The following is a 57671-nucleotide window of genomic DNA, read 5'->3' as shown; positions in this document are numbered from 1 at the left end:
CGAAGGTCTCACGCAGCAGGCCGTCAACGGCTTCGCTGCGAACCTGCTGGCCGAAGCGCTGCTCGATCACCTTGGCCGGCACCTTGCCCGGGCGGAAGCCCTTGATGCGCGCGGTGCGGGCGATTTCGCCCAGGCGGCCGCTGATGTGGGTCTGCAGGCGGTCTTCCGGCAGCGAGAAGGTCAGGCGGCGTTCCAGATTGCCGGTGGATTCGATCGAAGCTTGCATGTTGACTCCTGCCAACCGGTGGCGACGCCCCCGGCACGATGTGATTGGATGAAACGGGTTGAGAACGCGGGGTCGTGGACGCGCCTGCCCGCCGCAGCCCTGTAGTTTGGCCGATAACGGCCAGCGCCGCCAGCAGGGTGCCGGGAACGTCATTCCGGGGCGTGTTCAGGGGAGTCCCCTGCCCTGTCAGCTGGTGCGAAAGGGGGGACTCGAACCCCCACGCCTTGCGGCACTGGAACCTAAATCCAGGGCGTCTACCAATTCCGCCACTTTCGCGCTGGTGCGCATTGTACGTGAAGACCGGAAGCAGGTCGCCGGTAGGGACACGCCATGCGTGTTCGCGCGATACCGGATCGCGCGCAAGAAAAAAGCCACCCGGCGGACCGGATGGCTTTCGTCTTGGTGGGCTGTCAAGGATTCGAACCTTGGACCTATTGATTAAGAGTCAACTGCTCTACCAACTGAGCTAACAGCCCGAAAATCGGGAGGCGAATTATGACGCAATGCCGCACGGGGTTGCAAGGGGTTTCTGCGGACATGGTTCAGACGCGGACGATGGGGGCGGGCACCGCGCAGGGACATGCCATGCGTGTCCGCGCCATACCGGATCGCAGGCAAGAAAAAAGCCGCCTGGCGAACCAGGCGGCTTCTGTCTTGGTGGGCTGTCAAGGATTCGAACCTTGGACCTATTGATTAAGAGTCAACTGCTCTACCAACTGAGCTAACAGCCCTGAAATCCCAGGCGCATAGTCTAGCGTTTGCGCCTTTTTTTGCAACCCCGATCCACTTCCGGTGAAACGGGTCCTTCAAATCAGTGGGGTGGCTGAGGGGATTCGAACCCCCGACCACCGGAATCACAATCCGGTACTCTAACCAACTGAGCTACAGCCACCACTGAAACCTGTTTATTCGTTTGAAACATCCTGACGCTTGCACCGATGGTGCGCCCGACAGGAATCGAACCTGTAACCGCCGGCTTAGAAGGCCGGTGCTCTATCCAGTTGAGCTACGGGCGCCCGGACCGGATTGTCGCATTCCCATCCCGTTTTGAGCAGCGGGATGTGGTCGGGGTAGAGGGATTCGAACCCCCGACATCCTGCTCCCAAAGCAGGCGCGCTACCAGACTGCGCTATACCCCGGTGGTTTGATCCCTCGAGGTTCCCCCCGAAAGAGTCGGCTATTGTGGGAATCGGCGAGGCATCTGTCAACGGTTTTCACAAGGTTTTTCACATTCGTGATCGGGCGCTATGCTTTCTGCAGCGGCCGGACGGCCCTACCCCTACCCTTCAAGGAGATTGGCAATGCGCAGCGGCAATCCCGCACTTTCGGAGTCGACGTTCCTCGACCTGGCCAGCGGCTCGGTGGTGACCTCGCCCGACCAGGTGATGACCATCAACGGCACGGTCAACAAGACCGGCATCCTGCTGTTGCTGACCGTGCTCACTGCTGCCTTCGCCTGGAGCCAGACCATCGGCGCCGACGGCCAGATCGCCCCGGGCGCGATGATCTATGCCATCGGCGGCGCCATCGGCGGGCTGGTCCTGGCCCTGGTGACGGTGTTCAAGAAGGAATGGTCGCCGGTCACCGCGCCGATGTACGCACTGGTGGAAGGCTTCTTCCTGGGCGCGATCTCGGCGGTGTTCGAAGCGCGCTTCCCGGGCATCGTGTTCCAGGCCGTGCTGCTCACCTTCGGCACCCTGTTCGCCCTGCTGGCGGCCTACCGCAGCGGCCTGATCAAGGTCACCGAGAACTTCAAGCTGGGCGTGGTGGCAGCCACTGGCGGCATCGCGCTGCTGTACCTGGCCTCGTTCGTGCTCAGCTTCTTCAACATCAACGTGCCGGTGATCCATGAAGCCAGCTGGCTCGGCATCGCCTTCAGCCTGTTCGTGGTGGTGGTGGCCGCGCTGAACCTGGTGCTGGACTTCGACTTCATCGAAACCGGCGCCGCCGCGCGCGCACCGAAGTACATGGAGTGGTACGGCGCGTTCGGGCTGATGGTCACCCTGGTGTGGCTGTATGTGGAATTCCTGCGGCTGCTGTCGAAGTTGCAGCAACGTTGAGGCGTAGCATCAACGCGGGTAGAGCCGACTGTTAGTCGGCTGCTGTTCGACCGCGCGTAAACGCAACGAAAAAGGGCACCCGATGGGGTGCCCTTTTTCTGTGGAGCAGCCGACTGACAGTCGGCTCTACCTGTGGAGCAGCCGACTAACAGTCGGCTCTACCGTCGGCTCTACAGCGCCCGGTTACAGGCGGCTGGCGATGGCCTGGGCGAAGCCCATGGTGTTGCCGGTGCCGCCGAGGTCGCCGGTCAGCGAGTCCTTGGCTTCCAGCGTGGCCACGATGGCCTTGCGCAGGCGCTCGGCGTTTTCAGTCTGGCCGACATGGTCCAGCATCTGCGCGGCCGCCAGCAGCAGCGCGCACGGATTGGCCTTGCCCTGGCCGGCGATGTCCGGGGCGGTGCCGTGCACGGCTTCGAAGATCGCCGCGTTCTCACCGATGTTGGCACCCGGGGCCAGGCCCAGGCCGCCGACGAGGCCGGCGCACAGGTCGGAGATGATGTCGCCGAACAGGTTGGTGGTGACGATCACGTCGAACTGCTCCGGACGCATCACCAGCTGCATGCAGCAGTTGTCGACGATCATTTCCTGGAACTCGATGTCCGGGTACTTGGCCGCCACTTCGCGCGCCACGGCCAGGAACAGGCCCGAGGTCGACTTGATGATGTTGGCCTTGTGCACGGCGGTGACCTTCTTGCGGCCGGTGCTGCGGGCCAGCTCGAAGGCGTAGCGCACGATGCGCTCGGAGCCCTTGCGGGTGATGCGGGTGCCGGAGAACGCGGTTTCACCGTCGGCCGACACTTCCTGGCCTTCGGCCAGGTAGGCGCCTTCGGTGTTCTCACGCACGGTGACCAGGTCCACGCCGTCGCCGAAGCGCGACTTGGTGTTCGGGAACGACACCGCCGGACGCACATTGGCGTACAGGTCGAAGTGGCGACGCAGGCTGACGTTGATCGAGGTGAAGCCACCACCGACCGGCGTGGTCAGCGGGCTCTTCAGGGCGATCTTGTTGCGTGCGATCGATTCCAGGGTGGAGGCCGGCATCAGGTCGCCGTGTTTTTCCAGCGCGACCAGGCCAGCGTCGGCATCTTCGTACTCAAAGCCGGTGTCCAGCTTGCCGAGCACGAACAGGGTGGCGTCCATGATCTCCGGGCCGATGCCGTCACCGCGGATGACCGTGATTTTCTGCGTCATTTGATCTGTTTCCGAACCGAGGGGGAGCGCCGTGGGTCCGGGGTCCGGAGCGTCGGCGCAAGGGAAGTTTCACCCGCAATTATGCCCCAGCCAGCCCCCGGACCCCAAATAGACCAAGGTAGCGCCGGCCGTTGGCCGGCCCATGGAGCGCCTCGGCCCGTACCGACCAACGGTCGGTACCTACCGGCGCCGTGGCGCGCCCGGGTAGCGCCCGACCGTTGGTCGGGCGGCGTCATGCATCAATGTTCGTGGACGGCCGGGGCGGCGGCGCCGCCTTCCAGCTGGTCCAGAAAGTCCACGGCCCGGCGCAGATGCGGGATCACGATCGAACCGCCCACCACCAAACCGACCGAGAAGGTCTCGAAGAACTCCTCGCGGGTCACCCCGGCGTCCTTGCACTGGGCCACGTGGTAGCTGATGCAGTCGTCGCAGCGCAGCACCATCGAGGCGACCAGGCCCAGCAGCTCCTTGGTCTTCACATCCAGTGCGCCGGCCTGGTAGGTCTGGGTGTCGAGCGCGAAGAAGCGCCGCACCACCTGATTGGGCTCACCCAGGATGCGCTGGTTCATGCGCTGGCGGAACTCGGTGAACTCGGCGATCCGGTCCTTGCTGCCGTCGTCCGCAGCGCTCATGCCCCTTCCCCGTTCAGCAGCGGCTCAAGCTTTCCTTCGCGGTGCAGGGCCATCATGTCGTCGTACCCGCCCACATGGACCTCACCGACGAAGATCTGCGGCACGCTGGTGCGGCGGGTCTTGGCCATCATCTTCTCGCGCTCGACCGGGTCCAGGTCAATGCGGACCTCGGTCCAGCTCTGGCCCTTGCTCTTCAGGAAGTTCTTGGCCGCCACGCAGTACGGACAGACGGCAGTCGAATAGATGGTGATGGGCGGCGTCCCACCCGGGTTGGAAGCGACATCTTGGCTCACGGGAAACTCCACGGCAGAACGAGTGTCTGTATATGGTAGCCCTGCGCTGGATTTTCCATGTCATCACCGCAACACTGCGGATCACCCGCAGCCCCAGGAGTTCCTGTTTGCGCCCTTTGCTGCTCTCTGCCGCGTTGACCCTGGCCTTGGCCGCCCCCTTGGCGTCGGCCCAGGACAGCAAGCTGCCGGACATCGGCTCGTCGGCCGGTGAACTGCTGACCCCGGCGCGCCAGGCCGAGTACGGCGGGATGATGCTGCGCGAGCTGCGCAATTACGGCTTCCTGCTGGATGACCCGCTGGTGGACGACTGGCTGCAGACCATGGGTGCCCGGCTGGGCTCCAACAGCGCCCAGCCGCGCCAGTCCTATACGTTCTTCATGCTCCGGGACCGGCAGATCAACGCCTTCGCCACCCTGGGCGGCTACGTGGGGGTCAACGCCGGGCTGGTGCTGACCGCCGAGCGCGAGGACGAGGTGGCCGCGGTGCTGTCCCACGAAATCGCCCACGTCACCCAGCAGCACGTGCTGCGCGGGGTGGAACGGGCCCAGCGCGACCAGATCCCGATCCTGCTGGGCATGCTGGCGGCGGTGGTGGCCGCGCAGCAGGCTGGCGGCAACTCCTCCGGCGATGCCACCATGGCCGCGATCACCTCCGGCATGGGGCTGATGCAGCAGCGCCAGATCAACTACACCCGCAGCAATGAATCGGAGGCCGACCGCCTGGGCATCCGCACCCTGGCCCGCAGCGGCTACGACGTGGATGCGATGGCCGGCTTCTTCGAACGCATGTCCGCCTCGATGCGCGGCAATGCCGGCGGCTATTCGGTACCGGATTTCCTGCAGACCCACCCGGTCAACACCACCCGCATCAGCGAAGCCAAGGCCCGCGCCGAGCAGATGAAGAAGGACACGGTGCTGCTCACCACCGAAGTGCCCGGCGGGGTGCGCCAGGAACGGGTGGACCCGGCCGACCCGGCGCTGTCCGACCCGCTGGTCCGGCGCACCAACCCGCTGCTGCCTTCCTCGATGCAGATCTCGGTGAATTCGCTGAGCCGGGGCGGCACTGGCCAGTTCGAGTGGGCGCGCGAGCGCCTGCGCGTGCTCAGCGCCGATACCCCGGGCGAGCTGGCCACCGAGTACCAGAACCTGCAGCGCGCGCAGAAGAGCGGCCTCAACGACGCCCAGCGCTATGGGCTGGCCCTGGCACGCCTGCGCAACAGCGGTGCGGCCGAGGCCCGGCGCGACCTCACCGAACTGCTCAAGGACCACCCGGACAACCTGTGGGTGGCACTGGCGCTGGCCGAGTCCGAGTCGCGCTCGGGCCAGCCGGCCCAGGCCAACGCCCGCTTCGACGCGCTGCTGCGCCAGCACCCCGGCAGCCGCCCGGTGGCGCTGACCTACGCCGAGATCCTGAACGAACAGGGCGGGCGCGAAGCCGGCCAGCGCGCGCAGGCGATGCTGCGCCCGCTGTTGTCGCAAAGCGGCAACGATCCGGTGTTCCAGCAGCGCTATGCCCGCGCCAGCGAGCTGGCCGGCGACACCCTGCGCGCCAGCGAGGCCTACGCCGAGGCCGCGTTCCTGAACGGGCGGCCGGAGCAGGCGTTGATGCAGCTGCAGGCGCTCAAGAAGCAGCCCGCACTGGATTACGTGGGCCGGGCCAGGGTGGATGCGCGGATCGAAAGCATCACCCCCACCGTGCTGGAGATGCGCCGGCAGGGCATCAACGACCCGGAGCTGGAACGGCGCTGAACCGCGCCCGGATGACCGTGGGATGGCAATGCCCTCATGGCCGTCACAAACATGTCATGAAACCGTAGTCTACTGGGCTCAATCCCGGTCTGATGAGCAATACGGTGGGCACGTGCAGAAACGCATCCTGATCGTCGATGACGAACCCGCGATCCGCGAAATGGTCGCCTTTGCCCTGCGCAAGGGTGATTACGACCCGATCCACGCCGGTGACGCCCGCGAAGCGCAGACGGCCATCGCCGACCGCGTACCGGACCTGATCCTGTTGGATTGGATGTTGCCGGGCACCAGCGGGCTGGACCTGGCCCGGCGTTGGCGCAAGGAGGCCCTCACCCGCGAGGTGCCCATCATCATGCTCACCGCGCGCGGCGAAGAGAACGACCGCGTCGGCGGGCTCGAGGCCGGGGTGGATGACTACGTGGTGAAGCCGTTCTCGGCCCGCGAACTGCTGGCCCGCATCCGCGCCGTGATGCGGCGGGCGCGCGACGACGACGAGGACGGCAGCGTGGCGGTGGGCAGCATCCGCATCGACGGTGCCGCGCACCGGGTGTTCGCCGGCGACCAGCCGGTGCCGATCGGCCCGACCGAGTACCGCCTGCTGCACTTCTTCATGACCCACCCCGAGCGCGTATACACCCGTGCCCAGTTGCTGGACCATGTGTGGGGCGGCAGCGTATACGTGGAGGAGCGCACCATCGATGTGCACATCCGCCGGCTGCGCAAGACGCTGGAACCGTTCGGCGCTGAAAACATGGTGCAGACCGTGCGCGGTGCAGGCTACCGGTTCTCGACCTCGACCTGATTTTTTCCTGGGACCGCAATGCCGCGCCACATCCGCTCCGCCTGGTTGAAAACCCTTGCCACCCTCGCCGTGCTGCTGCTTGCCGCCGGCCTGGTGGGCCTCGCCACCGGGCATGTGTGGATGTGCATCGCACTGGCCTCCATTGGTGCGCTGGCCTGGCACTACTGGCGGCTGCGCAAGGTGCTGCGCCGGCTCACCGCGCGCCAGCGCTGGGACATGAGCGGCGGCAACGGGGTCTGGAACGAACTGGACCGGCTGCTGTACCGCAACCAGCTGGAAATGCGCACGCGCAAGCGGCGCCTGCTGGACATGCTGCGCAGCTACCGCGCGGCTGCCGCCGCGTTGCCGGATGCGGTGGTGGTGGTGGACCGCAACAGCCAGCGCGTGCAGTGGTTCAACGAATCGGCCACCACGCTGCTCGGCCTGCACCATCCCGGTGACCTGGGCGAGGCCCTGGTCGCGCGCCTGCAGCCAATGCCGCTGGCGCACTGGCTGGCCGGCGGCCGCAATGCCGAACCGATCCTGGACGTGCCCTCCCCGGTCGATCCGGCGATCCGGCTCAACCTGCGCCTGATTCCCTATTCGCCCGACTACTGGCTGCTGATCGCGCGCGATGTGAGCAAGCTGCTGCGGCTGGAGCAGGTGCGCCGCGATTTCGTGGCCAACGTCTCGCATGAGCTGCGCACGCCGCTGACGGTGGTGCACGGCTACCTGGACATGATGGAGCCGGAGGATTTCCCCGGCACCGGGCCGATGCTGGAGGAAATGCGCAGGCAGTCGCAGCGCATGGCCCAGCTGGTCGAGGACCTGCTGACCCTGTCGCGGCTGGAATCGCAGGAACACACCGAAGAAGAAACCGTGGCGATGGCGCCGATGCTGGCCACGCTGCGCCGCGAAGCCGAGGCGCACAGCCAGGGCCGCCACCAGATCAGCGTGATCGACAGCGCCGGGGTGGACCTGCAGGGCTCCAACAAGGAACTGCACAGCGCCTTTTCCAATCTGGTCACCAACGCGGTGCGCTACACCCCGGCCGGCGGCCGGGTCGAGGTGGAGCTGGCCCGCGAAGGCCACGGCGTGGTGCTGGCGGTACGCGATACCGGCTATGGTATTCCCGCCACCCACCTGCCGCGCCTGACCGAGCGTTTCTACCGCGTTTCCAGCAGCCGCTCGCGCGAAAGCGGTGGCACCGGGCTGGGCCTGTCGATCGTCAAGCACATCCTGGGCCTGCACCACGCGCGCCTGGAGATCCAGAGCGAGGTCGGCAAGGGCAGCGTGTTCTCGTGCCACTTCGATGCCGACCACGTGCGCGAGCGCACTGACGTGGCCACCCTTTCCTCTGCAGAAGACTCCTCCGCATGAGCACCCTCGTTCCCATCGCCATGCCGGCCGAAACCGATCCACTGCGCGACCCGGCCCTGTACATCAACCGCGAGCTGTCGCAGCTGGATTTCAACTTCAGGGTGCTGGCCCAGGCGATGGACCCGCAGGTACCGGTGCTGGAGCGGCTGCGCTTCATGTGCATCTCCTGCACCAACCTGGACGAGTTCTTCGAGATCCGCGCCGCCGCGGTACGCCACGCGCAGGAATTCGGCCTGCCGCCGGCACCGGATGGGATGGCGCCGCAGACCATCCTCAACGCCATCCATGACCGCGCCGCGGAGCTGGTGGACCAGCAGTACCGCTGCTGGAACGACACGCTGCGCCCCGCGCTGCACGAGGCCGGCATCGACGTGCTGGGCCGGCACTCCTGGAACCACCGCCAGAAGCGCTGGCTGCGCGCCTACTTCCGCAACGAGATCATGCCGGTGCTGTCGCCGCTGGGCCTGGATCCGTCGCACCCGTTCCCGAAGATCCTCAACAAATCACTGAACATCGTGGTGGTGCTCAAGGGCACCGATGCGTTCGGCCGCGCCGGCCACCTGGCCATCGTGCGCGCGCCGCGCTCGCTGCCGCGCATCATCCAGTTGCCGCAGACCCTCGGTGGCCCGCAGACTTTCGTGTTCCTGTCCTCGGTGCTGTCCACCTTCGTCGGCGAGCTGTTCCCGGGCATGGAAGTCCAGGGTGCCTACCAGTTCCGGGTGACCCGCAATTCCGAGCTGGTGGTGGACGAGGAAGAAGTGGAGAACCTGGCGCTGGCGCTGCGCGATGAGCTGGTCGATCGCGGCTACCGGCCGGCGGTGCGGCTGGAAATCGCCCAGGACTGTCCGCGCGACATCGTGCGTACGCTGCTGCAGAACTTCGGCCTGACCGAGAACGCGGTGTACCGCATCGACGGCCCGGTCAACCTCAACCGTGTCATCCAGCTGTACGACCTGCTGGCCCGACCGGAACTCAAATACCCGCCGATGAGCCCGCGCACGCTGCGCGACAGCGACGGCATCTTCGAGGTGGTGGCACGCAAGGACGTGCTGCTGCACCACCCCTTCGACGCCTTCACCGCCGTGCTGGACCTGATCAAGCAGGCCGCGGTGGACCCGAACGTGCTGGCGATCAAGCAGACGCTGTACCGCACCGGCAAGGATTCGCTGATCGTCGATGCGCTGATCCAGGCCGCACGCAACGGCAAGGACGTTACCGTGGTGGTGGAGCTGCGCGCGCGCTTCGACGAGGAAGCCAACCTGGGCCTGGCCGACCGCCTGCAGGAAGCCGGCGTGCAGGTGGTGTATGGCGTGGTGGGCTACAAGACCCACGCCAAGATGCTGCTGATCGTGCGCCGCGAAGGCCGCAAGCTGCGCCGTTACGTGCACCTGGGCACCGGCAACTACCACAGCGGCACCGCGCGGGCGTACACGGACCTGAGCCTGATCACCGCCGATGCCGATATCGGCAACGACGTGCACCTGCTGTTCCAGCAGCTGTCCGGGCTGGCCCCGCGCACGCGCCTGAAGCGCCTGCTGCAGTCGCCGTTCACCCTGCACGACGGGCTGCTGCAGCGGATCGAGCGCGAGATGCACCTGGCCCAGAACGGCCGCCCGGGGCGGATCATCGCCAAGATGAATGCCCTCAACGAACCGCAGGTGGTGCGTGCGCTGTATGCCGCATCGCAGGCCGGGGTACAGATCGACCTGATCGTGCGCGGGGCGTGCACGCTGCGCCCGGGCGTACCGGGGGTCTCGGACAACATCCGGGTGCGCTCCATCGTGGGCCGTTTCCTGGAACACAGCCGCGTCTACTGGTTCGGCAACGACGGCGCGTCCGAGCTGTACTGCGCCAGCGCCGACTGGCTGGAGCGCAACCTGCTGCGCCGTGTGGAGACCTGCTTCCCGATCCTGGACCCGGAGCTGGCCCGCAAGGTCTACCGCGACGTGCTGCAGAACTACCTGGACGACAACCTCAATGCCTGGGAACTGCACGCCGACGGCGAGTACCGCAAATGCAGCCCCGGCCCCGACCAGCCCCCGCACTCGGCGCAGATGGCGTTGATGCAAGGGTTGTAGATCGAAGATCTACAACCCGGGTAGATCCCGACCGTTGGTCGGGATTCGTCCGGTGCGGCCTCCGGTCGCATCATGTGAAGGCCGTGCGGTGACGCCGCGACCCACCCATCGGCTACCATTCGCAAATGCCGCATACCTCCACGACTCCGCCCGCCCTGCAGGATGGCGACCTGCTCGCCGCCGTCGACCTCGGTTCGAACAGTTTCCACATGGTCATCGCGCGCTACACGCTCGGGCAGCTGCGCGTGGTCGACCGCTTGCGCGAGACCGTGCGGATGGCCGATGGCCTGGATGGCAAGGGCGGCCTGTCGGCCGACGCGCGCCAGCGCGCGCTGGAGTGCCTGGCCCGGTTCGGCCAGCGCATCCGTGGCATTCCTTCGGTACGCGTGCGCGCGTTGGCTACCAACACCGTGCGCCAGCTGCGCTCGCCGCAGGCGTTCCTGATGCCGGCCGAAACCGCGCTTGGGCATGCCATCGAAGTGGTCAGCGGGCGCGAAGAGGCCCGCCTGATCTACCTGGGCGTGGCCCATGCGCAGCCGCCCAAGCCGGACCAGCGCCGGCTGGTGATCGACATCGGCGGCGGCTCCACGGAATTCATCATCGGCCAGGGCATGCAGACCCTGGAGCGCGAAAGCCTGCAGGCCGGCTGCATCGCCAGCACCCGGCGCTTCTTCCCGGGCGGCAAGCTGAGCAAACGGCGCTGGAAGGATGCGCTGACCGAGATCGGCGCCGAGTTCCAGCAGTTCGCCACCAAGTACCGCGCGCTGGGCTGGCACGAAGCGCTGGGCTCGTCAGGCACGCACAAGGCGATCAGCGAAATCTGCGCCACCATGAAGCTGAGCAAGGGCGCGATCACCGCCGAAGCGCTGCCGCAGCTGCGCGATGAGCTGCTCAAGGCCAAGCGCATCGAGGACATCAACCTGCCCGGGCTGTCGCCCGACCGCCGGCCGATCATCGCGGGCGGCATCCTGGTGCTGGAAGCGGCGTTCCAGGCGCTGGGCCTGCAGAAGCTGCTGGTCAGCAAGGCGGCGATGCGCGAAGGCATCCTGTACGACATCCTCGGCCGCGCCAGCGAGAACGACCTGCGCGACGAATCGGTGGACGCGCTGACCCTGCGCTACGGCATCGATACCGTCCAGGCCGCGCGCGTGCAGCGCACCGCGCTTGACCTGTTCGCCCAGGTCGAAGGCAGCTGGAACCTGGACCCGGACGACGCGCGCATGCTCGGCTGGGCAGCGCGCCTGCACGAGCTGGGCCTGATGATCGCCCACAGCGGCTACCACGTGCATGGCAGCTACGTGCTGGAGAACTCGGACATCGCCGGCTTCTCGCGCCAGGAACAGCAGCTGCTGGCCGCGCTGGTGCGCAGCCACCGCCGCAACGTCTCCAAATCCGCGTTCGATGCCCTGCCCGAACGCCTGCTGTTGCCGGCCCGGCGCATGACCGCCCTGCTCCGGCTGGCGGTGCTGCTCAACCGTGCCCATGAGGACACCCCCGTGCCGGCGCTGGAGCTCAGCGCCGACGACAGCCGCATGTCGCTGATCCTGCCGCAGGCCTACATCGATGCCCGCCCACTGCTGCGCGCCGACCTGATCGGCGAAACCGACGGCATGGCCGGGCTCGGCGTCCAGTTCCGCCCGTTCGTGGCCTGAGCCGCGTCCGCGGCACCCGCCTCGCTGCCGCTACAGACACTGCGCCACCCTACGTGACGGTGTGCGCAGATCCATGTGCTGCGTCGCAGCATACTGATACATTGCGACATATCCGGACACATTGGACAGACTCAGCAAAAATTCACAATCTATTGATTCATAGGGATATTTGTCTCTTTGGTTACGGATAAGTGAATTTTTTTTGGCAAAAAGCTTTACAAGGGCTTAACGACTGGGACTAAGATCGAGTCACCGGCCCATTTGGGCTGGTTTTCGAGGGACGCGGTGCACTTGGGACCCCCGCCGACCTCTTTTGATTCAGTTCTGAACCAGAGAGAGAGCCAAATGACTTCACGCATCAACGTACTCGGGCAGGCGATCCGCTATGCCCTGGTCGCCGGTACTGGTGGCCTGGTGGCCGCCCCGGCCATGGCACAGGACGCGCCGAACCCCACCAACCTGGATCGCATCGAGATCACGGGTTCGCGCATCCGTACGGTGGACGTGGAAACCGCGCAGCCGGTGTTTGCGATCAGCCGCACCGACATCGAGCGCCAGGGCTTCAGCTCGGTCGCCGACATCCTGCAGAACGTGACCGCCATGGGCAGCCCGACGATCAGCCGCGCCAACGCGCTGACCGCCGGTGAGAACGCCGGCGGCACCTACATCGACATGCGCAACCTGGGCACCCAGCGCACGCTGGTGCTGGTCAATGGCAAGCGCCTGGGCATCAGCACCTCCGGCTACCAGGACGTGTCGACCCTGCCCGTCTCAGCCGTCGAGCGCATCGAAGTGCTGAAGGACGGCGCCTCGGCCATCTATGGTTCCGACGCGATGGCCGGCGTGGTCAACATCATCACCCGCGGCAATGTCACCGGCGTCACCGCCAACGTCTACCACGGGCAGTACAGCGAAGGCGACGGCGCCCGCGACCGCTTCGACGTGGTGGCCGGCTGGAGCAATGACCGCATCTCGCTGACCCTGTCGGCCGAACACGCTGAAGAGAAGGGCGTGTGGGCGCGCGACCGTGGCTTCAGCCAGTACGGCATGACCGATCGCCACCCGCTGGATTCCAGCAACTGGACCACCATCAGCCAGTACGGCCAGATCACCGGCCTGCGCGGCCCGGGCTGCACCGCCACTGCCGGCTGCGGCTACTCGCTCAACCGCGGTTCGGACCCGACCCTGCCGGGCAACTACCACCGCACCGACACCACCCCGTTCACCGGTGATGTGAGCAACGCCAACGACCAGATGCACGTGATGTATCCGCTCAAGCGCGATTCGGTGTACTTCGATGGTCGCTTTGCGATCACCGACAGCATCAACTTCCGCACCGAGCTGGGTTACAACGAGCGCGAGTCGAGCCGCCAGATCGCCGGTTACCCGCTGCAGTCCAGCACTGCCGGGGTCGGCTCGATGTCGATCAACAGCTACTTCAATCCGTTCGGCAACCAGCACGGCTATGCCACGCCGACCGCAGTGGCCTGGAATCGTCGTACCTGGGAAGTTCCGCGCGTTACCACCAGCAACCTGAAGACCTACCGCGCGGTGGCCTCGTTCGACGGTTCGTTCGACATCGGCGAGCGCTACTTCGACTGGGAAGCGGGCTACCAGTACAACCGCAATGAACTGGAATCGGTGGCCACCGGCAACCTGCACAAGGCGCGTGTCGCCGGCGGCGTGGGTCCGTCGTTCCTCAACGCGCAGGGCCAGGTGCAGTGCGGTACCGCCGCCGCCCCGATCTCGTTCGACGTGTGCAAGCCCTGGAACCCGCTGGTGGCGTACGGCGTGACCGCGCCGAATGGCCTGTATGGCAATGACGAGCTGCAGGCCTGGCTGTTCCCGGAAGAAACCACCAAGGGCCGCACCACCTCGAAGAACTTCTTCGCCAACATCGCCGGTTCCATCTTCACCCTGCCGGCCGGCGACCTGGGCTTCGCCTTCGGCGTTGAAAGCCGCAAGGAAGAAGGCAAGTACACCCCCGATGCGCTGGCCCAGACCGGTGCCACCACCAACCTGGCCGCCGGCCCGACCGGTGGCGACTACACCGTCAACGAAGCCTACCTTGAGCTCAACATCCCGGTGCTGGCCGACCTGCCCGGCGCGAAGGAACTGACCTTCAACGGCGCCACCCGCTTCTCGGACTACGACACCTTCGGCAACACGCTCAACAGCAAGTTCGGTTTCAAGTGGAAGCCGATCGACTCGCTGATGGTGCGCGGTACCTGGGCCGAAGGCTTCCGTTCGCCCACCATCAACGACCTGTTCGGTGGCGGTTCGGAAACCTTCGCGCAGTTCAGCGATCCGTGCGACACCGTGTTCGGCTCCTCGCGCACCAGCGCCGAAGTGCGCGCCCGCTGCTCGCGTGACATCGCCAGCGCCGCCACGTTCCGCCAGCTGCGCCAGGGCGGCACGCCGGTGACCGTGGCTACCGATGCCACCCCAGTGCCGTTCACCTCCGGCTCCAACCCGACGCTGACCCCGGAAACCTCCAAGAGCAAGACGCTGGGCCTGGTGTGGAGCCCCGGCTTCATCCAGAACTTCAACGCCTCGCTGGACTGGTGGAAGATCCGCATCGACAACACCATCATTGCCGACACCCCCACCCAGATCCTGATCGACTGCTATGAGCAGGGCATCGACGCGCGCTGCTCGCGCTTCGAACGCGATCCGGTCACCGGCATCGTGACCAACCTGAAGTTCGGCAACCGCAACGCCGGTTTCCTCGAAACCGAAGGCTACGACCTGGACCTGAACTACCGGATGGACACCGACTTCGGCAAGTTCTCGCTGAACTCGGCCACCACCTACGTGTCGAGCAACATCTACCGTTCGACCAATGACGCCAGCGTCGTGCCGACCCCCACCAACGGCATCGGCAGCGGCTTCCGCGTCCGCTCCAACCTGGTGCTGGGTTGGGACCTGGAAAACTTCGGCATGAGCTGGACCGCCCGCTACTACTCCGGGGTGAAGGAACAGTGCGCCAACATCGCGCTGTACCCGGAAGAGTGCTCGGATCCGAACCAGTACGCACCGTGGTACAAGGGCTCGCGCAACTACAACGAGCGTGGTTCGGTCACCTTCCACGACCTGCAGTTCCGCTACAACCTGCCGTGGGAAGCCACCGTGTCGGTCGGCGCCAACAACGTCTTCGACAAGCTGGGCCCGATCATGTACAGCAAGCCGAACTCGGCCTTCTCGTACTACGGCGGTTACGACATCGGTCGCTTCATCTACATGAAGTACCAGCAGCGTTTCTGATCGCCCCGCGCGGTTGATGCACGATGACCACGGCCCTTCGGGGCCGTGGTTTTTTTGTGCCCGGCGCGGCGTCATGTGCCGGTCATGTCGATGTCATGTCGGCTACATCGCCAGCCCCGAGCATGCCTTCAAACCGGAGGCCCGCCATGCGCTATGCCATCGTCACTGAAACGTACCCCCCCGAAGTCAACGGCGTTGCCCTGACCGTGCAGGGACTGGAACAGGGACTGCGCGCGGCCGGGCATGAGGTGGACCTGGTGCGCCCGCGCCAGGCCGACGACACCGATGCCGGCGGCGCGCTGCTGGTGCAGGGCGCCGGGCTGCCCCGCTACCCCGGCCTGCGCTTCGGACTGCCGGCCCCCAAGCGGCTCGCCCGGCAGTGGCAGCAGCAGCGCCCGGACGCCATCTACATCGCCACCGAGGGCCCGCTGGGCTGGTCGGCACTGCGCACCGCGCGGCGCCTGGGCATCCCGGTCGCCACCGGCTTCCACACCCGCTTCGACGAGTACCTGCCCGACTACGGCGTGGCCTGGTTGCAGGCCGCTGCCCTGCGCTGGATGCGGCGCTTCCACAACCAGGCCGATGCCACCCTGGTGCCCACCCAGGAACTGCAGCAGTTCCTCGGCGACCAGGGCTTCGACCGGGTGCGCCTGCTGGCCCGCGCGGTGGACAGCAGCCAGTTCGAGCCGACGCGGCGCGACCCGGCACTGCGCGAGGAATGGGGCATCGACGGCAGCGGCTTCGCGGCGATCTACGTGGGGCGCATCGCTGCTGAAAAGAACCTGGCGCTGGCGGTGAAAGCGTTCCGCCGGCTGCAGCAGGTGCGGCCCAAGGCCCGCTTCGTGTGGGTGGGCGATGGCCCGGCCCGCGAGAAACTGGCCCATGAAAACCCGGACTTCATCTTCTGTGGGGTGCAGCGCGGCGATGCGCTGGCGCGCCATTTCGCCAGCGGCGACCTGTTCCTGTTCCCCAGCCGCAGCGAGACGTTCGGCAACGTCACGCTGGAAGCGATGGCCAGTGGCGTGACTACGGTGGCATTCGACTACGGCGCGGCCCGCGAGCACCTGCGCACCGATGAGAACGGGGTAGCGGTGGACGCTGACAACGCCTTCGTCGATGCGGCCGTGCGCCTGGCCGGCGACGACGCCGAGCGCGAACGGTTGGGCCGCAATGCGGCCGTGGCGATGACGCGGCTGCATCCGCAGCAGGTCGTGGCCGAGTTCGAGGCCCTGCTTGCCGAACTGGCCAGTGCCCGGAGGTCGCATGCGGACCACGCCGCTTGATGCCCTGCGCGGGCGCGAAACCCGCTGGTGCCGGCGCGCCAACCACTATTGCCGGCACCGCCGCGTGCGCCGCGCGTTCTCGGTGGTCAGCCGCCTCGGCGACGGGGTGTTCTGGTACGCGCTGATGGGCGCACTGGTGCTGCTGGACGGCTTCGATGGCCTGCGCGCGTCGCTGCACATGGCCGCTACCGGCCTGATGGCGTTGCTGCTGTACAAGAGCCTGAAGCGCTGGACCCGGCGCCCCCGCCCCTATGCGGCCGACCTGCGCATCCGTGCCTGGGTAGCGCCGCTGGACGAATTCAGTTTCCCGTCCGGGCACACCCTGCATGCGGTGTCGTTCACCATCGTGGCGCTGGCCTACTACCCGTGGCTGGCGCCGGTGCTGGTGCCGTTCACGGCGGCGGTGGGGGTGTCGCGGGTGGTGCTGGGGCTGCATTACCCCAGCGACGTGCTGGCCGCCACGGCGATTGCCACGGCGTTGGCAGGCGCCAGCCTGCAATGGTTGCCCCTGCCGGTGTGAGGGATGGCAGATTTCGCGCAGCCACGCCGGGCGTGGCTCTACGGACCTGACGATCTACAATACGGGCATGACTACGCTGTTCATCTCCGATCTGCATCTGGACCCGAGCCGTCCAGCCATCACCGACCTGTTCCTGGACTTCCTGCGCCGCGAGGCGATGCAGGCCGATGCCCTGTACATCCTGGGCGACCTGTTCGAGGCCTGGATCGGCGATGACACCCCCTCCCCCGCCGCCGATGCGGTGGCCGACGCGCTCAAGGCGGTCGCAGACGCCGGGGTGCCGGTGTACTTCATCCGCGGCAACCGCGATTTCCTGGTGGGCGAAGACTACGCCCGTCGCGCCGGCTTCCGCATCCTGCCCGACCCCAGCGTGATCGACCTGTACGGCACCCCGGTGCTGCTGCAGCACGGCGACCTGCTGTGCACCGATGACGTGGCCTACCAGCAGTTCCGCGCACAGACCCGCGACCCGGTGTTCCAGGCCCAGTTCCTGGCCCAGCCGCTGGCCGCACGCATCGCCTTCGCGCAGAAGGCGCGCGATGCCAGCCAGGCACGCCAATCGGAAATGAAACAGGGCGACCGCGCCACCTTCGAGACCGTGACCGACGTGGCGCCCGATGAGGTCACCGCCACGTTCGTACGGCATGGGGTGGACACGATGATCCACGGCCACACCCACCGCCCTGCCATCCACAGCCTGCAGGCCGGCGGCCGCGCGTGCACGCGCATCGTGCTGGGCGACTGGTACGAGCAGGGCTCGGTGCTGCGCGTCACCCCGCAGGGGTGGACGCTGGATTCGCTGGCCTGACGCCAACCAGCACGCGGCGGATCTATATCCGCCGCGTGCCTTGTGGATTACCGGAACGCAGCCACCGCCGCCTTGGTGTTGACCAGCACCCGCTGGTTGTCGGCACTGGAGGCGATGCCCATCGGAATCCCGTTGTAGCTGATGTTGGGATTGGACCAGAAGTTCAGGCGCGGGCAGCCTGAGGTGCAGTCGTAGGCCATGATCGTGCGCCAGCGCGCGCCGGTGGCCGGCTGGTAGCGATACCCATGGCCGTACGCATACGGCGAGGTGCTGGAGTCGGTGGCGATATCGTGCCGCGCGCTCTGCAGGTGGCCGATCTCATGCGCGAACGAGTAGTAGCCGGTAGCGCAGTCCCAATACACGGCCGCGAAGGCGCTCGATGCCGTCGAGCCGATCCCGGATGCCAGCCCGCAGTAGCTGCTGTTGTTGATGATCAGCACTGCCACGTCGGCTGCGGTGCTGTTGCGGGTGGTGTGGATGGCATCCATGTAGCCATCATTGGTCGAGCGGAAGCGAGCCAGGTCGGTGCTGAAGTTCCCGGTCTCGGTGTACGCCACGGCCTGGTACCCGGCCAGCTGCATGGTGATGCCGACGTTGCTGTTGGTGTAACCCTGGTTCGACTCGGCCACCGCCAGCTGCACCAATGACTGCATGTTGCCGCCGTAGGCGTTCACCGCCGCGTTGGTGGCCACCACCAGCACCCGGATGGTGGCCGGCGTGCCCGACGAGGCCGCCGCAATGCCGGCGCGATCACTGGCCGGCATCTCGATCTTCGGCAGCGTGTTGTAATCGGCCGGGTGTTCGGCCGGCATGCGCGACTCATCCACCTGCACCAGCACATGGCGGCCATCGCTGAGCGGGCGCAGCCGGTACAGCGTGCCGTCCTTGCGGATTGAACCGGTGACGGTATCGCCATTGCGCACCAGGATCACCGAGTTGCCCGGATCCTGCGTACCGGCCTGGCGGGTCAGTTTCGACCCCGCGTTCTGCAGGCTGCCGTACCAGATGCTGCCACCATCGGGCAGGTTCTCCACCCGCTGCTGCAGCGCCTGCACGGGCGTGCCGAGCAGCTCGAACTCCAGCTGCCGTTGCGCCGCCACCACCGCGCCGGCCTCAACGCGGACTTCCTGCACGGCGGCGCTGGAGGGCGCCGACAACACCGCCTGCGCGGCCGGCTGGCTGGCCGCAGCGGCCCGGCTCAACACCGTCACCGGCTGGAACAGGGGAGCCGCCGCCGCCGTACCCACGGCGGCCAGGAACAACGTGATCGCACCTGCGGTCTTTCTCATCGAACTGGACATCATGTCGCCTCTCTCGTTGAGTGAACTTCGGAAGTGAACGTGTTCGCGCCACCGCCCCTGTCGGCAGGCCACACCATCTGGCGCCAATCGATCACGTGAATTCAATAGAGCGCACCGATGGGATTTCCGAACTGTGACCGGCGGCCACAGCGGTTCAGTTACGTCGCGCCTGTGTCGCTTTCGCGCTACCTTAAACGCGCATCGACAGGGGAACCGAGGCCATGGCAGGGCAGCCCACTCCGACCACCACCGTGCCGGTCACGCTGCAGATCGGCCTGTTCTTCGACGGCACCCGCAACAACGCCGACAACCTGCTGCACGCCTCGCGCCCCCCCGGCAGCACCACCCCCACACCGCGCCCACCCGCCCCCGCCGTCCTGGCCGACGACGCCTCGCCCTACCAGAGCCGCCTGACCAGCAGTTTCAGCAACGGACTGACCAACATCGCGCGACTGCACGCGCTCTACCCCGACCACCGGCGAACTACGCCCACACTGCCCGGCACGCTGTCCCTGGCGATCTACATCGAAGGCGCCGGCACCCGCACCGGCAAGGACGACGACCTGATGGGGCTGGCGTTCGGCATCGGCCCCAGCGGCGTGATCGCCAAGGTCCACCGCGCGCTCGACGTGCGCCTGCCCGAAGCACTACGCGCCTTGGCCAGCACCCTGCCGCCCCACGCATTGACCGGGGTCCGCCTGGACCTGTTCGGCTTCTCGCGCGGCGCCGCCTCCGCGCGCGACGCGATCAACCGGCTCAACGCCCCCGACGGCCGCCTCTGGCTGCAGGAACAGCTGCGCCGCACCGGCTGGACACTGCCATCGGCCCCTGCGATCCGCCCGGTGCGCTTCGTCGGCCTGTTCGACACCGTGGTCGCGATCGACGCGCGCCAGCGCGACGAACTGCCCTACGTCAACCTGCCCGCCGGCTGCGCCGACAAGGTGGTCCAGCTCACAGCGCGCGACGAGCACCGCCACTACTTTGCACTGACCTCCGTCGCGCCCGAACATGAAGAGATCGCGTTACCCGGCGTGCACGCCAACATCGGCGGCGGCTACGACCAGCGCATCGAAGGGCCAAAACTACTCACCCGCCCGCAGGGCCAGCGCATCCGCACCCACGACGTACCCGACACCACCACCCCGCCGCTGGCCCTGCTGCGCAGCACCCAGGTCTACGCAAGCGCGCAGGCCGCCTGCCGGCGATGGCAGGCCGCACTGGGCCTGGGCGAAGACAACGTCTGGGTCGACGTATGGCATCGCTGGCAGCAGATGCGCGTGGCCGGCAGCGACAGCGTGCTGCCGCAGTGGGTGCTGTTCGCGCATGCCGCAGTAGTGCTCAAACGCGAGATCGACTGGCGCTACCAGCTGGTCGCACTGCGGCTCATCTACCAGCGCGCGGCAGCCGCCGGCGTGATGTGGGCACGCACGCCGGATGCGGATCCGGCGATGGCGTTGCCGGATGAGCTGAAGCCCATTGCCGCGCGCCTGCTGGCAGGCCAAGCACTCGATGCAGCGCAGGAACGGCTGTTGCGAAAGCGTTACCTGATGCAATCAGCACACTGGAATTTCGATGCGCTCGGCGACACCGCATTGTTGTATGCGGCCGACGATGCAACGCGCGAACTGCCGTATCGGCCCGGGCCAGGATTGTTTTACATCAACCGGCCAACAGAAGACGGAACACGCGTAGTGTTACGGAACGTTTAGCGGCGTTCCGCAACCCGCCGTTTCTCTGGCCACCGATACACCGTCGAAGGTGGGTCGGGGCGGGTTTCAAACCGGGGAACCGATGGCAACAAGCTGTTCGCCAAGATGCATGACGCCGGGCAGAGCCCGGCACAACGGCACGGTTATCCCGCCGATTGCGATGCGGGGCCGGTGCGACCCGCCTGCTCGATCAGGTCCGCCAGCTCGTCCTGCTCGAACCCAGCCAACAACCGCGCCTCAAGATTGAACGGACCATACAGAAACCCGTTGGCATATTCCTTCAACAGCGCGATGAAACGCGCCCGAGGCTCCACACCGGCACGCTCGCAATACCAGCGGTACCAGCGCGTCCCCGCCGCCACATGCGCCACTTCCTCGCGCAGGATGATCTCCAGCACATCGGCAGTAGCGTGGTCATTGGCCGAACGCAGCTTGGTGATCATCCCCGGCGTGACATCCAGCCCGCGCGCCTCCAGCACCCGCGGCACCAGCGCCATCCGCGACAGGCCATCGTGCGCCGTCTTCTCGCACATCTCCCACAGCCCGTTGTGCGCGGCGAAATCGCCGTAATCGTGGCCGTGCGCCTGCAACCGCCCATGCAACAGCAGGAAGTGCCGCGACTCATCATCGGCCACCCCCACCCAGTCCGCATGGAACGACCCAGGCAGCCCGCGGAAGCGATACACCGCATCCCACGCCAGATCGATGGCATTGAGCTCGATATGCGCGATCGCATGGATGAACGCCGCCCGCCCCTCCGCATTGCCCAAGCCCCGCCGCGGTACATCGCGCGGATGCACCAGCTGCAACTGCGATGGCCTTCCCGGCATCCGGATCGGCTCGGGCGGCGGCGCATCCGCGCGCACCTTCAACTGCCCCGCGCGAAACTGCGCCGCGTAGTGCTGGGTCAGCGCCACCTTGCGCAGCGGGTCCGCCTCGGCCATGCACTGCTGCGCCGCGCGCAGCAGATCACCGGCCGCCTCGTCCCGCGGCAACGTCGCGCTCACCGCCAGGCCTCAGGCGCGGCGCTTATGCTTGGCATCGTCCGAACGCAACTGCTGGATGCGCTCGAAATAGCCCGGCTCGATACCGGTCGGGTACACGCCGTTGAAGCACGACGAATCGAACGACTTCAGCTCCGGGTTGCCTTCGCGCACCGCCGCTTCCATGTCCTCGATGTCCTGGTAGATCAACCAGTCGCAGCCCAGGTGCGCCTCGATTTCCTCCACGCTGCGGTTGTGCGCCACCAGCTCTTCGGCCGCCGGCATGTCGATGCCGTAGATGTTCGGATAGCGCACCGGCGGTGCCGCGCTGGCCAGGTAGACCTTGCGCGCACCGGCGTCGCGCGCCATCTGCACGATCTGCTGGCTGGTGGTGCCGCGCACGATCGAATCGTCCACCAGCAGCACCACCCGGTTGCGGAACTCCAGGTGGATCGGGTTGAGCTTGCGGCGCACCGACTTCACCCGCTCACCCTGCCCCGGCATGATGAACGTGCGGCCGATGTAACGGTTCTTGATGAAGCCCTCGCGGTACTTCACCCCCAGCACATTGGAGATTTCCAGCGCGGCATCGCGCGAGGTATCCGGGATCGGGATGATGGTGTCGATATCGTGGTCCGGGCGCAGGCGCAGGATCTTCTCGCCCAGCTTGATGCCCATGCGCATGCGCGCCTTGTGCACCGACACGTTGTCGATCATCGAATCGGGGCGCGCGAAATACACGTACTCGAAGATGCACGGGCTGTGCTCGGCCGGCTCGGCACACACTTCCGAGAACAGCTCGCCACGCGCGGTGATCACCAGCGCCTCGCCCGGGCGCACATCGCGCACGCGCTGGAAGCCCAGCACGTCCAGCGCCGACGATTCGGAGGCCACGATGTACTCATCACCTTCGGCGTGGGCGCGCTTGCCCAGCACCAGCGGGCGGATCCCGTGCGGGTCGCGGAACGCGACCAGGCCCAGGCCCAGCACCACGCTGATCACCGCATAGCCGCCCTTGCAGCGGCGGTGCACGCCAGCCACCGCACGGATCGCCGCTTCCGGGGTCAGCTGGCGCTGCGCGTCCAGCTCGAACGCGAACACGTTCAACAGCACTTCGCTGTCCGAATCGGTGTTGACGTTGCGGCGGTCCTGTTCGAACACCTGCTGGCGCAGCGCCTCGGTGTTGATCAGGTTGCCGTTGTGGGCCAGCGCGATGCCGTACGGCGAATTGACGTAGAACGGCTGCGCCTCGTCCATGCCTTCCGAACCGGCGGTGGGGTAACGCACATGGGCGATACCGACGCGGCCTTCCAGGGTGGACATGGTCTTGGCGTCGAACACATCGCGCACCAGGCCGTTGGCCTTCTGCACGCGCAGGCGGGTGCCATCGGCGGTGGCGATGCCTGCCGCGTCCTGGCCACGATGCTGGAGGACGGTCAGGCCGTCATACAACTGCCCGGCGACGTTCTGGTTGCCGACAATACCGACGATGCCACACATGGTGCGAATCTCCGCTGGGCTGGGCCCATCTACTGTGAAGGTGGCCGTGCCTGGCCGGGGGAACCGTTCCGTGCCGGAGCGGTGTCGTCCGGGCGCACGAGCGCCGGGTCGATGTTCTGGGGGGAGCCTGGCCGTGCCTGGTTGGCCCACACATCGGCGGGGTCCACCGCCTGCTGCGGGGTCTCATCCAGCGGTCGCGGCCATCCGCGCCCACCCAGCAACTGGCCAAGGACGCCATTATCGCCTGTCGCGCCCGGCTTGCCCAACTCCCCGATGGGCAGTTGCGCCATGTTCACCTCCGGCAGCGCCGTCGGTAGGGCCTGCAGGCCCTGCATGTCCTTCAGGTTGGGCATCTGGGGAAGCTCCGGCATGCGCGGCATCTTGGCCTGCATCCAGCCCACCCCGGGGTCGAGCATCGCGCGCAGGTGCGAGTCGCGCCAGGTCGCTTCACGGGTCAGCGGGGTGTACGAACCCAGCAGCAGCAGCGCGCAGGCGATCAGGCCGCCCCGGGCCAGGCCCAGGCCGCCACCCATCATGCGATCGGCGCCGTTCAGGCTGGTCGAGCGCACCGCCTGGCGGATCACCAGGCCGATCGCCCAGACCGAGACCATGACCAGCAGGAACACGGTGAGGTAGCCGGCGAAATAGTGGCCGGTGCCCGGCGCGGCCGGGGCGGACCACCACGCGGCGGCGCTGCGCCCGAACATCAGCGCGGCCCAGCCGCCCAGCAGCCACGAGAACGTGCTGATGACGATGCTGACGAATCCGCGCATGACCCCGAGCAGGGTCGAGATGCCGATCACCGCCAGCAGCACGAAATCAATCATGTGCGGGGGGCCGCATCAGGGATGCGGCCGGACCATGCCGGCCACGCCGACCTTCGACGCAACCTGGGCCTTGAGGTTCTCCGCCTCGGCACGGTTGGCGACCGGGCCGACGCGCACGCGGTTGAGCGTGCCCTTGTCGGTACGTACCTGCTCCACGAAGGCGCTGAAGCCGGCCGCGCGCACTTTGTCGCGCAGCGCGTTGGCTTCGGTCGCCTGGCCGAACGCGCCCAGCTGTACGGCGAAGCCGACGCTGCTGGCCGCCGGTGCGGTCGGCACGGCCACGGGCTTGGTGGCCGCGGTGGCGGGTTCGGGCTTGGCCACCGCCGGCTTCGGCTCCGGCTTGGGGGCCTCGGGCTTCGGCGCCGGCTTGGCGGCCGCCACCGGTTCCGGTGGCAGCGTTTCGGTCTTCACGGTCGCGGTGGCCGGCGCGGCAGCGGCGCTGGATGCAGCCGGTGCCGGCGCGGTGGCCGGCGTCGGCGTCGGCGTCGGCGCCGCAGCCACGGCGGTATCGGCGCGCGCGTCCAGCGTCACCACTTCGGCCTTGACGTCATTGCGCACCTTGACCGCTTCCAGGCGTGCCGCTTCGGCCTGCGCGCGATCGGCATACGGCCCCACGCGCACCCGCCAGGCCTGGCGGCCGTTGATCGTCGCCGGTTCGCTGAAGCCCGGCAGCTGGGCCTTCTTCAGGAACGCGATCACCGCGTTGGCGTCGGCCTGGCTGCCATAGGCGCCAAAGCTGACCGCATAGTTGCCTGCGGCCACGGCCGGCGAGGTATCGGCGGCTGCCGGCTCGGCCGGTGCGGCTGCGTCGGGCTGCAGCGGCTGGGTGGTGGAGACCCCGCTCTGCAGGCCGGTGGCGCCACCGGTGGGGGCCACCAGCGGCAGTTCGCGGGTCTGGAACTGGCCATCGGCCGGCGCGTCCGGCGCGGTGATCGGCACGTTGGCCACGCCACTGTCAGGGGCAGGCCCCTTGACCAGCATGGGCAGGAAAATCACGGCCAACGCCACCAGGACGATGGCACCAATCAGTCGCTGTTTCAGAGGAGTATCCACGGAAGGCTGGCAGGGCGGCGCGGCGGAATGCCACGGCGATTATACGGGCGCGCGCGTGTGCGGCGTCGAAGACGGCTGAACGTTGTCGCTTGTTGCCCGCCTCAGCGGGCGTTCTCGAGCCACAGCAAGGCCTGCGCGGCAGTGTGGAAGGAACCAAAGACCAGCACGCGGTCACCAGCCTGGGCCGCCGACAGCGCCTGCTGCAACGCAGTGTCCACATCGTCATGGGTGGCAGCCGCAGCGGCGGCGGTGCCCGCCAGGCGGGCAAGCAATGCCGTCGCACTCTGTGCGCGCGCACCTTCCAGCCCGGCCAGGTGCCAGCCATCGACGCGTTCGGCCAGGGCCTCGACCACACCGACGGCATCCTTGTCCTGCAATGCGGCGAACACGGCCACGGTACGCCCGGTGGTCGTTGCGGCCTTCAGGGCAGCCGCCAGCTCGCGCGCGGCCTGCGGGTTGTGGCCGACATCGACCAGCACCTCCACGCCATCACGCTCGAACGCCTGCAGGCGGCCGCGGATGCGGGCCTGGGCCACGCCCTCGACGATGGCCGCACGTGGCAGTGGCTTGTCCAGCGCGCGCAGCGCGGCAATCGCCGAGGCGGCATTGCGCAGCTGGATCGGGCCACGCAGCGCGGGCATCGGCAGTTCGATGCGGAAGCCCACGTCACGCCAGGACCAGTGCTGGGCGTCGATGGTATCGGCGAAGAAATCGCTGCCACCACGGATCGCGTTGGCGCCCAGCAGGTAGGCGCGCGCCAGCACGCTGGAGGGCGGATCGGTCTCGCCCAGGATCACCGGCTTCCAGCCGCGGATGATGCCGGCCTTTTCCACACCGATCGCTTCGCGGTCCTCGCCCAGCCAGTCGGCATGGTCGATGTCCACGGTGGTGATCACCGCAACGTCGGCATCGACGACGTTGACCGCATCCAGGCGCCCGCCCAGCCCCACTTCCAGCACGGCCAGGTCGAGCCCGGCCTGCGCGAACAGGTGCAATGCGGCCAGCGTGCCGTACTCGAAGTAGGTCAGCGTGGTGCTGCCGCGCGCGTCTTCAATGGCATTGAAGGCGGCAATGAGCGCCGCGTCGGAGGCGTCTTCGCCGTCGATGCGCACGCGCTCGTTGTAGCGCAGCAGGTGTGGCGAGGTGTACGCCCCCACCCTCCAGCCCGCCGCCCGCGCGATCGCCTCGATGAAGGCCACGGTAGAGCCCTTGCCGTTGGTGCCGCCCACCACGATGGTGTGCGGCGCCGGCTGGCCCAGGCCCATGGCCGTGGCCACTGCACGCACGCGCTCCAGCCCCATGTCGATGGTGGCCGGGTGCTGCTGCTCGATGTAGCTGAGCCATTCGGCGAGGGAATGCGGGCGGGTACTGGTCATGGCAATAAATCGTGGTAACGGCAAATGTAGTGCCGACTGTCAGTCGGCAAATGTAGTGCCGACTGTCAGTCGGCAACCCGAAAAACTCACAACGCCCGATGCTTCGCTTCACCAAAGAACGGCGTGTGGTGCGCGCAGTCGTTCAGGCGCACGACTTCCAGGCTGTCCAGGTCGGCGCCTTCGAGCAGGTTGAGCGTGGTCGGCGCCTGGCGGAAGGTCCACAGCCGCGATAGCGGCAGGCCCAGGATCCGGCACAGGATCACCCGGTTGACCGCGTCGTGGGCCACTACCAACAGCGTGTCGTGCTCGCCCAGCCCTTCGGCGGCGCGGGCCAGGCCGCGCCAGCTGCGGTCCAGCACCAGCCGCAGCGATTCGCCACCTGGCATCAGCACGGTGTCGGGCTCGTCGCGCCAGGCCTGCAGGCGCGAGGGGTCTTTTTCATTGATTTCGCTGGCCAGCAGGCCTTCCCACTCACCGTGGGCGATTTCCTGCAGTTCCGGTTCGGTCAGCAGCATGCCGGCGCGCTCGGAACCGAGGGCCAGCTGCGCGGTGCGCTGCGCGCGCGACAGCGGCGAGGCGACAGCACGGGTGATGTCCACCGACTTCAGGCGTTCACCCAGGGCCTGGGCCTGGGCTTCGCCGATCGGCGACAACGGGATATCGATCTGGCCCTGGTAACGGCCTTCGGCATTCCAGGGGGTTTCGCCGTGGCGGGCAAGCAGGATGCGCATGCGAACTAGAGGTCCTTGGGGGAGAGGAGAACAGTCGCAATCGTTCACGTGATGTGAATGATCGGGGGGGAGCGGCCATCATACCTTGCCGAGCAAACGGTTCTTCTCCCTTCTTCGATCAGGTTCATCGCGAGCGTGTGGGGCCCCGCCGCGACCGGTAGGCCCCTGTGCAAATGTCCCCCGGCGGTCGCCCTGCGGCGACGGCCTCCTCCTTTACTTTGCCAGGGACCTACCGGCCGCGACGGGGCTCGGCTTGCGGTTGGCAGGGAAAAGCGGACGTCACGGTGCAACGCCGGTGGATCGAGTGCCGGGGCGGCATACCCTTGGAGGCGAAGTAAAGGAGGAGGTGTCGGCCTCTGGCCGACGCCGGGGGACATTCGCCGGAAAGGGTATGCCGCCCCGGCGCTCGATTCACCGGCAGCCGCGTTTGATCCTGCACGAAAAAAACCCCGCGGCATTGCCGCGGGGTTTTTTTAACCGGTGTAACGACCAACGGTATGCCCACCGGGGTGGGCACCCTTCGGGCCGTCGACAAGCGACGTTAGGGCCGGCTGCGCCGTCCCTTGCGTTACCTGGCCGTGAGGTTCAGTTCTTTGAGCAGCTGCGGGGCCGGAGCCACTTCCTGCATGATCCACTGCATGTAGCGGCTGTCCACCGCGATCATGCGGGTCATCACCGGGTCGAACACCCAGTTGGAGCTGACCGATTCCCAGTTGCCGTCGAAGGCCAGGCCGACCAGCTTGCCGTGCGCATCCAGCACCGGCGAACCGGAGTTGCCGCCGGTGATGTCCAGGTTGGAGAGGAAATTGACCGGCACCGAGCCGATCCGCTTGTCTTCCAGGCCGCCGTAACGCTTGGCCTTGACCGCTTCCAGCAGGGCCTTGGGCGAATCGAACGGATCTTCGCCCGTTTCCTTGGCCGCCACGCCTTCCAGGGTGGTGAACGGCGTGTAGTTCACCCCGTCCTTGCCATAGCCCATGACGTTGCCGAAGGTGATGCGCAGCGACAGGTTGGCGTCCGGGTAGACGAATTCGCCCTTGCTCTTCTTGTAGTCGGCCACGGCCTGCAGGTAGGCCGGGCGGGCCAGCAGCGATTCGCCTTCACGGGTCTTCTTCTGCTCTTCCTGCTGCAGCAGGGCCGGCATGGTCGCCACGGCGTACTGGATGACCGGGTCGGTGCTGGCTTCGAAGGCGGCGCGGTCGGCCTTGAACCAGGTCAGGCGCTCGTCGAGGCTGCCCAGCGTCGTGCCGGACAGTTTCCTGACCAGGCCGTCCACGGCAGCGGCATCACTGCCGGCCAGCCACTGGTTCAGCACCTCATTGGTGCGCTGGGCCGGCGGCAGGGCCACGTACTGGTTCAGCCAGTACTGCTGCAGCTGCTGGTCCATGCCCGCCACGTAACGGCGGTCCATCTGGCGCAGGCTGCCTTCGATGGTCGGCAGGTCGCGTTCCTGGTAACCGGCTTCGCGCTGCGCGTCCGGCTTGGCGCGCTCGATCGACAGGCGGTACAGGGCCAGCGCGGCGCCGACAGCGGAGGTGTTGTTGAACTGACCCACGAACAGATCGCGCTCGCGGGTGCTCTTGCTGGTATCGAGGTGCTTGACCAGCTGCGCGTGCGCGGCCAGCGCCGGCTTGCCGGCAGCGCCCTGCTTCTTCAACCAGGCCAGCACCGCAGCCTCTTCGGCCTGCTTCTGGCCCGCCGCGTCGATGCGCTTGAAGCCTTCCAGCTGGCCCACGTAGTTCTTGGCCACGTTGTTCATGCTGGCGGCGGTGGCGGCGTATTTCACCTTCACGTCCGGATCGGCCTTGCCGGCCTTGGCGATCAGGTCCAGCACCGCGTTGTAGTGGCGGGCGATGGTCGGGTAGGTGAAGCTGGCGGTTTCATTGAATTCCGCAGCCAGTGCGTAGCGGTTGGTGCGGCCCGGGTAGCCGGCCACCATCACGAAGTCGTCGGCGCCCAGCGGCTGGTCGGCGAACTTCAGGAAGTGCTTGGGCTGGTACGGCACGTTGTCGGCCGAGAATGCGGCCGGCTTGCCGTCCTTGCCCACGTAGGCGCGGTAGAAGGAGAAATCGCCGGTGTGGCGCGGCCACATCCAGTTGTCGACGTCGCCGCCGAACTTGCCGACGCTGCCCGGGGGCGCGTAAACCAGGCGCACGTCCTTGATTTCCATGTTGCGGAACAGGCGGTAGGTGTTGCCGCCGGAGAAGCTGTACAGGCGGCAGCGGAAGCCGGCATCGGCCTCGCACGCGGCGGTCTGTGCCTTGTCGAAGGCTTCCAGCGCGCGGGTGCGGGCCAGCGGATCCTTGCCGGCGGCGGCGATGGCGGCCTTGGCCTGGTCTGTGACGTCGGTGATCTGGTCGAGCACGAACACGCGCGCGTTCGGGCCGGCGCTCAGCTCATCCTTCAGGGTCGGCCCGTTGAAGCCGTCCTTGATCAGGTTCTTCTCGGCGGTGGAATTGAGCTGGATCGCACCGTAGGCGCAATGGTGGTTGGTCACCACCAGGCCCTGCGGGGACACGAAGCTGGCGGTGCAGCCGCCCAGCGCGACCACCGCGCCCATCGGGTCGCCGGTCAGGTCGGAAATCTGTTCCGGGGACAGCTTCAGGCCCGCCTGCTTGAGCGGACCGGCGATTTCCGGCAGCTGTTGCGGCACCCACATGCCCTCAGCGGCATGGGCGGCCTGGACCAGCGCAAGGCTGGCGACGACGGAGAAGGCAAGCAGGTTCGAGCGCATGGGCGGCCCCTGGTGAAAGAACCGCCGATTGTAGCCGGGCCAATGGTTGATTTATCTGGATCCCGGTGTGCCCGTAACATTTCGTAGGTCCGGCCGTTGGCCGGACACCGCGCGCAGCGCGGCGCAAGCGTCCGGAACCGGTTGCCCACCTGATCAATGCCATCCGTCCGACGTTTAGACCCACCGAAGCCACCCGTCAGGCGTTCATGGCGCCTGAATGAAGAGCAGCCGGCCAACGGCCGGCGCTACCGGCAGGTACGGCAGCGCAACATATGAATCCCCCGCCCCGCCCTATAATTCCTCCTTTCCCCCCCAGACGAGTTCCACCCCGATGGCGCAGCAAACAATGAAGGCCCTGGTCAAGCGTGAAGCCGCCAAGGGCATCTGGCTCGAAGAAGTGCCGGTGCCGGTGCCGGGCCCGAACGAGGTCCTGATCAAGCTGGAGAAGACCGCCATCTGCGGTACCGACCTGCACATCTACCTGTGGGACGAGTGGAGCCAGCGCACGATCAAGCCGGGTCTGACCATCGGCCATGAGTTCGTCGGGCGCATCGCCGAGATCGGCCCGGGGGTGACCGGCTACGAGATCGGCCAGCGCGTGTCGGCCGAAGGCCACATCGTGTGCGGCCACTGCCGCAACTGCCGCGGCGGCCGCCCGCACCTCTGCCCGAATACCGTGGGCATCGGCGTGAACGTCAACGGCGCCTTCGCCGAATACATGGTGATGCCGGCCAGCAACCTGTGGCCGATCCCCGACCAGATCCCGTCCGAGCTGGCCGCCTTCTTCGACCCGTACGGCAATGCCGCGCACTGCGCGCTGGAATTCGACGTGATCGGCGAAGACGTGCTGATCACCGGTGCCGGCCCGATCGGGATCATCGCCGCCGGCATCTGCAAGCACATCGGTGCGCGCAACGTGGTGGTGACCGACGTCAACGACTTCCGCCTGAAGCTGGCCGCCGACATGGGCGCCACCCGCGTGGTCAACGTGGCCAACACCTCGCTGAAGGACGTGATGAAGGAACTGCACATGGAGGGCTTCGACGTGGGCCTGGAAATGAGCGGCAACCCGCGCGCGTTCAACGACATGCTTGACTGCATGTACCACGGCGGCAAGATCGCCATGCTCGGCATCATGCCCAGGGGCGCCGGCTGCGACTGGGACAAGATCATCTTCAAGGGCCTGACCGTGCAGGGCATCTACGGCCGCAAGATGTACGAGACCTGGTACAAGATGACCCAGCTGGTGCTGTCCGGCTTCCCGCTCGGCAAGGTGATGACCCATCAGCTGCCGATCGACGAATTCCAGAAGGGCTTTGACCTGATGGAACAGGGCAAGGCCGGCAAGGTGGTCCTGAGCTGGAATTGACTGCGCGCTGTCACGACCAACGGTCGTGACCTACCAGATTGCGGTAGGTGCCGACCGTTGGTCGGTACGAAAAAGGCACCCATCGGGTGCCTTTTTCTTTGCCGGTCCGGCGCGCGTTATTGCCCGACGGCGACCGTGAACACCACGCGGTTGTCGGCCAGCTTCCCCGAGTTGTCGCGGCCGTTGCCGTCCGTGCCGTAGTAGCCCAGGCCGAGGGTGAACAGGCCCCAGGTGCGGTTCACGCCGATGTTCCAGTCGGTGTAGTCCTTGGCAACACCGTCTTCGAACGTGCTGCGGCCGACGTTGGCGGTCAGGTTGAACTCATTGGGCAGCGTCCATTCGGTGCCTGCGGCGAAGTACCAGCCATCGGTGTCGGTGTTCCAGACATCGTTGGTGTAGGCCACGGTCACGTTGTAGTGCTCGGCGAAGCTGGTCTTGGTGATCAGCTCGGTGTACGCCAGTTCGCTGGAGCCGGGGTAGCTGTAGTGGTTGAGCATCACGTCGAAGTTGACGCTGTCGGTGACGTCCACGCCGTAGCCGATGAAGTAATCGACTTCGGCATCCGGTCCGCCGTCGCCGAAGTCCACGCCCGAACCCCACACACCGGCGTACAGGCCGACCGGCGAGGTGTAGGTGAAGCCGGCCTGCACGGTCGGGTCTTCGTCGGTCTGGGAGACACCGCGGAACACGTAATCGGACACGCCGGTCACGTTCCAGCTGAACGGCGATTCGGCCTCGTCCTGGGCACTGGCGGCAAACGGGGCAAGCAAGGCGGCGCAGAGCACAGCGGCGGCAGTACAGCGCGTGGTGTGGTTCATGCGGGGTCTCTCCGGGACGTGGGGTGGATGCAGCGCGTGTTTACGGATTCTTAACCTGATTGATATTGCGATGCAACAATCCCATCTGCAACCGTTTCCTGCGGTGGCCTGTAAAATCCCGGTTTTCCCGTGCCGATGACCGCCTGCCATGACCGATGCCCCGACCGCCCCGCTCACCCAGCACTATGTTGAGGAACTGGAGGCGATCCGCGCCCAGGGCCTGTTCAAGTCCGAGCGCGTCATCACCAGCCCGCAGTCGGCCGAGATCACCCTGGACGACGGCCGCACGGTGCTGAACTTCTGCGCCAACAACTACCTGGGACTGGCCGACCACCCGGACCTGATCCAGGCGGCCAAGGACGCGCTGGACAGCCACGGCTTCGGCATGGCCTCGGTGCGCTTCATCTGCGGCACCCAGGACCTGCACAAGCAGCTGGAGCAGCAGATCGCCGGCTTCTTCGGCAAGCAGGACACCATCCTGTACGCGGCCTGCTTCGACGCCAACGGCGGCCTGTTCGAGCCGCTGCTGGGCGAGAATGACGCGATCATCTCCGACGCGCTCAACCATGCCTCGATCATCGACGGCGTGCGCCTGTGCAAGGCCAAGCGCTTCCGCTACGCCAACTGCGACATGGCCGACCTGGAAGCCCAGCTGCAGGCGGCCGATGCGGCTGGCTGCCGCACCAAGCTGATCACCACCGACGGCGTGTTCTCGATGGACGGCTTCATTGCCCCGCTGGATGAGATCACCGCGCTGGCGAAGAAGTACAACGCGCTGGTGCACATCGACGAGTGCCACGCCACCGGCTTCCTGGGCGCCACCGGCCGCGGCTCGGCCGAGGTCAAGGGCGTGCTGGAGAAGATCGACATCATCACCGGCACCCTGGGCAAGGCCATGGGCGGCGCGCTGGGCGGCTTCACCACCGCCAGCGCCGAAGTGATCGAGCTGCTGCGCCAGCGTTCGCGCCCGTACCTGTTCTCCAACTCGCTGCCGCCGCACGTGGTCGCCGCCGGGATCAAGGCGTTCGACATGCTGGCCGCTGCCGACGACCTGCGCACCACGCTGGCCGACAACACCGCCTACTTCCGCCAGAAGATGACCGCCGCCGGCTTCGACGTGAAGCCCGGCGTGCACCCGATCAGCCCGGTGATGCTGTATGACGCGCCGCTGGCGCAGAAGTTCGCCGAACGCCTGCTCGAGGAAGGCATCTATGCGATCGGTTTCTTCTTCCCGGTCGTGCCCAAGGGCCAGGCCCGCATCCGCACCCAGATCAGCGCCGCGCACACCCGCGCACACCTGGACCGGGCGATTGATGCGTTCACCCGGATCGGCCTGGAGCTGGGCGTGATCAAGGGCTGACGCGCATCGCGCGTCATTTCTTTTTCTTCTTGCCCTTCGCGTCTTCCTTGCTGGCCACCACCACCGGCTTGGCCGCCGGCGTCGCATTCGGGTTGCCCTTGGCGACCCGGATGCCGTTTGCCTTCATCCACGCATCGAACTCGTCGGCGCTCATGCGCTTTTCGCCGTTGCTCATGTGGAAGCGATAGGCGCCCCGCCCATCGCGTTCGGTGGGCTGGATCTCCACGATCTTGTCGGTCACCGGCGGCGGCGTGGCCTTGGCCACCTCCTTATGGCCGCCGCAGGCGCTGAGCAGCGCGGCAGGCAGCAGCAGCCAGGCGCTGCGCAGCAGGGAACGGGTCAGGGGGTGGGCGTACATGGCATTCTCCCGGTAGGTGACGAAATCTCGGTCGCAGGCCATCCCTTGCCCAATCTCAGGTATCGGCCACGGCGACATCGGCCGTGGCGGTCAGCAGGTCCAGCTCGTGCGGCTCCAGTTCGCGCCAGGCACCCTTGGCCAGCGTGCCCAGCGGCAGGCGGCCGATGCCTACGCGCACCAGCCGCAGCACGTTGATGTCGAAGGCCGCCAGCAGGCGGCGGATATGGCGGTTGCGGCCTTCTTCCAGCACCACTTCCAGCCAGGCGGTCTTGTCGCCACTGCGCAGCAGGCGTGCCTGGCGGGCGCGCAGGAATTCGCCGTCGTCGTCCACGCCGCTGCACAGCGCAGCCAGCTGCGCGGCATCGGGAATGGCATCGATCTGGACGTGGTAGGTCTTGTCCGGCCCAGTGCTGGGGTCGGTCAGCCGCGCAGCCCACTGCGGGTCGTTGCTGAACAGCAGCAGGCCTTCACTGGCCTTGTCCAGCCGCCCGACCGGCGCCAGCCACGGCAGCCCCGCCCCATCGAAGCAGCGGTACACGGTGTCGCGGCCCTGCTCGTCCTGCGCGGTGGTGACCAGGCCGCGCGGCTTGTTGAGCACGATGTGCAGGCGGCGCGGTGCATCCAACGGCTGGCCATCGACACGCACCACGTGACGGCCGTCGATGATCGGGAATTCGGGGTTGTTGATGGTGCGCCCATCGACCGTCACCCGGCCCTCGCCGATCCAGCGCGCCGCTTCGGTGCGCGAGCACAGCCCGGCCTTGGACAGCACGCGCGCCAGCCCGTGGCGTGGCGCATCGCTGGGCTGGGCTGCAGGTCTGGCGGCAGCGGACGCACGCCGCGGATCGCGGCGTGGTCGAGCGGTGGGCGCGGCGGGGGGGCGACGGTTACGCATCGGGCGCCGCGCGCGTTGCTTACTTCTTGCCGCCCGGCTTGGTCTCAGCCGGTGCTTCGGCGGCCGGCGCGGGCGCGGGTGCAGCGGCGGCGGCCGCACGCGGCTTGACCACGCGCACGCCGCGCGACTTCATCCAGGCGTCGAACTCATCGGCGGTCATGCGCTTGCCGTTCTGGCTCATGTCGAAGCGCCACGGCGTGTTGTCGAACTCGGTCTGCGGCTTGTAGGCGGCCGGATCGTTCGGCTTGATCGCAGGAGCGCCCGGCATCGCCTTGGCGATGTTCTGGCAGCCATCGATGCGCAGGCGCTGCAGCACGCGGTCGAGCGACTGCTGCTGGTCGAAGTTGGAGGTCAGCACGCCGGCGGGCATGCCCAGCTGCACGTTGCGGATGTACAGCTCGGACGCCACCGGGGCGATCGCGGTGGCCGGCAACGGCAGCGGCTTGACGCTGGTGGCCGAAGCGGAGCAATCCACGGCTGCGTAAGCGGTGGGAACCAGGGCCAGGCCGAGTGCGGCGGCCAGTGCGATACGCAGCATGGGATGCATCCAGGAAAGAGGGTGACGCACCGAGTTTAACAGCGCCACAACGCCTTTCAAGATCCCACATTCAATGAATACGGCAACTTGTTGGATTTATTGTTGATTCCTGGCAAACAAGGCAAAAAAAAGGGCCCGGCAATGCCGGGCCCTTTCCTGAAACTGATGTTCCGGAACGATTAGTTCTGGACGTTCAGCTCGGTACGACGGTTCTTCTCGCTCTTGCAGGCCGGGAAGGTCTGCGGGGTCTGCTCCAGCGGACGGCTCTCGCCATAACCGATCGGACCGGCCAGACGGCTGGCGGCGACGCCGTTCTGGGTCAGATAGTTGTACACGGCGGTCGCACGACGCTCGGACAGCTTCTGGTTGTAGTCATCCTTGCCGCACAGGTCGGTGTGGCCAGCCACTTCGACGCGGATGTCCGGGTAACGCACCAGGATCTGGGTAGCTTCGGACAGGATCGCCACGGCGTCCGGACGCAGGTTCGACTTGTCGAAGTCGAAGTTGACGCCCTTCAGGTCGATGGAGACCGGCACCGGGCAACCGTCCGGACCGATGGTCTGACCCGGCTGAGAGTTCGGGCACTTGTCGTCGCAGTTGTTGACGCCGTCACCGTCGTCATCCAGGTCTGCGCAGCTCGGGGCAACCGGCGGCGGGGCAACAACGGCAGCAACCGGCGGCGGGCCCAGCGGGATCACGACGCCGACCGAGGCCAGCACGTCGCCGAACCAGCTTTCGTCCGCAGCGGCAATGCTCTTGTCGTCGAAGTCACCGCGGTAGGCCACTTCGGCGCGGACTGCAACGCGCTTTTCGAAGGTGGTCTGCAGGCCGACGCCGACCTTGGCGGCGAAGTTGCCGTCCTTGCGGTCACCCGGACGATCGTTCAGGCGCGAGAACTCTTCTTCCGACTTCTGGTAGCCCAGACCCATCAGCAGGTACGGGTTCCAGCCACGGCCTTCGGAGATGAAGTGGCGGCGCAGGTCGACCGAGGCGCCGTACTGGCTCCAGTTCAGGTCCTGGTTGTCGTCGAAGTTCGGGTTCTGGTAGTTCAGCTCGCCGTCCAGCGACCAGTTGGGGCTGATGAACTTGCCGAGACCCAGGGTAACGAACGGAGCGTCGTTGGTCGTACGGTCGCTATCCTGGAAGTTGAAGCCGGCCGAACCGGTCAGGTACCAGCGGTCATCAAAATCCTGCGCGGAGGCTGCCTGGGCAAACGCCAGGCCGCCCAGCAGCGCGGCAGTGAGGATCTTCTTGTTCATGTAATACAGCTCCTATTTCGGGGGTATGAAACCGGTAGAGGCATGGGCCAGCACTACTGCGTCGTTTAAGACTGCCGATTCAGCACGCCACCGCCGCGAACATTATGCTCAGGGGAGTGAAGGCGATGTTAACGGTCACGTAACATGTGAAATCAGCGACCAGACCTCCTCCGGGTCCAGCTGGTGGCACCCTATACAGGTTGGTGAACTTCCGCAAGACCCAACAATGGCAAGGCTTTTCAGGACTTTCCCAGAGTTTTCAAAGGCTCGCCACAGTATTTGATGCAGTTTGTCGCAGGCCGGCGATTCAGCTCGCAAACAGGTTCAAAAGCGACCTTATGATGACGTTGTTCATCTCCACAGGAGCTGCCATGAAAGCCGTCGGCCTCTCTCGGTACCTGCCCATCGACCACGTCGATTCGCTTCTTGACCTCGCGTTACCTGAACCCGGCGCGCCCCAGGGGCATGACGTTCTGGTGCGCGTTCATGCCGTCTCAGTGAATCCGGTCGACACCAAGCAGCGCGCGCCGCGCGCCGGTGAGGTGTCGCCCCCGCGCGTCCTGGGATTTGACGCTTCAGGCACCGTTGAAGCCGTGGGTGCGCACGTGACCGCGTTCGCTCCGGGCGACGAGGTGTATTACGCCGGCGACGTAACGCGACCCGGCAGCAATGCGCAGTGGCAGTGGGTGGATGAGCGCCTGGTGGGACGCAAGCCGACCACGCTGGATTTCGCTGAAGCCGCAGCGCTGCCACTGACTGTATTGACCGCATGGGAACTGCTGTTCGAGCGCATGCCGCTGCATTTCGATGATCGCCGCCACGTTGGCCAGACCCTGCTGGTCATCGGCGGTGCAGGCGGTGTCGGTTCCATCGCGATTCAACTGGCACGCCATGCCGGCTTCACCGTGGTGGCCACCGCATCGCGTGACGACTCGGCTGAATGGTGTCGCCGGATGGGCGCCGACCATGTGGTCGATCACCGCCAGCCGCTGCCGGCGCAGCTGCAGGCACTGGGCATTGCGCAGGTGGAGGTGGCGCTGAACCTGGCCGACACCGACCACTACTGGGAGGTGCTGGGCGAGCTGCTGGCACCGCAGGGGCATGTCGGCCTCATCGTGGAGCCGCGTGGCCCGCTGCGCATCGGCGATCCCTACAAGGCCAAGTGCATCGGCATCCATTGGGAATTCATGTTCGCCCGATCGCGATTCCAGACCGCCGACATGGTGGAACAGCACCGCATCCTCAGCCGGGTGGCCAGCCTGGTCGATGCCGGTGAACTGCGCAGCACCGCGCACACCTCGTTGGGCAGCATCAATGCGGCCAACCTGCGCGAAGCCCATCGCCTGCTGGAAGGCGGCGGGGTCACCGGCAAGCTGGTGCTGTCCGGCTGGGAGTGAGCGTCGGCGCGCACGGTGTGTGCGCGCTTTCGCCTGCATCTGTATCTGTCGGCGCGACAGCGCGCGCCCTACAGTCAAACGCCCTGTCGATGACGCCGCCATGCCCACCTCCCTGCCCCTGCGCCTGCTGCAACTGCTGATCGGCCTGTTCCTGTACGGGATGGGCGCGGCGGTGATGATCCGCGCCGCAATCGGCGTGGCGCCCTGGGATGTGCTCTCCCAGGGCATCGCGCTGCAGACGCCGCTGTCGTTCGGCGTAGCCACCAACGTGATCGGAGCGCTGGTGCTGCTGCTGTGGTGGCCGATCCGGCAGAAGCCGGGACTGGGCACGGTGCTGAACGTGCTGCTGATCGGCCCCAGCGCGCAGTTCGGCCTGTGGCTGCTGCCGGAAGTGCACGGGCTGGTGTGGCAGGTGCCGATGTTTGCCCTGGGGCTGCTGCTGGTGGCAGTCGCCACCGGCCTCTACATCGGTGCCCGTTTCGGACCGGGCCCGCGCGATGGCCTGATGACCGGCCTGCATGCCCGCACCGGCTGGCCGATCTGGCTGGTGCGCAGCCTGATCGAGGGCACCGTGCTGGTCATCGGCTGGTACCTGGGCGGCAACGTCGGCCTGGGCACCCTCGCCTTCGCGCTACTGATCGGCCCCCTGTGCGGCTACACGCTGCCCCTGTTTGGCGTGCGCAGACCGGAGCCGGCGCCCGCCCTGCGCTGACCCTTGCGTGCAATGGCGATACGCGGCACCCTTCGCACCTACCGTACGCAAGCGTATCTTCATGTCGCCAGCCGCCGAAACTCCCGCCTACCCCCACCTGTTCGCCCCGCTCGACCTGGGCTTCACCACCCTGCGCAACCGCATCCTGATGGGGTCCATGCACACCGGGCTGGAGGACCGCGCGCGCGACTTCCCGCGGCTGGCCGCGTACTTCGCCGAACGCGCGGCGGGTGGGGTCGGGCTGATCGTCACCGGCGGCTATGCGCCCAACGTGGTGGGCTGGCTCAAGCCGTTCGGCGGCAAGCTGTCCTGGCCGTGGGAAGTGGGTCCGCACCGCCAGCTCACCGCGGCGGTGCACGGCCATGACGGCAAGATCTGCCTGCAGCTGCTGCACGCCGGCCGTTACGCCTACCACCCCCTGTCGGTGGCGCCGTCGAAGAAGAAGGCGCCGATCAATCCGTTCACCCCCCGCGCGCTGTCGGCACGCGGCGTGGAACGGCATATCGCCGATTACGCGCGCAGCGCGCGGCTGGCCCGCGAAGCCGGCTACGACGGTGTGGAGGTGATGGGCTCGGAGGGCTACCTGATCAACGAGTTCATCGCCCCGCGCACCAACCTGCGCGGCGATCGCTGGGGCGGCGACGCTACCCGGCGCATGCAGTTCGCGGTGGAGATCGTGCGCCGCATCCGCGAAGCGTGCGGCCCGGATTTCATCATCATCTACCGGTTGTCACTGGTCGACCTGGTGGAGGACGGCAGCAACTGGGATGAGATCGTGCAGCAGGCCAAGGCCATTGAAGCGGCCGGCGCCACCCTGATCAATTCGGGCATCGGCTGGCATGAAGCACGCGTGCCCACCATCGCCACCTCGGTGCCGCGCGCGGCGTTTGCCGGGGTCACCGCCAAGCTCAAGCCGCATGTACGCGTGCCGGTGATCGCTACCAACCGCATCAACATGCCCGACGTGGCCGAACACATCCTGGCCGGTGGCGGTGCGGACATGGTGTCGCTGGCGCGGCCGCTGCTGGCCGACCCGGAATGGGCCAACAAGGCGCGGGCCGGTCGTGCGCACGCGATCAACACCTGCATCGCCTGCAACCAGGCATGCCTGGACCACGTGTTCGAGAACAAGACCGCCAGCTGCCTGGTCAACCCGCGCGCGGTGCACGAAACCGAACTGGTCTACCGCCCCACCACGGCCCCGAAGAAGGTCGCGGTGGTCGGTGCCGGTCCGGCCGGCCTTGCCTGCGCCACGGTGGCCGCCGAACGCGGGCATGCGGTCACCCTGTTCGACGCCGGCAGCGAGATCGGCGGCCAGTTCAACGTGGCCAAGCGCATTCCCGGCAAGGAAGAATTCCACGAAACGCTGCGCTACTTCCGCCACAAACTGGACGAAACTGGCGTGAGCGTGAAGCTCGATACCGTGGCCGACGTCGCCACGCTGGCCGGCTTCGATGCGGTGGTGGTCGCCACCGGCATCACCCCGCGCCAGGTCGACTTCCCCGGCGCCGACCATCCCAAGGTGGTCAGCTATCTCGATGTGCTGCAGGGCAGGGTGGAGGTTGGCGCGGAAGCGGCGATCATCGGTGCCGGTGGCATCGGCTTCGACGTGGGCGAGTTCCTGGTGCACGAGGGCCCCTCCCCCGCGCTGGACCCGGCCCGCTGGATGGCCGAATGGGGCGTTGACCCGAACTTCGAGGCACGTGGCGCGCTGGCCCGGCCGCAGCCCGAGCCCCCCGCCCGCAAGGTCTGGCTGCTGCAGCGCAGCCCGGGCAAGCCCGGCGCACGGCTGGGCAAGACCACCGGCTGGATCCACCGCGCCACGCTCAAGGCCAAGGGCGTGAAGATGCTGGGCGGCGTGGAATACCTGGGCGTGGACGACGACGGCCTGCGCATCCGCATCGATGGCCAGGAACAGACCCTGCCGGTGAGCCACGTGGTGGTCTGCGCCGGCCAGGAACCGCGCCGCGACCTGCATGCCGCACTGCTGGCCGCAGGCGTGGATGCGCACCTGATCGGCGGTGCCGATGTGGCCGCGGAACTGGATGCAAAGCGCGCGATCAACCAGGGCAGCCGCCTGGCGGCAGCGCTGTAACCGGAGTGCCGGCCGCCGGCCGGCACTCCCTGAATGGGCGAAAACGGCCCCCTTCCGAACCTGAATGTCAAGCCTTTCGGTTCAGGATGCGTTGCGAAATCCCCCCCTATCGTGCGCCAACTTTCCCGCTCACCACCCAGTTCGAGTGAGCGCGCGGCCCCCACGTCTTTCGGGTGCCGCTCCCGGGCGGCCCCGATGGCCGCCTCCCCATGACGCCAAGTCGTACACCCCGCCCCATCCCGTTGATCGGATGGACAGCCAGGTGCGGCCCATACGGAGCAAGGAGATTTATGAAACTGGCCTGGATTCTCTGGCTGTCGCAGTTGTTGCCCCAGCCGGCCGCCGATTCGCTGTGCTTGAGCACGACCGTCTACCTCGAAGCGCGTGACCAGACCCTGCGCGGCCAGCAAGCCGTTGCGGAAGTGGCGCTGCGCCGGCTGGACAGCGGGCTGTGGGGCGATTCGATGTGCAAGGTGGTCACCGCACGCAAGCAGTTCGCACCGACCATCGTGGCGCCGGGCACCCAGCTGGGCAACACCGATGCATGGGAAGAAGCCATGACCGTGGCCTTTGATGCCGAGCGCAACTGGGCGCTGCCGGAAGGCGAGCGCAAGGAAATCGTGCCCGGTGCCAGCCACTTCGCCGCGCTGTCCATCGCCAGCCCCAGCTGGCGCAATGCCTACCAGGTGGCCACCATCGGCGACCACACGTTCTATCGCGTGCAGAAACTCAAGCCACGCGCGTCGTAACGATCTGTTACGGCCATACCGTTGAGGATGCGGGGCCGGCTCTGGAATAGTGGGCCGCTTACCTTTCCTGCATCCCGACGGAGTTCCCCATGAAGCTGTACAGCAAGCCCGGTGCCTGCTCCACCGCCGACCACATCGCCCTGCAGTGGACCGGCCAGCCGTTCGAGGTGGAACTGCTCGACAAGGACACCCTGAAGGCCCCGGCCTATCTTGCGATCAATCCGGCCGGTTCGGTGCCGACCATCGTCGACGGCAGCTTCGTGCTGACCCAGAACGCGGCCATCATGGGCTACATCGCCGACAGCTACCCGCAGGCCGGCCTGGGCGGCGACGGCAGCCCGCAGCAGCGCGCTGAAGCCAACCGCTGGCTGGCCTTCGTCAACTCGGACGTGCACCCGGCGTTCTCCCCGCTGTTCGCACCAGCCAAGTTCATCGCCGATGACAGCCAGTACGACGCGATCCGCGACGCCGCCCGCAAGCGCCTGCGCGGCCTGTTCGAGACCGCCAACCGCCAGCTGGCCGACAAGCCCTGGCTGGCCGGCTTCCGCAGCTACGCCGACGCCTACTTCTACATCACCCTGCGCTGGGCAGCCGGTGCCAAGGTCGACCTGAGCGGCCTGGACAACCTGGCTGCGTTCAAGACCCGGATGGAAGCCGACACCGGCGTGCGGGCCGCGCTGAAGGCCGAAGGCCTGCAATAAACAAAAGTGGTGCGCGCGATCAGCCGATCTCGCGCACCACATTGCCCTGCGCATCGCGCAGTGCGGTCGGCACCACTTCCACCACCAGCGCCGTACCCGGTACGGAATAGCGCCCGCGCCCAGGCTGCACCTGCTGCTCCAGCGCATCCAGGCCCTGCGCAGTCAGCGTGCAGCGCACGCCCTCCCCGTCCTTGGCGACAGCATCGCGGTCACCGGGGGCGAACACCCACTCGTGTTCGCGGCTGACGATGGTCAACGGATTGCCATGGCGCAGGCGCAGCGGCAGCAGTTCAAGCACATTGGGCACCTGCCCCGCACCCAGCACCAGCACGACCTGCTTGCCTTCTTCGCGCCAGGCCAGGGTCTCCACGAACAGGACTGCGGTACTGGACCCTTCGCGTTCGCTGCCTTCCTGCAGTTGCCGTACCAGCGCCGGGTCATCCAGCAGGCTGGCACGGTGCAGGTCGGTGATCCACAACGGCATGCGCGGCGCCAATGCCTGCAGCACCCCGTCGGTCGACCAGCGCTTGATCGCCGCCATCTCGTCGTCGCTCAGCCCGATCACCTGCAGGAACGCCAGTTCACCATTGGGCGTGGCCCGCGCCGGCAGCTGCGGATCGGGCATGAAGGCCAGGTGGCGCAGGCAGGTGTCGGTATCCAGCGCGATCGGACCGTTGGCATTCATGTGGTGCCCGGCCTCGAACACGTTGCCGCTGCCGAACACGTAGCGCGCCAGGTTCTGCAGCAGGTTCATCGGCCATGCCGGCGGGGTGTCATCGCCGCTGTCGATGGCCAGGCGGAAGGTGAGCTCGAAGCCGAAGCCGCTGCTGTCAGCGTCATCGCTCTGCTTGTCGTACAGCTCGGAGAAACCGTAGGTGACGTAATGCCAGTGCGGGCGCGGCAGCTCGGCACGGTACACGCTGATGCCATCGAGCGGATCGCGCCCACCCAGCGTGTACGGCAGCGCGGTGCCGTAATGGCGCGGCTCCTGGCCGGGGTACAGCGCGGCCAAGGCCGCGTTGATGGCGTCCCAGCCCGGGGTGCCGGCGTCGAGGCTGTTGTCGATGTGTTGTTCGTCCACGCGCTGCTCCTGGCGCCCCGGAAGGACGCCAATGTACGCCATCATCGCTGCGCCGTGCCGCTCTCCTCAGGCGGGCTGCGCATCGCTGTGCAGCAGCGCGCGGGTTTCCTCCAGCCAGCGGTTGGCCAACGCGGGACTCTTCGCCTTGGACACGGCGGCGGCCATCTCCGGCCACAGTTTTTCCAGGCTGGCCGCATCGGTACAGCGCTCGATCTTGAGCTGCATGAAGTAGCCCTTCAGGCCGAGATGCCTGCGGACCGATTCGCTCATCCAGTCATACAGCTGCTTGTACAGCACCGGGTCCTGTTCGCGACCGGAGGTCAGCGCCCGTGGCGCGGCTGGCGCCAGCGCACCACCGACCACTTCGATCAGGCCCATCTCCGCCAGCTGGGCCAGCGCGTCGTCCGGCGCGCGCAGCCCGGGCAGCATCGCGGTCAATTCGTTGTCATCGCGCTGACCATCAACCATCAGCAGAATGGAGCGCAACCCCGGCACCAGCCGGCGCGCGCGGTCTTCGATTTCCTGACGGCCAGCGGCCGTCTTGGCATGGATGTACGCCATGTGTTCCCCCTGTTACCTGGTCCCCCTGCACGCACGCTCCCCGGCGGTCACCGGAACCCGTACGCCCCCTTGCGGTCGTCCAGACAGCAGCCCGGGCCGCGCACGCCATCCCCGGCGTGCCGCGCATCGGACCCACAACGATCACCCCCGCAGCTTAACCGAGGTCCCGCGCGGCGGATAATGCACCGCAGCACGGGACACGGTCGCTGGACGTCGGAGGGAGTTACCGCCCCAGCGCCCGGCGGATCTCGTCCAGCGCGCCGGGGTCGTCCAGGGTGGACAGGTCGCCCGGGTCGCGGTGCTCGGCCAGGGCCTGCAGTGAACGGCGCAGCAGCTTGCCCGAGCGGGTCTTGGGCAGGGCGTTGACCAGGTGGATGTGCGCTGGGCGCGCGACCGCGCCGAGGGTTTCGGTCACGCGCTTCATCATCTCGGCCACCACAGCGCTGCCATCGCCGTCGACCGCCTGCTTGAGGGTGACGAAGACCAGCGGCACCTGGCCCTTGAGCTCGTCCTTGACCCCGATCACCGCCGCTTCGGCCACCAGCGGGTGCCCGGAGATGCACTCCTCGATCTCGCGCGTGCCCAGCCGGTGCCCGGCCACGTTGATCACATCGTCGGTGCGGCCAAGGATGAAGGTGTAGCCGTCTTCGTCGCGGATCGCCCAGTCCAGCGAGCTGTACAGCAGTTCCTTGAAGTGGCTGAAATAGCTCTGGATGAAACGGTCGTCGTCGTTCCAGACCGTGCTCATGCAGCCCGGCGGCAGCGGCGGCACCATCACCAGCACGCCCTTCTGCCCGGCCTGCACTTCGGCGCCGGTGTTCTCGTCGATCACCTTCATGCGGTAACCGAGGTTGGGGAAGCCCGGCGAACCGAAACGCACCGGCTTGAGGTCCACGCCCGGCAACAGGGTCAGCGCCGGCCAGCCGGTTTCGGTCTGCCAGTAGTTGTCGATGATCGGCTTGCCCAGCGCATCGTTGATCCAGTGCGCGGTCGGCTCGTCCAGTGGCTCGCCGGCAAGGAACACGTACCTGAGTGCATCGAGGTCATGGCGTCGGATGAAGTCGGCATCGTGCTTCTTCAGCACACGGATCGCGGTCGGCGACGAGAACAACGTGCGAACGCCGTACTGCTCGCACAGCGCCCACCAGATGCCCGGATCGGGATTGGTCGGCAGGCCTTCGTACAACAGCGAGGTGCAGCCGCCGATCAGAGGGCCGTAGACGTTGTAGGAGTGCCCCACCGCCCAGCCGACGTCCGAGGTGGAGAACATCACCTGGCCCGGCCTGCAGTCGAACACGGTTTCCATGGACTGCGCCATCGCCACCGCATAGCCGCCCACGTCGCGCTGCACACCCTTGGGCTTGCCGGTGGTGCCGGAGGTATACAGCAGGTAGCTGGGTTCGCTTGATTCCAACCAGACCACCGGCACGTCCTGGTCGCCGACTTCGTCGCGCAGGGTCGCGTAGTCGACGTCACGGCCCGGCACCTTCGGCTCGGCCGGGTCCAGCCCGCGCGAGACGATCAGCACGTGCGGCGGCGGCGACTGCGCTTCGGCGCAGGCCGCATCCACCATCGCCTTGTATGGAATCACCTTGCCGCCGCGCTTGCCGGCATCGGCGGCGATCAGCAGCTTGGGCGCGGCATCGTCGATGCGCAGCGCCAGGTTGTGCGCGGCAAACCCACCGAACACCACCGAGTGGATGGCGCCGATGCGGGCGCAGGCCAGCATGGCGAAGACCGCCTCGGCCATGTTCGGCATGTAGATCACCACGCGGTCGCCGCGCTGCACATCCAGCCGCTGCAGCACGGCGGCGAACGCATTCACTTCGCGGTACAGCTCGCGGTAGGTGATTTCGCGGGTGACGTTGGTCTCGGTGGAAATGGCCACCAGCGCCAGCTGGTCGGGGCGCTCGGCCAGGTGCCGGTCCACCGCGTTGTAGCAGAGGTTGGTCTGGCCACCCACGTACCAGCGCCGGAATGGCGGGTTGCTGTAATCCAGGATCTGCTGCGGCGGTACATGCCAGTAGATCCGGTGCGCTTCCTCGGCCCAGAACGCTTCGGGTTCCTCCACCGACCGACGGTAAACCTCTTCGTAACGCATGACAGCCCTCCCAGACAAAGTCATGGGATCGAGCATAGTCCGATGGCGGTGGACCGGCCGTCCGACCTTGGTCGTAGGCGGGCCCGGTGCTACCGGCTCCGGATCCGGCTTCCACCACTGATCAGCTGCTGCGCCATCGGCCGTGCGATGAAACGCGCGGGGAAGATCGGTGCCGGCGCGCTCGCCGCGTCCAGGCGTTGCAGCTGCGCATCACTGAACACGATGTCCAGCGCACCGATATTGGCCTGGAACTGCGCCAGGGTGCGCGCGCCCATGACCGGCGAGACCACGGCCGGATGCCGCAGCGTCCAGGCCAGGGCGACCTGCGAACGGCTGGCACCCAGCTCCCCGGCGATCGCGCCGACCACGTCGGCGATATCCAGGGCGCGCCCGGTAAGATGTCCGGTGGACGCGATCACGCCCTTGCGCGTGGGCGATACGTCGGCGGCATTGTCGTCGGTCAGATCCGCACGGCTGTACTTGCCGGTGAGCACCCCGCCGCCCAGCGGCGACCAGGGCAGCACGCCGAGACCGAGCGCTTCGGCCATCGGCATCAACTCGTGCTCGACGGTACGCTCGAGCAGGCTGTACTCGATCTGCAGCGCGACGAACGGCGACCAGCCGCGCAGGTCGGCCAGGGTCTGCATCTGCGCCACGCGCCATGCCGGCGTGTTGCAGATGCCCAGGTAAAGCACCTTGCCCGCGCGGACCAGATCGTCGAGCGCGCGCATCACCTCCTGCGGCGATGTCGTGAAGTCCCACGCGTGCAGGTACAGCAGGTCGACGCGATCGGTATCGAGCTGGCGCAGGCTGGTTTCCACGGAGCGCACCAGGTTGAGGCGGTGGTTGCCGCCGGCATTGGGATTGCCCGCCTCGCGCGCCATGGTGAACTTGGTGGCGAGCACGATGCGTTCGCGCATGGCCCTGATCAGCCGGCCGAGGATGCGTTCGGCGCTGCCGTTGGTGTAGTTCACGGCGGTGTCGATGAAGTTGCCGCCACGCTCGACATACGCATCGAAGATGCGCGCGGCCTCGGCGTCGTCGGCGCCCCAGCCCCAGTCGGCACCGAAGGTCATGGTGCCCAACGAGAGCGGCGACACGCGCAGGCCGGATCGTCCGAGCAGGCGGTAGTGATTGAGGGCGGTGGTGGTCATCGGCAGGGCCTCGCGCCAGGGAAGTGCCGGGAATCTTCCGGCGGCGGCTCCGGGAGGCGATAGCCTGTGCGTCCGGCAGGCTTGCACGATCGTCCATCTCCCACGCGCCCCGCGCCGGTCGGCCTGTACCATCCAACGGCATGGACCGACTCGCTGCCTTCGTTGCCCTGCTGGACCGCCACGCGCCGTCCGACGGCATGCATGCCGTCGCACTGCCGGGGGTCACGCTGATCCGTGCCGCATCGCCGACGCTGCCCATGCCGGTGATCTACGAACCCACCGTGTGCCTGGTTGGCCAGGGCGTCAAACAGGCGCACCTGGGCGCGACCTCGTACCGCTATGACCCGCAGCATTACCTGATCGCCTCGGTGGACCTGCCGGTGATGGGCTCGGTGATCCAGGCCAGTCCCGAACGGCCCTATCTGTGCCTGCAGTTGGATCTGGACATGGCCACGTTGTCCGAACTCGCCCTCGCCCACCCGGCCGCGCCGGCACCTGCGCCGGCGCCCGCCAGCGGGCTGTCGCTCAACCGCACCAGCCCGGAACTGCTGGATGCTGCAGTTCGCCTGCTGGCGCTGCTGGACGCACCGTCTGATATCGACGCGCTGGCGCCCCTGACCGTGCGCGAACTGCTGTACCGGCTGCTGCAGGGGCCCGGTGGCGGGATCCTGCGCCACATCGCGCAGGCCGACAGCCGGCTCAACCAGATCGCCCGCGCCATCGCGTGGATCAAGACGAATTTCCACCAGCCGTGCCGGATCGAACAGGTCGCCGAGGTGGCCGGCATGAGCCGCTCCAGTTTCCACCAGCACTTCAAGGCGATCACCACGCTGAGCCCGCTGGAGTTCCGCACCCGCCTGCGCCTGCAGGAGGCGCGCCGGTTGATGGTCGGCGATGCACTGGACGCGGCCAGCGCCGGCTTCCGCGTCGGCTACGAAAGCCCCTCGCAGTTCAGCCGCGACTACGTCCGCGTATTCGGCGCGCCGCCGGCGAAAGATGCAGGGCGGTTGCGCGCCGGGTAGCGGAAAAAAAAACGCCGGGCAAGCCCGGCGTTTTTCAATGCGTACCGACCAAGGGATCAACCCAGCAGGTGGGCCACGCCGCTGCGCTCTTCTTCCAGCTCGGCCAGGGTCTTGTCGATGTACTTCTGGCTGAAGTCGTCGACCGGCAGGTCCTTGACCAGGGTGTACTCACCGTTTTCGGTGGTCACCGCGAAGCCGAAGATCACGCCTTCCGGGATGCCGTAGGAGCCGTCAGACGGCACGCCCATGGTCACCCACTTGCCGTTGCTGCCCAGCACCCAGTCGCGCACGTGGTCGATGGCGGCATTGGCGGCCGAGGCAGCCGAGGACGAGCCACGGGCTTCGATGATCGCCGCGCCGCGCTTGCCCACGGTCGGAATGAAGGTACCGGCATTCCATTCCTGGTCGTTGATCGCATCGGCGACGGAGGCACCGTCGGCGGTGGCGAAACGGTAGTCCGGGTACATGGTCGGGCTGTGGTTGCCCCACACGACCAGCTTCTCGATGCCACCCACCGACTTGCCCAGCTTGGACGACAGCTGGCTCAGCGCACGGTTGTGGTCCAGGCGCAGCATGGCGGTGAAGTTGCGCGGGTTCAGGTCCGGCGCCGACTTCATGGCGATGTAGGCATTGGTGTTGGCCGGGTTGCCGACGACCAGCACCTTCACGTTGCGGCTGGCGACCTTGTTCAGCGCCGCGCCCTGCGCGGTGAAGATCTTGGCGTTTTCCAGCAGCAGGTCCTTGCGCTCCATGCCCGGGCCGCGCGGACGCGCGCCGACCAGCAGGGCGATGTCGGCATCCTTGAACGCCACTTCGGCGTCATCGGTGCCGACCATGCCGGCCAGCAGCGGGAACGCGCAGTCTTCCAGTTCCATCATCACGCCGCGCAGGGCGGCCTGGGCCTTGTCGACCGGCAGCTCGAGCAGCTGCAGGATGACCGGCTGGTCCTTGCCCAGCATTTCGCCGGAGGCGATGCGGAACAGCAGGGCGTAGCCGATCTGGCCGGCGGCGCCGGTCACGGCAACACGAACAGGTGCTTTCATGGGGATTTCCTCTGCTAAGAAGCTGTGTGGGAGTGGCCACCGGGCGGGGAGAGACCTGGCGGGGCGGCCGGAAATGCGCAACGGCCTCCCGCGAGGGAGGCCGTTGAAAGGGAATTACCTGGCCGGGATCAGCTTGTTCCACTCGGCCACGCGGTCGGCCTGGGCGGCCAGCACAGCGTCGGTGTCGCCTTCCAGGGTGATCGAATGGATCACGTCGCCCTGCTTGACCGAGTCCACGATGGCCTGGCCATCCAGCACCTGGCCGAACACGGTGTGCTTGCCGTCCAGCCAGTCGGTCTTGATGTGGGTGATGAAGAACTGGCTGCCGTTGGTGTTCGGGCCGGCATTGGCCATGGACAGCGAACCGACCTGGTGCTTCACGCCGTTCTTCTCGTCTTCGAACTTGTAGCCCGGGCCGCCGGTGCCCTGGCCCTTGGGGCAACCGCCCTGGATCATGAAATCGGGGATCACGCGGTGGAAGATCAGGCCGTCATAGAAGCCCTTCTGGACCAGGTTCACGAAGTTGGCGACGGTCAGCGGCGCCTTGTCGGCGAACAGCTCGACCTTGATCGGGCCCTGGGTGGTGTCGAAAGTGGCGATGAGGGACATGAGGATCCTTGATATTCGGGGGTTGTCGTCAGCCCATAAGGATACACCGGAGGGACGCGCGGAGCCCGCCTGACCATGGTCGAACCCACCCGGTAGCGCCGGCCGTTGGCCGGCCCTCAGGTACCCGTGTGCCCGCCAACGGCGGGCGCTACCTGAATGCGCCAAAGGTTGTTTTCGCGTTTGGCCATCAAAGCCGTATAATGATGGACTTCTTTTTCCAAATCCGGCGCCGACTGGCCCCCTTTCGCATGTCTATCGAAAATCTTCGCAACATCGCCATCGTCGCCCACGTCGACCACGGTAAGACCACCCTTGTGGACCAGCTGCTGAAGCAGTCCGGCACCCTCTCCGAGCGCACCGTGCTCGCCGAGCGCGTGATGGACAGCAACGACCAGGAAAAGGAGCGTGGCATCACGATCCTGGCCAAGAACACGGCCATCACCTGGGAAGACAAGCGCACCGGCGTCAAGAACCGCATCAACATCGTCGACACCCCCGGACACGCCGACTTCGGCGGTGAAGTGGAGCGCGTGCTGTCGATGGTGGACACCGTGCTGATCCTGGTCGACGCCATGGACGGCCCGATGCCGCAGACCCGCTTCGTCACCCAGAAGGCCTTCGCGATGGGCTTCAAGCCGATCGTGGTGGTCAACAAGGTCGACCGCCCGGGCTCGCGTCCGGATTGGGTGATCGACCAGGTCTTCGACCTGTTCGACAAGCTCGGCGCCACCAATGAACAGCTCGACTTCCCGATCGTCTACGCCTCGGCCCTGAACGGCTACGCCGGCCTGGAAGACAGCGTGCGCGATGGCGACATGACCCCGCTGTACGAAGCGATCATGCAGCACGCGCCGAAGCCGGAAGTGGACCCGGAAGGTCCGTTCCAGATGCGCATCAGCCAGCTGGACTACAACAACTTCGTGGGCGTGATCGGCATCGGCCGCATCCAGCGCGGCACCCTGAAGAAGAACATGCAGGTCGCGGTGATCGACCGTGAAGGCAAGAAGCGCAACGGCAAGGTTGCCCAGGTGCTGGGCTTCCTGGGCCTGGAGCGCATCGAGCAGGACACCGCCGAAGCCGGTGACATCGTCGCCATCTCGGGCATCCCGGAGCTGACCATCTCCGACACCCTGTGCCACCCGGACACCCCGGAAGCACTGCCGGCGCTGACCGTCGACGAGCCGACCATCTCGATGACCTTCCAGGTCAACAACTCGCCGTTCGCCGGCAACAAGGACCTGTCCGGTGGCAAGTTCCTGACCAGCCGCCAGATCAAGGACCGCCTGGACCGCGAACAGGTCCACAACGTGGCCCTGAAGGTGGAACAGCTGGAAGACGCCGACAAGTTCCTGGTCTCCGGCCGTGGCGAACTGCACCTGTCGGTGCTGATCGAAAACATGCGCCGTGAAGGCTACGAGCTGGCCGTGTCGCGCCCGGAAGTGATCATCAAGCAGATCGACGGCCAGGCCATGGAGCCGATCGAACAGCTGGTGGTGGACATCGAAGAACAGCACCAGGGCGGCGTCATGGAAAAGCTGGGCACCCGCAAGGGCCAGCTGAAGAACATGGAACCGGACGGCAAGGGCCGTGTGCGCCTGGAATACCAGATCCCGGCCCGTGGCCTGATCGGCTTCCAGAACGAGTTCAAGACCCTGACCCAGGGTTCGGGCCTGCTGTTCCACGTGTTCGACCATTACGGCCCGAAGGAACAGGGCGCCATCGCAAAGCGCCAGAACGGCGTGATGATCGCCAACGCGCCGGGCGCCACCCCCGCCTACTCGCTGGGGCCGCTGCAGGAGCGTGGCAAGCTGTTCGCTGCTGAAGGCGACAACGTGTATGAAGGCCAGCTGGTCGGTATCCACTCCAAGGACAACGACCTGACCGTCAACGCGATCAAGACCAAGCCGCTGACCAACATGCGCGCTTCGGGCAAGGACGATGCGATCCAGCTGACCCCGGCCATCAAGTACTCGCTGGAACAGGCCCTGGACTTCATCGAAGACGACGAGCTGGTCGAGATCACCCCGAAGGAAATCCGCCTTCGCAAGAAGGGGCTGACCGAAAGCGACCGCAAGAAGGCTTCGCGCGGCGGCTGATCGGACCCTCGTGACCGACACGGCCTACAACCCGGATCCTCACAAGCATCCGGGGCTTCACCTGATCGCCTTGCTGGAAGCCAGCAAGGCGGTCCTGGCGCTGTTGGCGGCGACCGGGCTGGAAGTGCTTGGCCCGCAGCCACTGCGTGATGGGGTCAATGCCCTGATCCGGCGTTTCAGCCTGGACCCGGATCACGGCACCCTGCCCTCGCTGCTCAACATGATCAGCCCCGATGCCGTCCACCTGGCCGCTGCGGCCATGGTTGCCTACGGCATCCTGCATCTCTTCGAGGCCTGGGGCCTCTGGCGTGCCAAAGCCTGGGCATCCTGGCTGGGCTGCGTCACCGCCGGCATCTACCTGCCGTTCGACATTTTCGCGATCATCCGCCACCCGGGCTGGGCCTCGTGGTCGGTGCTGGTGATCAACCTCATCGTGGTCGGCGTCCTCGCCCGCGACATCCGCAAGCGTCACGGCCAGGCCCAACCGCCGGCGTGAGTTGCCAAGCGTGCGAAGCGCTGGTTAGCCTGAGCGCTGGTTCCGGGGATACACAGATGCGCGCGCCACTGACATCGCTCGTGTTGGCCATCGCACTGCTGGCAGGCTGCTCGCCCTCGCCCGTGCCCTTGTTCAACCAGGCCCATGCCGCCGGGTCCGCGGCCCCACGCGATACGCCGTTCGCCTACGCCGAAACCGATATCACCCAGTTGCAGGCGGCGATGGCCGCCGGCGAGCTGGACAGCGTCACCCTGACCCGCGCCTACCTGGAACGGATCGCCCGGCTCGACCGCGCCGGCCCGCGCCTCAACGCCGTGCTGGAGCTCAATCCGGATGCCCTGAAGGAAGCGGCGGCACTGGATGCCGAACGCCGCCGCGGGCAGCTGCGCGGCCCCCTGCACGGCATTCCGCTGCTGCTCAAGGACAACATCGGGGCGCGCCCGATGGGCACCAGTGCCGGCTCGCTGGCACTGGCCGGCTTCCGCCCCGACGATGCGTTCCTGGTCACCCGGCTGCGCGCGGCCGGCGCGCTGATCCTGGGCAAGACCAATCTCAGCGAATGGGCGAACTTCCGTTCCAGCCAGTCGATTTCCGGCTGGAGCGCGCGCGGCGGCCAGACCCGGAATCCCTACCGGCTCAGCCACAACCCGTGCGGCTCCAGCAGCGGCAGCGCGGTGGCGGTGGCGGCCAACCTGGCGGCCGCCGCGGTGGGTACCGAGACCGACGGCAGCATCGTCTGCCCGGCTGCGGTGAACGGCGTGGTCGGGCTCAAGCCCACGGTGGGGCTGGTCAGCCGCGATGGCATCGTGCCGATTTCCTTCAGCCAGGACACCGCCGGCCCGATCACCCGCAGCGTGGCCGATGCCGCCGCCCTGTTGACGGCGATGGCCGGCCGCGACGACGCCGACCCGGCCACGGCGACCATGCCCGGGCGTGCGGTGTACGACTACACCGCACGGCTGAATCCGGACGGCCTGCGCGGCGCCCGGATCGGCGTCCTGCACGGCCCGCTGGACCAGCAGCCCGGGGTCGCTCCCGCCCTGCAGCACGCGATCGGCGTGCTGCGCGATGCCGGCGCCGTGGTGGTACCGGTGCAGCTGCCTACCGACGGGCAGTGGGAAGACGCCGAACGCCTGGTGCTGCTGCACGAGTTCAAAGCCGGCATGCAGCGCTACCTGACCCGCCACCAGGCCCCCGTGCGCGACCTGGACGCGATCATCGCCTTCAACCGCACCCATGCCGACAAGGAGCTGGTGCTGTTCGGGCAGGACCTGATGGAGACAGCCGCGCAGGCCGGCGGCCTGGGCAGCCCCGAGTACATCGCTGCACGCACCCAGGCGCGCCGCCTGGCCGGCCCCGAGGGGATCGACGCGGTGCTCAAGGCCGAGCGCCTGGACGCACTGGTGGCGCCCACCACGGGCACCGCGTGGCCGATCCGTACCGGCCACGGCGATGACTTCCCCGGCGGCAGCTACAGCGCCGCCGCCGTGGCCGGCTACCCGAGCCTGACCGTGCCGATGGCGCATGTGAACGGACTACCGTTGGGGCTGCTGTTCATGGGCACGGCCTGGAGCGAGCCGAAACTGATCGAGCTGGCGTACGACTATGAGCAGCGCACCCGGGCCCGGCGTCCGCCGCGGTTCGGGACGCAGGCGTTGTTGCCGTAAGTCGGCTGCGGTCCGGCCAACGGCCGGGGCTACGAATTTTTACGGGCCCATTGAGATCGGGATCAACCCACCGTGGGGTCTTCGACCGGGACCACCGCCGGGGGGCCGTCCTCGGCGCCGGGTGAGCGCACGTCGTCGGCGGGCTGCGAGCGCGGGGTGCGCGTCGGTGGATCGGGGCGCTCGAGGAGTTCGGCGCGGGTGCGTGGCAGCGCCTGCGGATGTTCACGGGCGAGGAAGTCGAGCATGCGTTCGCGCACGATGCAGCGCAGGTCGAAGGCATCGCCGGAATTGCGCGCACTGACCAGCAGGCGCACCTGCAGGGTGTGATCGGTGGTTTCCGTCACCTGGGTGACGCAGACGCGGCCATCCCACAACGCTTCGCCCTTGCAGATGCGCTCGAGCTCGGTGCGGATCGCCGCGATCGGCGCCCGATAGTCCAGCCACAGGAACGCGGTGCCGAGCAGGTCGGCGCTGCGCCGGGTCCAGTTCTGGAATGGATTCTCGATGAACCAGGTCAACGGCACCACCATGCGCCGCTCGTCCCAGATCCGCACCACCACGTAGCTGCTGCCGATCTCTTCCACCCGGCCCCATTCGCCTTCGACGATCACCACGTCATCGAGGCGGATCGGCTGGGTCAGCGCGATCTGCAGGCCGGCGATCAGGTTGCCGAACACCGGCTTGGCGGCGATGCCGGCGACCAGGCCGATGATGCCGGCCGAGGCCAGCAGCGCGGTGCCGATCTGGCGCACCATCGGGAAGGTCAGCAGCACCATCGAGGCGCCGACCAGGATGATGGCGCCCATCAGCACGCGGCTGAGCACGCGGGTCTGGGTCTGGATGCGGCGGGCGGCCAGGTTGTCGGCCACTTCCATCGGGTGGTCACGCAGGATCGCCTGCTCGCCGGCAGCCACCGCGCGCACCAGCAGCCAGATGAAGCACGCCGTCAACCCGATATGCAGCAGCCGCAGCGACTGGTCCAGCCAGCGCCCGTCCAGCGGGGTGGCTTCCAGTGCGGGAATCAGCACCAGCATCGGCAGCGCGAACGCCAGCGGCCGGCTGATCACGCGCGCGATGCGCGCACGGCGGTAGTCGCGCCCCTTGAGGCGGCGGGTCAGCAACATCAGTGCCCACCATCCGGTGAGACCGATCGCCAGCGCGATCCCGATCGGCCAGAGATATGCGGCGGCCGTCTGCCAATCCACGTGCATGCACGCTCCCGTGTTGATCACAAAGGAGCTCTAGCGTGCCAAACACGACATGACCGTAGCGTAGAGCTACGCCCTAAATTGTTACGCGGTCAGCCGCCCTGCTTGCGCACGATGGCCATGGCGATCTCGAGCGACTGTTCGTAGTTCAGGCGCGGATCCACCGAGGACCGGTAGGCACGCTCCAGGTCGCGCTCGGTGAGCTCGCGCGCGCCCCCGGTGCACTCGGTGACATCCTCCCCGGTCAGCTCCAGGTGCACGCCGCCCAGCCGCGTACCGGCGGCTGCGTGCAGGTCGAAGGACAGCTCCACTTCACTGCGCACGTTGTCGAAGCGTCGGGTCTTGTAGCCGTTGCTGGTGCTTTCGGTGTTGCCATGCATGGCATCGCACACCCACAGCACGCGGCGACCATCGCGCTTGACGGCCTCCAGCAGCGGCGGCAGCTTCCCGGCGATCTGCGCCGCCCCCATGCGATGGATGAAACTCAGGCGGCCGGGTTCGTCTTCGGGATTGAGCACGTCGATCAGGCGCAGCAGCTGGTCGGGCTGCACGGACGGGCCGACCTTGATGGCAATGGGGTTGCGCACGCCGCGCAGGTACTCCACGTGGGCGCCATCGAGGGCGGCGGTGCGCATGCCGATCCACGGGTAATGCGTGCTCAGGTTGAGCCAGCCATGCTGGCGCGGCACCTGGCGGGTGAGCGCCTGCTCATAGGGCAGCAGCAGCGCTTCGTGCGAGGTATAGAAGTCGATCCGGTTGAGGTTGTACACCTGGGCGCCGGACAGGGTTTCCATGAAGCGCACGGCATCACCGATGGAGGAGACCATCTTCTGGTAGTCGGTGGCCAGCGGCGAATGCCGCACCCACTCCAGGTTCCAGTACTCGGGATGGTGCAGGTCGGCGAAGCCACCATCGATCAGCGCACGCACGAAGTTCATGGTCATGGCCGAATGCGCGTGGGCCTGCAGCATCCTGCGCGGATCGGGCAGGCGCGCGGCTTCGGTGAACTCGGGCGCGTTGATCACATCACCCCGGTAGCTGGGCAGGGTCACGCCATCGCGGGTCTCGGTATCGGCCGAACGCGGCTTTGCATATTGCCCGGCAAACCGGCCGACGCGGATCACCGGCTTGCGCATGCCGTGCACGAGCACCAGGCTCATCTGCAGGAGCACCTTGAGCCGGTTGGAGATGGTGGTGGATTCGCAGTCGCTGAAGTTCTCCGCGCAATCGCCGCCCTGCAGCAGGAAACGCTTGCCTTCCTGGGCCTCGGCGAGCTGCTGCTTGAGCGAGAGGATCTCCCAGGAGGTCACCAGCGGCGGCAGCCGCTTGAGCTCATGCAAGGACGCATCCAGCGCCACCGGATCGGGATACGTCGGCATCTGCAGCGCGGGCCGGCCGCGCCAGCTCTCCGGCGACCAGTCGGTCGGCAGCGAAGCGGAAGGGGTGGCACGGTCGGAGGCAGTCATCGGAATATCCAGTAAACCAGCAGAAGAAAGATCAGTAGCGACGGGCAGGACGACGGAACGACACCACCAGCGCCCACAGGCCCAGCACGGTGAACCACACCAGGCTCCACATGGGCATGGTCAGCCCCAGGAACTGCCAGTCGATGTTGCCGCAGTTGCCGGTACCGGTGAGCACGGTACGGAACACTTCGAACGGCCCCATGGTCTCGCTCAGGAACGACAGCGGCGGCCCACAGCTCGAGCCCATGTCCTGGGGCAGCAGCTGCACGTACACGTGGCGCCCGGCAATGCCGATGCCCACGGCGGCGGCAATGAAGGCCAGCACGCCATAGGTGATGCGCCCGGGCCGATCCCGCGGGCCATGCAGCGCACCGATCAGGAACAACAACCCCAGCGCGGCGAACGCGATGCGCTGGAAGATGCACAGCGGGCACGGTTCCAGCCCCATCTTCAGCTGCAGGAAGATCGCATAGCCCAGCAGGCCAGCACACACCAGGAACCCCAGCAGGAACTGGGCGCGGTAATTCCAGCGCAATGGATTCATTGCCAACACTCTTGTTAGTCCAGACGCCAAGATTAACAGGGAGCTGTGCGGTGTAGGCTGCGGCCGTTTGCCGTACATCGGCTTAGTCGGACACATGGTGTGTTTCAGCTTGTGCGCGAACAGCTGCACAGCTGCAGGAGTCCACTGCCCGGCCGCGCCGGGTGCGGGTTTGCGGGGGGCGCCGTGAACCCGTCCTTGGGGGCTCTTACCAAACATCCATGTTTGGTAAAGCCCCCGCAAAC

48 protein-coding genes and 6 tRNA genes (1 of these 54 running past the window's edge) are annotated in these 57671 nt (G+C 67.0%); 22 read left to right on the top strand and 32 right to left on the bottom strand.

Translation table 11 applies throughout. The annotated features are described in order from the left end of the window. The 7 genes from tig to V9K91_RS10610 all read right to left on the bottom strand — a co-directional run. Positions 1 to 226, bottom strand: the beginning of a protein-coding gene (gene tig, locus V9K91_RS10640; RefSeq protein WP_068849573.1) for a trigger factor. It extends 1070 nt beyond the left edge of the window; the window shows 226 of its 1296 coding nt (coding positions 1-226); its start codon is at positions 224 to 226; its stop codon lies off the left edge, out of view. 191 nt (positions 227 to 417) lie between these two features. Beyond that, positions 418 to 502, bottom strand: a tRNA-Leu gene (locus V9K91_RS10635). A 124-nt stretch (positions 503 to 626) separates the two neighbouring features. After that, positions 627 to 702, bottom strand: a tRNA-Lys gene (locus tag V9K91_RS10630). 179 nt (positions 703 to 881) lie between these two features. Then, positions 882 to 957 (bottom strand) — tRNA-Lys (locus tag V9K91_RS10625). An 84-nt stretch (positions 958 to 1041) separates the two neighbouring features. Then, positions 1042 to 1118 (bottom strand) — tRNA-His (locus V9K91_RS10620). Positions 1119 to 1165: 47 nt separating this feature from the next. Then, positions 1166 to 1242: transfer RNA gene (locus V9K91_RS10615), tRNA-Arg, on the bottom strand. Between the two features lie 46 nt (positions 1243 to 1288). Further along, a tRNA-Pro gene (locus V9K91_RS10610) sits at positions 1289 to 1365 on the bottom strand. A 162-nt stretch (positions 1366 to 1527) separates the two neighbouring features. Here V9K91_RS10610 and V9K91_RS10605 point away from each other — a divergent pair. Further along, positions 1528 to 2286, top strand: a complete 759-nt coding sequence (locus V9K91_RS10605) for a Bax inhibitor-1/YccA family protein (protein WP_068849571.1) — start codon at positions 1528 to 1530, stop codon at positions 2284 to 2286. Between the two features lie 183 nt (positions 2287 to 2469). On the opposite strand, the gene V9K91_RS10600 is transcribed toward V9K91_RS10605, so the two are convergent. The 3 genes from V9K91_RS10600 to grxC form a co-directional block, all read right to left on the bottom strand. Next, a complete protein-coding gene (locus V9K91_RS10600) occupies positions 2470 to 3477 on the bottom strand; it encodes an isocitrate dehydrogenase (protein WP_068849569.1) in 1008 nt (335 codons plus the stop codon). A gap of 239 nt (positions 3478 to 3716) precedes the next feature. Beyond that, entirely contained in the window at positions 3717 to 4109 is a 393-nt protein-coding gene (locus V9K91_RS10595; protein WP_038690172.1) for a carboxymuconolactone decarboxylase family protein, read from the bottom strand. Then, complete coding sequence (grxC, locus tag V9K91_RS10590) at positions 4106 to 4402, bottom strand: glutaredoxin 3 (protein WP_068849564.1); 297 nt, start codon at positions 4400 to 4402, stop codon at positions 4106 to 4108. The genes V9K91_RS10595 and grxC overlap by 4 nt, the downstream gene beginning before the upstream one ends. A gap of 107 nt (positions 4403 to 4509) precedes the next feature. Here grxC and V9K91_RS10585 point away from each other — a divergent pair, with 107 nt between their 5' ends. From V9K91_RS10585 to lpxH, 9 genes are all read left to right on the top strand, one after another. Continuing rightward, the gene (locus tag V9K91_RS10585; RefSeq protein WP_095364538.1) at positions 4510 to 6150 is read left to right on the top strand and encodes a M48 family metalloprotease; all 1641 of its coding nucleotides are present in this window, start codon (positions 4510 to 4512) and stop codon (positions 6148 to 6150) included. A gap of 112 nt (positions 6151 to 6262) precedes the next feature. Then, entirely contained in the window at positions 6263 to 6952 is a 690-nt protein-coding gene (gene phoB, locus V9K91_RS10580; RefSeq protein ID WP_068849561.1) for a phosphate regulon transcriptional regulator PhoB, read from the top strand. An 18-nt stretch (positions 6953 to 6970) separates the two neighbouring features. Further along, entirely contained in the window at positions 6971 to 8311 is a 1341-nt protein-coding gene (gene phoR / locus V9K91_RS10575) for a phosphate regulon sensor histidine kinase PhoR (RefSeq protein WP_068849559.1), read from the top strand. Continuing rightward, entirely contained in the window at positions 8308 to 10389 is a 2082-nt protein-coding gene (gene ppk1 / locus V9K91_RS10570) for a polyphosphate kinase 1 (RefSeq protein ID WP_093533246.1), read from the top strand. Before phoR ends, ppk1 begins: the two co-directional genes overlap by 4 nt. A 125-nt stretch (positions 10390 to 10514) precedes the next feature. Then, positions 10515 to 12041 (top strand): exopolyphosphatase, encoded by a 1527-nt coding sequence (gene ppx / locus V9K91_RS10565; protein WP_095364536.1) that lies wholly within the window; start codon positions 10515 to 10517, stop codon positions 12039 to 12041. 345 nt (positions 12042 to 12386) lie between these two features. Further along, complete coding sequence (locus tag V9K91_RS10560; protein ID WP_336442921.1) at positions 12387 to 15305, top strand: TonB-dependent receptor; 2919 nt, start codon at positions 12387 to 12389, stop codon at positions 15303 to 15305. A 146-nt stretch (positions 15306 to 15451) separates the two neighbouring features. Next, the gene (locus V9K91_RS10555) at positions 15452 to 16588 is read left to right on the top strand and encodes a glycosyltransferase family 1 protein (RefSeq protein WP_093533244.1); all 1137 of its coding nucleotides are present in this window, start codon (positions 15452 to 15454) and stop codon (positions 16586 to 16588) included. Next, positions 16569 to 17108, top strand: a complete 540-nt coding sequence (locus V9K91_RS10550) for a phosphatase PAP2 family protein (protein WP_068849550.1) — start codon at positions 16569 to 16571, stop codon at positions 17106 to 17108. The genes V9K91_RS10555 and V9K91_RS10550 overlap by 20 nt, the downstream gene beginning before the upstream one ends. Before the next feature lie 67 nt (positions 17109 to 17175). Next, a complete protein-coding gene (lpxH, locus tag V9K91_RS10545; RefSeq protein WP_093533243.1) occupies positions 17176 to 17916 on the top strand; it encodes a UDP-2,3-diacylglucosamine diphosphatase in 741 nt (246 codons plus the stop codon). A 47-nt stretch (positions 17917 to 17963) separates the two neighbouring features. Here the strand turns inward: lpxH and V9K91_RS10540 are convergent, their stop codons facing one another. Further along, entirely contained in the window at positions 17964 to 19220 is a 1257-nt protein-coding gene (locus V9K91_RS10540; protein ID WP_068849546.1) for a zinc-dependent metalloprotease, read from the bottom strand. Positions 19221 to 19438: 218 nt separating this feature from the next. On the opposite strand from V9K91_RS10540, the gene V9K91_RS10535 reads away from it, so the two are divergent. Further along, positions 19439 to 20926, top strand: coding sequence for a DUF2235 domain-containing protein (locus tag V9K91_RS10535; protein ID WP_095364535.1), 1488 nt, complete (start codon positions 19439 to 19441; stop codon positions 20924 to 20926). A gap of 143 nt (positions 20927 to 21069) precedes the next feature. Here V9K91_RS10535 and V9K91_RS10530 read toward each other — a convergent pair whose 3' ends face one another. The 7 genes from V9K91_RS10530 to V9K91_RS10500 all read right to left on the bottom strand — a co-directional run bounded on the left by V9K91_RS10530 (position 21070) and on the right by V9K91_RS10500 (position 30130). Continuing rightward, complete coding sequence (locus V9K91_RS10530) at positions 21070 to 21870, bottom strand: ferritin-like domain-containing protein (protein WP_095364543.1); 801 nt, start codon at positions 21868 to 21870, stop codon at positions 21070 to 21072. A gap of 72 nt (positions 21871 to 21942) precedes the next feature. Further along, positions 21943 to 23409 (bottom strand): amidophosphoribosyltransferase, encoded by a 1467-nt coding sequence (gene purF / locus V9K91_RS10525; RefSeq protein ID WP_068849542.1) that lies wholly within the window; start codon positions 23407 to 23409, stop codon positions 21943 to 21945. Between the two features lie 29 nt (positions 23410 to 23438). After that, a complete protein-coding gene (locus V9K91_RS10520) occupies positions 23439 to 24236 on the bottom strand; it encodes a CvpA family protein (protein ID WP_095364534.1) in 798 nt (265 codons plus the stop codon). Positions 24237 to 24251: 15 nt separating this feature from the next. Continuing rightward, the gene (locus V9K91_RS10515; RefSeq protein WP_095364533.1) at positions 24252 to 25289 is read right to left on the bottom strand and encodes an SPOR domain-containing protein; all 1038 of its coding nucleotides are present in this window, start codon (positions 25287 to 25289) and stop codon (positions 24252 to 24254) included. Positions 25290 to 25390: 101 nt separating this feature from the next. Continuing rightward, a complete protein-coding gene (folC, locus tag V9K91_RS10510) occupies positions 25391 to 26665 on the bottom strand; it encodes a bifunctional tetrahydrofolate synthase/dihydrofolate synthase (protein ID WP_306989723.1) in 1275 nt (424 codons plus the stop codon). A gap of 86 nt (positions 26666 to 26751) precedes the next feature. Then, positions 26752 to 27396 (bottom strand): histidine phosphatase family protein, encoded by a 645-nt coding sequence (locus V9K91_RS10505; RefSeq protein ID WP_306989725.1) that lies wholly within the window; start codon positions 27394 to 27396, stop codon positions 26752 to 26754. Between the two features lie 568 nt (positions 27397 to 27964). Beyond that, on the bottom strand, positions 27965 to 30130 hold the full coding sequence (locus V9K91_RS10500; protein ID WP_336442922.1) for a S46 family peptidase: 2166 nt from the start codon (positions 30128 to 30130) through the stop codon (positions 27965 to 27967). Positions 30131 to 30476: 346 nt separating this feature from the next. On the opposite strand from V9K91_RS10500, the gene tdh reads away from it, so the two are divergent. Next, positions 30477 to 31499, top strand: a complete 1023-nt coding sequence (tdh, locus tag V9K91_RS10495) for an L-threonine 3-dehydrogenase (protein ID WP_093534614.1) — start codon at positions 30477 to 30479, stop codon at positions 31497 to 31499. A 116-nt stretch (positions 31500 to 31615) separates the two neighbouring features. Here tdh and V9K91_RS10490 read toward each other — a convergent pair whose 3' ends face one another. Beyond that, a complete protein-coding gene (locus tag V9K91_RS10490; protein WP_095364530.1) occupies positions 31616 to 32317 on the bottom strand; it encodes a TorF family putative porin in 702 nt (233 codons plus the stop codon). A gap of 148 nt (positions 32318 to 32465) precedes the next feature. Here V9K91_RS10490 and kbl point away from each other — a divergent pair, with 148 nt between their 5' ends. Beyond that, positions 32466 to 33677: a glycine C-acetyltransferase gene (kbl, locus tag V9K91_RS10485; protein WP_068849526.1), complete on the top strand. Its 1212-nt coding sequence runs from the start codon at positions 32466 to 32468 to the stop codon at positions 33675 to 33677. A 13-nt stretch (positions 33678 to 33690) separates the two neighbouring features. Here the strand turns inward: kbl and V9K91_RS10480 are convergent, their stop codons facing one another. From V9K91_RS10480 to V9K91_RS10465, 4 genes are all read right to left on the bottom strand, one after another. Then, entirely contained in the window at positions 33691 to 34035 is a 345-nt protein-coding gene (locus V9K91_RS10480) for a hypothetical protein (RefSeq protein ID WP_095364542.1), read from the bottom strand. A gap of 55 nt (positions 34036 to 34090) precedes the next feature. Next, a complete protein-coding gene (locus V9K91_RS10475) occupies positions 34091 to 34930 on the bottom strand; it encodes a pseudouridine synthase (protein WP_095364529.1) in 840 nt (279 codons plus the stop codon). Positions 34931 to 34949: 19 nt separating this feature from the next. After that, positions 34950 to 35468, bottom strand: a complete 519-nt coding sequence (locus tag V9K91_RS10470) for a hypothetical protein (protein ID WP_068849519.1) — start codon at positions 35466 to 35468, stop codon at positions 34950 to 34952. A 179-nt stretch (positions 35469 to 35647) separates the two neighbouring features. Beyond that, entirely contained in the window at positions 35648 to 36727 is a 1080-nt protein-coding gene (locus V9K91_RS10465) for an OmpA family protein (RefSeq protein ID WP_068849517.1), read from the bottom strand. A gap of 371 nt (positions 36728 to 37098) precedes the next feature. On the opposite strand from V9K91_RS10465, the gene V9K91_RS10460 reads away from it, so the two are divergent. From V9K91_RS10460 to V9K91_RS10440, 5 genes are all read left to right on the top strand, one after another. Further along, on the top strand, positions 37099 to 38124 hold the full coding sequence (locus V9K91_RS10460) for a zinc-binding alcohol dehydrogenase family protein (protein WP_095364528.1): 1026 nt from the start codon (positions 37099 to 37101) through the stop codon (positions 38122 to 38124). A gap of 100 nt (positions 38125 to 38224) precedes the next feature. Beyond that, the gene (locus V9K91_RS10455; RefSeq protein ID WP_068849513.1) at positions 38225 to 38836 is read left to right on the top strand and encodes a hypothetical protein; all 612 of its coding nucleotides are present in this window, start codon (positions 38225 to 38227) and stop codon (positions 38834 to 38836) included. Positions 38837 to 38897: 61 nt separating this feature from the next. After that, on the top strand, positions 38898 to 40931 hold the full coding sequence (locus V9K91_RS10450) for an NADPH-dependent 2,4-dienoyl-CoA reductase (RefSeq protein ID WP_095364527.1): 2034 nt from the start codon (positions 38898 to 38900) through the stop codon (positions 40929 to 40931). 290 nt (positions 40932 to 41221) lie between these two features. Beyond that, a complete protein-coding gene (locus tag V9K91_RS10445; protein ID WP_068849509.1) occupies positions 41222 to 41680 on the top strand; it encodes a cell wall hydrolase in 459 nt (152 codons plus the stop codon). Between the two features lie 89 nt (positions 41681 to 41769). Beyond that, on the top strand, positions 41770 to 42381 hold the full coding sequence (locus V9K91_RS10440) for a glutathione S-transferase N-terminal domain-containing protein (protein WP_095364526.1): 612 nt from the start codon (positions 41770 to 41772) through the stop codon (positions 42379 to 42381). A 19-nt stretch (positions 42382 to 42400) separates the two neighbouring features. On the opposite strand, the gene V9K91_RS10435 is transcribed toward V9K91_RS10440, so the two are convergent. From V9K91_RS10435 to V9K91_RS10420, 4 genes are all read right to left on the bottom strand, one after another. Next, positions 42401 to 43447: a suppressor of fused domain protein gene (locus V9K91_RS10435; protein WP_336442942.1), complete on the bottom strand. Its 1047-nt coding sequence runs from the start codon at positions 43445 to 43447 to the stop codon at positions 42401 to 42403. An 81-nt stretch (positions 43448 to 43528) separates the two neighbouring features. Next, entirely contained in the window at positions 43529 to 44023 is a 495-nt protein-coding gene (locus V9K91_RS10430; RefSeq protein ID WP_068849505.1) for a hypothetical protein, read from the bottom strand. A gap of 223 nt (positions 44024 to 44246) precedes the next feature. After that, positions 44247 to 46124 (bottom strand): propionate--CoA ligase, encoded by a 1878-nt coding sequence (gene prpE, locus V9K91_RS10425; RefSeq protein WP_336442923.1) that lies wholly within the window; start codon positions 46122 to 46124, stop codon positions 44247 to 44249. Between the two features lie 89 nt (positions 46125 to 46213). Next, positions 46214 to 47278 carry an aldo/keto reductase gene (locus tag V9K91_RS10420; protein WP_336442924.1) on the bottom strand — a complete coding sequence of 355 codons (1065 nt, stop codon included), beginning with the start codon at positions 47276 to 47278 and terminating at the stop codon, positions 46214 to 46216. A gap of 140 nt (positions 47279 to 47418) precedes the next feature. On the opposite strand from V9K91_RS10420, the gene V9K91_RS10415 reads away from it, so the two are divergent. Beyond that, positions 47419 to 48300 carry an AraC family transcriptional regulator gene (locus V9K91_RS10415; protein ID WP_210131964.1) on the top strand — a complete coding sequence of 294 codons (882 nt, stop codon included), beginning with the start codon at positions 47419 to 47421 and terminating at the stop codon, positions 48298 to 48300. A 56-nt stretch (positions 48301 to 48356) separates the two neighbouring features. Here V9K91_RS10415 and V9K91_RS10410 read toward each other — a convergent pair whose 3' ends face one another. Next, on the bottom strand, positions 48357 to 49343 hold the full coding sequence (locus V9K91_RS10410) for a malate dehydrogenase (RefSeq protein ID WP_038690241.1): 987 nt from the start codon (positions 49341 to 49343) through the stop codon (positions 48357 to 48359). Between the two features lie 114 nt (positions 49344 to 49457). Beyond that, on the bottom strand, positions 49458 to 49952 hold the full coding sequence (locus V9K91_RS10405; RefSeq protein ID WP_095364522.1) for a peptidylprolyl isomerase: 495 nt from the start codon (positions 49950 to 49952) through the stop codon (positions 49458 to 49460). A 248-nt stretch (positions 49953 to 50200) separates the two neighbouring features. Here V9K91_RS10405 and typA point away from each other — a divergent pair, with 248 nt between their 5' ends. Genes typA through V9K91_RS10390 form a run of 3 tightly spaced genes read left to right on the top strand, consistent with a single transcriptional unit; the run spans position 50201 to position 54211 of the window. After that, positions 50201 to 52048, top strand: coding sequence for a translational GTPase TypA (typA, locus tag V9K91_RS10400; RefSeq protein ID WP_093534588.1), 1848 nt, complete (start codon positions 50201 to 50203; stop codon positions 52046 to 52048). 10 nt (positions 52049 to 52058) lie between these two features. Further along, positions 52059 to 52544 (top strand): DUF2127 domain-containing protein, encoded by a 486-nt coding sequence (locus tag V9K91_RS10395; protein ID WP_068849493.1) that lies wholly within the window; start codon positions 52059 to 52061, stop codon positions 52542 to 52544. A 56-nt stretch (positions 52545 to 52600) separates the two neighbouring features. Continuing rightward, positions 52601 to 54211 carry an amidase gene (locus tag V9K91_RS10390; RefSeq protein WP_336442925.1) on the top strand — a complete coding sequence of 537 codons (1611 nt, stop codon included), beginning with the start codon at positions 52601 to 52603 and terminating at the stop codon, positions 54209 to 54211. Positions 54212 to 54273: 62 nt separating this feature from the next. Here V9K91_RS10390 and V9K91_RS10385 read toward each other — a convergent pair whose 3' ends face one another. From V9K91_RS10385 to V9K91_RS10375, 3 genes are all read right to left on the bottom strand, one after another. Then, complete coding sequence (locus V9K91_RS10385; protein ID WP_184124912.1) at positions 54274 to 55422, bottom strand: mechanosensitive ion channel family protein; 1149 nt, start codon at positions 55420 to 55422, stop codon at positions 54274 to 54276. 89 nt (positions 55423 to 55511) lie between these two features. Then, complete coding sequence (locus V9K91_RS10380; RefSeq protein WP_068849487.1) at positions 55512 to 56885, bottom strand: 3-deoxy-7-phosphoheptulonate synthase class II; 1374 nt, start codon at positions 56883 to 56885, stop codon at positions 55512 to 55514. A 31-nt stretch (positions 56886 to 56916) separates the two neighbouring features. After that, positions 56917 to 57429, bottom strand: coding sequence for a disulfide bond formation protein B (locus V9K91_RS10375; protein ID WP_068849485.1), 513 nt, complete (start codon positions 57427 to 57429; stop codon positions 56917 to 56919). Positions 57430 to 57671: the final 242 nt, after the last annotated feature.

The organism is Stenotrophomonas sp. CCNWLW57, from assembly GCF_037203925.1.
Taxonomy (GTDB): domain Bacteria; phylum Pseudomonadota; class Gammaproteobacteria; order Xanthomonadales; family Xanthomonadaceae; genus Stenotrophomonas; species Stenotrophomonas rhizophila_A.
The sequence above is the reverse complement of the archived record's forward strand: the minus strand, read 5'-3'. Positions and strand labels throughout refer to the sequence as shown.

What these genes read in the sequence shown, in the direction of transcription:
- V9K91_RS10605 (WP_068849571.1), top strand. Translation starts at nt 1,528, where the DNA reads ATGCGCAGCGGCAATCCCGCACTTTCGGAGTCGACGTTCCTCGACCTG.
- V9K91_RS10600 (WP_068849569.1), bottom strand. Translation starts at nt 3,477, where the DNA reads ATGACGCAGAAAATCACGGTCATCCGCGGTGACGGCATCGGCCCGGAG.
- V9K91_RS10595 (WP_038690172.1), bottom strand. Translation starts at nt 4,109, where the DNA reads ATGAGCGCTGCGGACGACGGCAGCAAGGACCGGATCGCCGAGTTCACC.
- phoR (WP_068849559.1), top strand. Translation starts at nt 6,971, where the DNA reads ATGCCGCGCCACATCCGCTCCGCCTGGTTGAAAACCCTTGCCACCCTC.
- ppk1 (WP_093533246.1), top strand. Translation starts at nt 8,308, where the DNA reads ATGAGCACCCTCGTTCCCATCGCCATGCCGGCCGAAACCGATCCACTG.
- ppx (WP_095364536.1), top strand. Translation starts at nt 10,515, where the DNA reads ATGCCGCATACCTCCACGACTCCGCCCGCCCTGCAGGATGGCGACCTG.
- V9K91_RS10560 (WP_336442921.1), top strand. Translation starts at nt 12,387, where the DNA reads ATGACTTCACGCATCAACGTACTCGGGCAGGCGATCCGCTATGCCCTG.
- V9K91_RS10555 (WP_093533244.1), top strand. Translation starts at nt 15,452, where the DNA reads ATGCGCTATGCCATCGTCACTGAAACGTACCCCCCCGAAGTCAACGGC.
- V9K91_RS10550 (WP_068849550.1), top strand. Translation starts at nt 16,569, where the DNA reads ATGCGGACCACGCCGCTTGATGCCCTGCGCGGGCGCGAAACCCGCTGG.
- lpxH (WP_093533243.1), top strand. Translation starts at nt 17,176, where the DNA reads ATGACTACGCTGTTCATCTCCGATCTGCATCTGGACCCGAGCCGTCCA.
- V9K91_RS10540 (WP_068849546.1), bottom strand. Translation starts at nt 19,220, where the DNA reads ATGATGTCCAGTTCGATGAGAAAGACCGCAGGTGCGATCACGTTGTTC.
- V9K91_RS10535 (WP_095364535.1), top strand. Translation starts at nt 19,439, where the DNA reads ATGGCAGGGCAGCCCACTCCGACCACCACCGTGCCGGTCACGCTGCAG.
- V9K91_RS10530 (WP_095364543.1), bottom strand. Translation starts at nt 21,870, where the DNA reads ATGGCCGAGGCGGACCCGCTGCGCAAGGTGGCGCTGACCCAGCACTAC.
- purF (WP_068849542.1), bottom strand. Translation starts at nt 23,409, where the DNA reads ATGTGTGGCATCGTCGGTATTGTCGGCAACCAGAACGTCGCCGGGCAG.
- V9K91_RS10520 (WP_095364534.1), bottom strand. Translation starts at nt 24,236, where the DNA reads ATGATTGATTTCGTGCTGCTGGCGGTGATCGGCATCTCGACCCTGCTC.
- folC (WP_306989723.1), bottom strand. Translation starts at nt 26,665, where the DNA reads ATGACCAGTACCCGCCCGCATTCCCTCGCCGAATGGCTCAGCTACATC.
- V9K91_RS10505 (WP_306989725.1), bottom strand. Translation starts at nt 27,396, where the DNA reads ATGCGCATCCTGCTTGCCCGCCACGGCGAAACCCCCTGGAATGCCGAA.
- V9K91_RS10500 (WP_336442922.1), bottom strand. Translation starts at nt 30,130, where the DNA reads ATGCGCTCGAACCTGCTTGCCTTCTCCGTCGTCGCCAGCCTTGCGCTG.
- tdh (WP_093534614.1), top strand. Translation starts at nt 30,477, where the DNA reads ATGAAGGCCCTGGTCAAGCGTGAAGCCGCCAAGGGCATCTGGCTCGAA.
- V9K91_RS10490 (WP_095364530.1), bottom strand. Translation starts at nt 32,317, where the DNA reads ATGAACCACACCACGCGCTGTACTGCCGCCGCTGTGCTCTGCGCCGCC.
- kbl (WP_068849526.1), top strand. Translation starts at nt 32,466, where the DNA reads ATGACCGATGCCCCGACCGCCCCGCTCACCCAGCACTATGTTGAGGAA.
- V9K91_RS10480 (WP_095364542.1), bottom strand. Translation starts at nt 34,035, where the DNA reads ATGTACGCCCACCCCCTGACCCGTTCCCTGCTGCGCAGCGCCTGGCTG.
- V9K91_RS10475 (WP_095364529.1), bottom strand. Translation starts at nt 34,930, where the DNA reads ATGCGTAACCGTCGCCCCCCCGCCGCGCCCACCGCTCGACCACGCCGC.
- V9K91_RS10470 (WP_068849519.1), bottom strand. Translation starts at nt 35,468, where the DNA reads ATGCTGCGTATCGCACTGGCCGCCGCACTCGGCCTGGCCCTGGTTCCC.
- V9K91_RS10465 (WP_068849517.1), bottom strand. Translation starts at nt 36,727, where the DNA reads ATGAACAAGAAGATCCTCACTGCCGCGCTGCTGGGCGGCCTGGCGTTT.
- V9K91_RS10460 (WP_095364528.1), top strand. Translation starts at nt 37,099, where the DNA reads ATGAAAGCCGTCGGCCTCTCTCGGTACCTGCCCATCGACCACGTCGAT.
- V9K91_RS10455 (WP_068849513.1), top strand. Translation starts at nt 38,225, where the DNA reads ATGCCCACCTCCCTGCCCCTGCGCCTGCTGCAACTGCTGATCGGCCTG.
- V9K91_RS10450 (WP_095364527.1), top strand. Translation starts at nt 38,898, where the DNA reads ATGTCGCCAGCCGCCGAAACTCCCGCCTACCCCCACCTGTTCGCCCCG.
- V9K91_RS10445 (WP_068849509.1), top strand. Translation starts at nt 41,222, where the DNA reads ATGAAACTGGCCTGGATTCTCTGGCTGTCGCAGTTGTTGCCCCAGCCG.
- V9K91_RS10440 (WP_095364526.1), top strand. Translation starts at nt 41,770, where the DNA reads ATGAAGCTGTACAGCAAGCCCGGTGCCTGCTCCACCGCCGACCACATC.
- V9K91_RS10430 (WP_068849505.1), bottom strand. Translation starts at nt 44,023, where the DNA reads ATGGCGTACATCCATGCCAAGACGGCCGCTGGCCGTCAGGAAATCGAA.
- prpE (WP_336442923.1), bottom strand. Translation starts at nt 46,124, where the DNA reads ATGCGTTACGAAGAGGTTTACCGTCGGTCGGTGGAGGAACCCGAAGCG.
- V9K91_RS10420 (WP_336442924.1), bottom strand. Translation starts at nt 47,278, where the DNA reads ATGACCACCACCGCCCTCAATCACTACCGCCTGCTCGGACGATCCGGC.
- V9K91_RS10415 (WP_210131964.1), top strand. Translation starts at nt 47,419, where the DNA reads ATGGACCGACTCGCTGCCTTCGTTGCCCTGCTGGACCGCCACGCGCCG.
- V9K91_RS10410 (WP_038690241.1), bottom strand. Translation starts at nt 49,343, where the DNA reads ATGAAAGCACCTGTTCGTGTTGCCGTGACCGGCGCCGCCGGCCAGATC.
- V9K91_RS10405 (WP_095364522.1), bottom strand. Translation starts at nt 49,952, where the DNA reads ATGTCCCTCATCGCCACTTTCGACACCACCCAGGGCCCGATCAAGGTC.
- typA (WP_093534588.1), top strand. Translation starts at nt 50,201, where the DNA reads ATGTCTATCGAAAATCTTCGCAACATCGCCATCGTCGCCCACGTCGAC.
- V9K91_RS10390 (WP_336442925.1), top strand. Translation starts at nt 52,601, where the DNA reads ATGCGCGCGCCACTGACATCGCTCGTGTTGGCCATCGCACTGCTGGCA.
- V9K91_RS10385 (WP_184124912.1), bottom strand. Translation starts at nt 55,422, where the DNA reads ATGCACGTGGATTGGCAGACGGCCGCCGCATATCTCTGGCCGATCGGG.
- V9K91_RS10380 (WP_068849487.1), bottom strand. Translation starts at nt 56,885, where the DNA reads ATGACTGCCTCCGACCGTGCCACCCCTTCCGCTTCGCTGCCGACCGAC.
- V9K91_RS10375 (WP_068849485.1), bottom strand. Translation starts at nt 57,429, where the DNA reads ATGAATCCATTGCGCTGGAATTACCGCGCCCAGTTCCTGCTGGGGTTC.